The following is a 57,216-nucleotide window of genomic DNA, read 5'->3' on the forward strand; positions in this document are numbered from 1 at the left end:
GAGATCGCGCGGGCAGCCGGGACGGACGAGGGCCTCCTGGACCGGTTGCGGCTCACCGCGTCGCGCATCGAGGGCATCGCCGCGGGGCTGCGACAGGTGGCTGGTCTGCCTGATCCGATCGGCGAGATCATCCGCGGCTCGACGCTTGCCAACGGGCTCGAGATCAGGCAGGTGCGGGTCCCGCTCGGCGTGGTGGGCATGGTCTACGAGGCTCGGCCCAACGTCACCGTCGACGCATTCGGGCTTGCGTTCAAGTCCGGAAACGCGGTGCTGCTACGGGGGTCCTCCTCGGCCGCACAGTCCAACGCCGCACTGGTCGACGCCCTGCAGGGGGCATTGCGCAGCCACGGTCTGCCCGAGGCCGCCGTGCAACTGCTCGGTAGCGCGGATCGAACGACGGTCACCCACCTCATTCAAGCGCGTGGCCTGGTGGACGTCGTGATTCCGCGTGGTGGCGCAGGACTGATCGCGGCGGTCGTGCGCGATGCCACGGTCCCGACCATCGAGACCGGCGTCGGAAACTGCCACGTCTACGTTCACTCTTCCGCCGATGCGGAGACAGCAGAAAAGATCGTGCTCAACGCCAAGACCCGCCGCGTCAGCGTCTGCAACGCTGCCGAAACCGTGTTGGTCGATTCCGAGATTGCCGAGACCATGGTGCCGCGGCTGCTGCAGGCCTTTCGGATGCACAGCGTCACGGTGCACGGCGACCTGCCCGGGCTGGTTCCGGCTCACGACGAAGACTGGTCGCAGGAGTACCTCTCACTCGACATCGCGCTGAAGGTCGTGGACGGCATCGACGAGGCGATCGCGCACATAGACCGCTACGGCACCGGCCACACCGAGGCAATCGTCGCTGCCGATCTCGGGGCTGCCCGCGAGTTCACCCGGCGAGTCGACGCGGCCGCCGTGATGGTCAATGCCTCTACCGCGTTCACCGATGGTGAGCAATTCGGCTTCGGAGCCGAAATCGGCATCTCCACCCAGAAACTGCACGCCCGTGGACCCATGGGCTTGCCAGAATTGACCTCGACCAAATGGACCGTGTGGGGCGATGGGCACATCCGAGAAGCCTGACGCCCCGCAGTACCGGCCAGACCCGATCTTGTTAGGAGTTATGACGTGGACCGTGCTCTACCGACCACACCGCCGTTGTTCGCCAGCGTGGGAGACGTCCTCGAGCGTCTGGCCGAGACGGGCTACCTGGCAGACAAGGCGACGGCCACCTCGGTGTTTCTCGCCGATCGCCTCGGCAAGCCACTGCTGATCGAAGGTCCAGCGGGCGTCGGCAAGACCGAACTCGCCCGAGCGGTCGCGCAGACGACCGGTGCCGAACTGGTGCGGTTGCAGTGTTACGAGGGCGTCGACGAGGCCCGAGCCCTGTACGAGTGGAACCACGCCAAGCAGATCCTGCGCATCCAGTCGGGTACCGGTGCCGATTGGGACTCGACCAAGCTGGACGTCTTCTCCGAGGAGTTTCTGCTGGCGCGGCCGTTGCTGCAGGCGATTCGACGGACCGAGCCCACGGTCCTGCTCATCGACGAGACCGACAAGGCCGATGTCGAGATCGAAGGTCTGCTGCTCGAGGTGCTCAGCGACTTCGCGATCACCATTCCCGAGCTCGGCACGATCACCGCGGAGCGCACGCCGTTCGTGGTGCTCACCTCCAACGCGACACGCGAGCTGTCCGAGGCCCTCAAACGTCGCTGCCTGTTCCTGCACCTCGACTTTCCCGACGCGGATCTCGAGCGCCGCATTCTCGCCAGCCGCGTCCCCGAGCTGCCCGAGGCAATAGCAGAGCAGATGATCAAGACCGTGCGGGTTCTGCGTGCAATGCAGCTTAAGAAGTTGCCGTCGGTGGCGGAGACGATCGACTGGGGGCGCACGCTGTTGGCGCTGGGCATGGACACGCTCGACGACGAAGCGGTTCGCGCCACGCTCGGTGTAGTGCTGAAGCATCAGTCGGACCAGGTCCGAGCGGCAGCCGAACTTCGGCTCAACTGACATGCAGGCGCCGCACGGAATGCCCGGACACCTCGTCGGCTTCGTCGATGCCCTGCGTCGGCGTGGGATTTCGGTCGGTCCGTCCGAGACCGTCGACGCCGGCCGGGTCCTGTCGGTGCTGAACCTGCTCGATCGGGAGGCGGTGCGCGAGGGACTGGCCTGCTCGCTGCTGCGACGGCCGACGCACCGCGCCGTGTTCGACGCCCTGTTCGACCTGTGGTTTCCGGTGGCTGCGGGCACCAGGGACTCGGGGCAGATCGACACTGCTCTGCCTCGCACCGAGGCCGGTGATGTCGACATCGATGCGCTTCGAGAGCTGTTGGTCGAACTGCTGTCCGACGATTCGGCCGAGGCCGCCGAGCTGACCCAGATGTTGGCGGCACAGATGGTAGAAGAGCTCGGTCAGTACAAGTCCTCGAACGGACCGTCGTTCTCGGCCTATCAGGCCCTGCGCGATGTCGCGCCCGATACATTACTCCGCAAGATTCTCGACGGGTTGCTCGGTCGCAGCGACGACGCACCGAATCGGCCCACCGACGACTACGAATCGGAGGTGGCCAAACGTACTGCAGCGCAACGTATTTCAGATCTCCGCAAGATGGTCGAAAGCGAAACGAGGCGGCGATCGGCCGAGAAGCTGGGGCGCGAGCGGGTGGCGAGCTACGGTGTGCCCAAGCTCGCGGAGGAAGTCGATTTCCTGCGCGCCTCGGACACGGAGATGGCGGCGCTGCGACGAAACGTCACCCCGCTGGCTCGGCTGTTGGCATCGCGACTTGCGGTGCGGCGCAGTCGAAGCAGGCACGGCTCGATCGATCTGCGCCGCACGTTGCGCAAGTCGATGTCCACCGGCGGCATTCCGATCGATCTGGTCGAGCGCAAGCCGCGTCGAGCACGCCCGGAACTGGTTGTGCTGTGCGATGTCTCGGGTTCGGTGGCGGGGTTCAGCAACTTCACCCTGCTGTTGGTGCACGCATTGCGTGAACAGTTCTCGCGGGTGCGGATCTTCGCGTTCATCGACTCCACCGACGAGGTGACGCGGTTCTTCGACTCCGGTTCCGACCTCGGTGCTGCGATGAGCCGCATCGTTCGGGAGTCCGATCTGGTGACGTACGACGGGCACTCCGACTACGGCCACGCGCTGACGACCTTCGACGAGAAATACGCGCACGCGGTCACCAGTCGTAGTTCGGTGCTGATTCTCGGCGACGCCCGCACCAACTACCGCGAACCGAAGCTACCCGCGTTGGCGCACATCGTCTCGGTGGCCAAGCATGCGTACTGGCTCAATCCCGAGCCGAAATCGCAGTGGGGTTCCGGCGATTCGGCGGCCAAGGTCTACGCCGATGTGATCGCGATGCACGAGTGCCGATCCGCCCAGCAACTCGCCACCGTGGTCTCACGGCTGCTGCCGGTGTGAGGCGTGTGACGACCGGCAGCGCCGCGGACGTAGAATCAGCGGTTGTGCAGCGCGAATCCGACTCCGGCGACGACACAGGTAGGCAGTCCGTTCGCCGTTTGGGCGTGATGGGCGGCACTTTCGACCCCATTCACCACGGGCACCTCGTCGCAGCCAGCGAAGTGGCGAACAAGTTCGGTCTGGACGAGGTCATCTTCGTCCCCACCGGAAGCCCGTGGCAGAAGGAAGGTAAAACGGTCAGCCCGGCCGAGGATCGCTACCTGATGACCGTGATCGCCACCGCGTCCAATCCGCGATTCTCGGTCAGCCGCGTGGACGTCGATCGGGAGAAGTCGACCTACACCGTCGACACTCTGCGCGATCTGCGAGCGCAGCATCCCAATGCCGAGTTGTTCTTCATCACCGGCGCGGACGCCCTCGGGTCGATCCTGACGTGGCAGAGCTGGGAGGAGCTGTTCGAGCTCGCCAAGTTCGTGGGAGTCTCGCGTCCAGGGTTCGAGCTCGGCGTCGAACATCTGGCCAACCATCTTCGATCGTTGCCTGCCGACATACTCACATTGATGGAAATCCCGGCACTCGCGATATCGTCGACGGACTGTCGACTTCGAGCCGGTGAGAATCGGCCCGTCTGGTATCTCGTACCGGACGGCGTCGTGCAATACATCTCGAAGAGAAATCTCTACCGACCACGAGGCGCTCAGCGCCTCGACGGATCCGTCACCATGTCGGAACCGGCACCCCAGAAAAAGCAACCGGAAGGGCCGGTCACCAGCGCAATGGCCGCGAACCCGAACCATACGAGTGGGAGTACACCCAAGTGACTGCAACAGCCGAAGCCGCCGAGATGGCGCGTATCGCCGCGCTCGCAGCCGACGACAAACTGGCCAGCGACGTGGTGATTCTCGACGTCTCCGACCAGCTCTACATCACCGATTGCTTCGTGATCGCGTCTGCGCCCAACGAGCGTCAGGTCAACTCGATCGTGGAGAACATCGAAGATCAGCTCCGTGAGGCCGGACACAAGCCCGTTCGCCGCGAGGGCACCAGGGAAGGCCGCTGGGCGCTGCTGGACTACTCCGACATCGTCGTGCACGTGCAGCACAACGAGGAGCGCAACTTCTATGCGCTCGAGCGGCTGTGGAAGGACTGCCCGACCATCGAGGTTCCCGGTCTCGGACAGCATCCGGCTCCGGAATCGGAGCAATGATCAGACGGCTCATCCTGCTTCGGCACGGTCAGACGGAATACAACGCCACCGACCGCATGCAGGGTCAGCTCGACACCGATCTCTCCGAACTCGGCCGCACTCAGGCGACGACGGCCGCTGCCGAGCTGTCGACGCGGGATCCGATTCGGATAGTCTCGTCCGATCTCCGGCGAGCCCTCGATACCGCAGTGGCACTCGGGGATTCTGCCGGTGTGTCGGTCTCGGTGGACGAGCGTCTGCGCGAAACCCATCTCGGTGAATGGCAGGGACTGACCCACACCGAGGTCGACGGGATCGCACCCGGTGCACGCCCGGCCTGGCGCGCCGATGCCACCATCGCCCCACCGGGCGGGGAGAGCCGCATCGACGTCGCCCGTCGCAGTGTTCCCCTGGTTCGCGAGCTCCTGAGCAGTGTCACCGAATGGGGTGCCGACGGCAGCGAGCGGCCGTTGGTGCTCGTCGCACACGGGGGCTTGATCGCGGCACTGACCGCAGCGCTGCTGGATCTGCCGACCGATCGCTGGCCGGTGCTCGGTGGCCTCGCCAACACCAGCTGGGTGCAGCTCGGTGCGCACGGAGCCGGGGACGCACCGTCGTGGCGGCTGGACGTGTGGAATGCGTCGGCGCGAGTAGCCAGTGACGTCCTCTGACGAGCCTGCGGCGCGTCCCGCGCTGGTAGTACTCGCGGACTCGCTGAGCTACTACGGGCCCGAGGGCGGGCTGCCGGTCGACGATCCGCGGCTGTGGCCCAATCTCGTTGCCGCCGAACTGGGTTGGACGGTGGAATTGGTTGCGCGAATCGGGTGGACGAGCCGTGACGCGTGGTGGGCGCTGACCCAGGATCCGCGGGTGTGGGCAGCCATCCCTCGGGCCGGTGCCGTCGTGCTCGCAATCGGCGGGATGGACTCACTTCCCTCGCCGTTGCCCACCGCACTGCGCGAGCAGATCAGGTACATCAGACCTCCTGCTCTCCGACGCGTAGTTCGCGCGGGATACCAAGCGGTGCAGCCAGTTCTCTCGCATCTGGGGTGGCCGGTGGCACTGCCGCCGCGGCTCAGCGTCGACTACCTCGAGCAGACCCGCTCAGCTTTGGCCTACGTGCGTCCCGAACTTCCCGTCATCGGCACGTATCCCTCGGTGCACCGCTGCGACGCCTACGGAAAGGTGCACTCGGGCCGCGAGCCGGCCGTGCGTGCACTGCGCGCGTGGAGCAAGGACAAGGGCGTTCCGATGGTCGATCTGGCGGACGCGGTGCGCCCGAACATCGAGTCCGAGAACGCGAACCCGGACGGTATCCATTGGGGGTGGGACGCGCACGTTGCAGTGGCGGACATGATGCTCGAGGCCCTGCGACCGGTAGCGGCCGCTGCGATGATTCCGAAGCGATGACCGTCGCCGTCGTCACCGACTCCTCGTCCTGCCTGCCGCCGGCACTCGCCGCCGAGCGCGGCATCTCGGTGGTGCCACTGCATGTGCTGGTCGACGGCATCGACCATCGCGAGGGTGTCGACGACATCCCCGCGAATTCCATCTCGGGTAAGCCGGTGACCACCGCGGGCGCGTCACCGGGCGAGCTGGCCGAGGTGTACGCCGCGGCGCTCGAACGCAGTCGGGGAGCCGGTGTGGTGGCGTTGCACATCTCCCGTGGGCTGTCGAGCACATGGGAAGCAGCTCGTCAGGCTGCAGATCAGGTCGGCTCTGCCATCCGAGTGGTCGATTCCGCCTCGGCCGGAATGGGATTGGGTTTTGCCGTACTGACCGCTGCCGATTCGGCCACCGGGGGAGCGGACCTGGACGGGGTTTACCACGACGCAGTGTCAGCGGCGAAAAATTCGAGGTGTTTCATCGTGGTCGATCGCCTCGATCATCTGCGACGTGGAGGCCGAATCGGTGCGGCCGCGGCACTGCTGGGGACGGCTCTGGCCATGAAGCCGGTGCTGCACATCAGTGACGGCACGCTCGTATTGCGGGAGAAGGCGCGAACCTCCTCCAAGGCGCTGAGCAAGCTGGTCGATGCAGTCGTCGCAGCCGCGGCCGAGGTGGGCGACGATTCGGGGGTTGTGCTCGCGGTGCACCATATGCAGTGCGCAGAGCGCGCCGAGAACGTCGCCGCGATGTTGGCCTCCCGAATTCCTCTGTTCACCAGCATCGACGTGTATCCCTTCGGGGCTGTGCTGGGAGCCCATGTCGGCCCGGGTGCGGTCGGCGTCGTGGTGGCACCGGGACGCCCGTAGCCGCGCCGATCGGACGGTTCATCCACAGGCGGCGGGTTGTGCACAGGGCAGTTCGCGACCAGCGTCGGGATACGGGTGAGCCGGGGCGCGAACACTAGCGTCCTCGTACATGGGCGGTGACGACGATCGGGCGCACACGGTGGCGCGATTGAATGCCGTGCGCAGACAACCTGATTCCGCACGCGATCGCGTCGAGGTGGAGCACCCGACCCCCGACGCCCCGGCCCCGGACTGGCTGTTGCCGGATTCGCACCGACTGGGCTCCCCATGGTCGTCCGCACTCCCGCAGCGATGGCGCTCGGCCCGCGTGGACCCGGGGAGGAAGGGTGCGGTCGCATTGGCGGCCGCCGGGATCTTCGTCGTACTCGTCGCCGCAGGTGCAGTGTTTCGAGATTCGCCGACGCCGGCACCTGTGCCGCCGCTTGCTGTGGTGACCGCCGACACGACCGTCTCCGAGGTCATGCCTGCTCCGGCAGCGGTACCCGACGTCGAGTCAGAACTGGTCGTCAGCGTCGTCGGACTGGTAGCGCAGCCCGGACTGGTTCGGCTGCAACCGGGTTCGCGGGTGGCCGACGCGGTGGCCGCCGTCGGAGGTCCTGCGGAGGGCGGCGATCTGCTGGCGCTGAACATGGCCGCGCGAGTGTCCGACGGTGATCAGATCGTCGTCGGAGTGGTGCCACCGGAAGCAGGCCCGCCGGTAAGCAGTACGACATCGGCGCAGAGTCTGACAACGGACAGCAGTGGGTCGTCGATCGATCTCCCGGCGGGTTCCGCCTCCGGTGGGACGGTGGACCTCAACGCCGCCACTGTCGCCGAACTGGATGCGTTGCCGGGGGTGGGGCCGGTGACCGCGACATCGATCGTCAGTTGGCGAGAGACCAACGGCCGCTTTCTCACTGTGGATCAGCTCGCCGAAGTGGACGGTATCGGGCCCGGCAGGCTGGCGAAGATCCGGGACCTGGTGCACGTCGGATGAGGACTGATGCCGCGTCGGAAAGTACTGCGGTGCCCAGCACTGCTCAGGCCAGCGCTGCGCCGACCGAGGAGTTCCTACCGTTCGATGTGCGCCTGGTTCCGGCCGCCGTGGTGTGCTGGTCGATCACCGCGGTGGGAATCCTCGGCGGCCCCGGCGGCGCGCTGGTCGCCACCGCGTCGACGGGCACAGTGGTTCTTTTCGGTTCGTGGGCGCTTCATCTGGTCGCGGCGCGCCGTACCGCGACCGGGCCCAGTTGGGCGGGAGTGGCCACCGTCGTCATGCTTGCCCTGTGCTTCGGTGCGGCGATCTGGCTTCAGATGCGCGCGGTGGCAGAGCATCCCGTGGCGGCGGCCGCGGAGAACCGCGCGTGGATCACGGCGTCGGTGCGACTGGAGGAGGATCCACGGCGACTGTCGTCCGCAGGGCCCTCGATGGTGCTGGTGAAGGCTGAGCTCGATCGCGTCGACCTGGTCGGTACCGCACTGTTCGTCGGCGGACGGGTGTCGATCATCGCACCGGAGTCGAGCTGGTCGGCACTGCTGCCCGGCCAGGAAATAACCGTTCGGGGCAGACTCGGTGAGCCGAGTCGCCCGGATATGACCGTGGCGGTGATCCGCACATCGGCACCGCCCGTCACCGTCGCAGAGCCCGGGACGATCTCCGCTGCAGCAGGTACATTCAGGACCGATCTCACTGCAGTGGCGCAGAATTCGATGCCACCCGATCGCGCAGGTCTGCTTCCCGGTCTCGTGGTCGGAGACATCTCACGGATGGACGAGACGGTGGCCGAGAACTTCCGGGCGGCCGGTCTGACCCATCTGACCGCGGTGTCGGGTGCGAATTTCTCCATCCTGATCGGTGCGGTGCTGTTGGTGTTGCGCGGCGTCGGCATCGGTCCGCGAGCCACGGTGGTAGTCGCGTTCGTCGTGCTGGTCGCCTTCGTGATCGTGGCGCGGCCGTCGCCGAGTGTGCTGCGTGCGGCAGTGATGGGGTCGATCGGGCTGTTGGCGCTCGTGACCGGTAGGCGCAGGCAAGCAGTTCCCGCGCTGTGCGGAGCGGTGCTGGCATTGCTCGCCTGGTGGCCGAGGCTGGCAGTGGACGTCGGATTCGTCCTGTCGGTGTTCGCCACAGCCGGACTGGTACTCGTCGCACCGATCTGGGTCGACTGGCTCCGGGGCCACGGCTGGCCCAGGACGGCCGCCGAGGTGGTCGCGGTCGCCGCAGCGGCGCACGCGGTAACTGCCCCGGTGGTCGCGGCAATGGCAGGAACCTTCAGTGTGGTGGGCGTCGCTGCGAACGTGTTGGTGGCACCGGTCGTCGCGCCGATCACGGTGGTGGGCATCGTGACCGCCGTGATCGCAACCGTGAGCACCTCTCTCGCCGAGTTGACGGCGCAGCTGGCGTCGGCTCCGCTGTGGTGGTTGATCGCGGTGGCCGAGCGGGCCGCGTCGGTACCGGCAGCGGGCATCGTCACCCCGGGCGGTCTGTGGGGCGCGGTACTGACACTGTGCGGGACCGCCGCACTGCTGGCGTCGTTGCGGTTGAAGGTGATTCGGTGGATTGCCGCGGCAGTGTCGCTGGCGGCGTTGGCGCTGTGGACGGCAGATGTGTTGTGGTGAGTGACAAGCACGCAGCGGATGTTCGAGCTGTCGGCCACCCATGGCACGATCACTGGTGTGACTTCGAGTGTGGCTCCTCTGCATCTGGTTCTCGGCGACGAGGAACTCTTGATGGACCGTGCGGTGGCGGCGATCGTGGCCCAGGTGCGTGCCAATGCCGCGATTCCGGGGGAGGACCTACCGGTGACGCGGCTGCGCACCGGTGATGCCAGTGCCCCGGAACTTGCCGAACTGCTGAGCCCGTCGCTGTTCGCCGAGGATCGCGTCGTCGTGCTCGAAGCCGCGGCCGAGGCCGGCAAGGACGCCGTTGCGCTGGTTCTCGACGCTGCAACCGACCCGCCCGAGGGCGCTGTCGTGGTGGTCATGCACTCCGGCGGCGGTCGGGCCAAGGCCATGGTGGGAGCCCTGCAGAAGTGTGGCGCGCAGGTGCACGAGTGCGCCAAGCTCACCAAACCTGCCGAACGCATCGACTTCGTGCGCGGGGAGTTCCGTGCAGCCGACGTTCGAGTGAGCGGCGAGGTGATCGAAGCCGTCGTCGAGTCCGTCGGCAACGAGCTCCGCGAATTGGCCTCGGCCTGTTCGCAGTTGGTCTCCGATACCGGCGGCAAGGTAGATCTTGCCGCGGTGCGCCGGTACTACTCGGGCAAGGCCGAGGTCTCCGGTTTCGACGTCGCCGACAAAGCGGTGATCGGCGACAGGGCCGGCGCTCTCGAGGCGGTTCGGTGGGCGATGCACCGGGGAGTCGCGCATGTGCTGCTCGCCGACGCTCTGGCCGATGCCGTGCGCACCATCGCACTCGTGGGCTCGGCCGGTCGTGGCGACCCGTTCCGGATGGCCGGCGAACTGGGCATGCCGCCGTGGAAGATCAAGAAGGCGCAGGGTCAGGCCCGCGGCTGGAACGGTCGATCGATCGCACAAGCACTGCGCGTGGTGGCGCAACTCAATGCCGACGTCAAAGGTCAGGCAGCGGATGCAGACTACGCAGTGGAGAAAGCCGTTGCGGAGGTGGCGGGGTTGGGCCGGTAACAAGCAGGCTCGGTGTAGGGGGAGTCCGCGGCACGACAAAACCCGCTGCATCCTTGCGGAATGCAGCGGGCTCGGTCGAGCTCAGTGAAGAATCAGAGCTTGTTGACTGCGAGAGCCAGTGCCGACTTCTTGTTGGCAGCCTGGTTCTTGTGGATGACGCCCTTGCTGGCGGCTTTGTCGAGCTTGCGGCCTGCGTCGGCGAGGATCTCGGAAGCCTTGTCCTTGTCGCCCGCAGCCTGCGCCTCGCGGAACGAGCGGATGACGGTGCGAAGGGAAGACTTCACCGACTGGTTGCGCAGGCGTGCACGCTCGTTGGTGAGAATTCGCTTCTTCTGGGACTTGATATTGGCCACGCGTAAAATCCTTGTCGTCTTCGTCGGTATTCCGGTCAGGGCGATCCATGCTGGAATGCCCGAAGTCTGCTGCTGAGCGTTGGAGCCCTGCGCCGAAGATCGAGAATACCAGCACGGTGGACCAGAACCCAATTCGGATCGGCCATCGAGATGCGTTTCAAGAAATTAACGCTTCTACCGCGCCTAACTCCAGTCGCTGTAGCAACATGACCAGAATGAGTCCGCGATCGGCAACGCATGCCACCACAAAGGCCAAAGCGACCAAGACCAAGTCAGCGGATCGTGTCGAACCCGATGTCGACGGGGTGTTCGGCGGGTATTCCGACGTCGGGAAATACGGCCTCGCCTTCGATGAGATGTTCGACGCCGACGGTCGTACCCGAACTCCGTACAAGGGCATCCACACTGCCCTGGCTCCGGCGAACGCGTCCGACCTGGATGCCAGATCGGACGCGCTGGGGCGAGCGTTCATCGACCAGGGCATCACGTTTTCGCTGTCCGGTCAGGAGCGCCCGTTCCCACTCGATCAGGTTCCCCGCGTCATCGCGGCAGGGGAGTGGTCCCGTCTCGAACGTGGCATCAAACAGCGCGTCAAGGCGCTCGAGATGTTCCTCGCCGACATCTACGGCGACCAGGAGATTCTGCGCGACGGCGTGGTACCGAAGCGGCTGATCACCTCGTGTGAGCATTTCCACCGTGAGGCCGTGGGCATCACTCCACCCAACGGCGTCCGCATTCACGTGGCCGGAATCGACCTGGTGCGCGACGCCCAGGGCACGTTCCGAGTGCTCGAGGACAATCTGCGCTCGCCCTCGGGTGTGTCCTACGTGATGGAGAACCGGCGCACCATGGCGCGGGTGTTTCCGGATCTGTTCGCCAGCCACCGGGTCCGCGCCGTCGGTGATTACGCCTCACATCTGCTGCGCGCCCTACGCTCCGCTGCCGCCCTCAACGAGGCCGACCCGACAGTGGTGGTGCTGACGCCCGGCGTGGCCAACTCCGCCTATTTCGAGCACTCGCTGCTTGCCCGGCTGATGGGCGTCGAACTCGTCGAAGGACGCGACCTGTTCTGTCGGGACAACATCGTCTACATGCGCACCACCGAGGGCGAGCGTCAGGTCGACGTCATCTACCGCCGCATCGACGACGACTACCTCGACCCCATGCAATTCCGGCCCGACTCGGTGCTGGGAGTGGCCGGTCTCGTCAACGCCGCCCGCGCCGGCAACGTCGTCATCTCGAGTGCCGTCGGAAACGGGGTTGGAGACGACAAGCTGGTCTACACCTACATGCCCACGATCATCGACTACTACATGGGTGAGAAGCCGTTGCTCGCCAACGTCGACACGTTCCGGTGCTGGCTCGACGACGAGTGCGAGGAAGTGCTCGACCGCATCGACGAATTGGTCATCAAGCCGGTGGAAGGGTCCGGTGGCTACGGCATCGTCTTCGGCCCCGACGCCTCACCGAAGGAACTGGCGACCATCAGCAAGAAGGTTCGCGCAGATCCGCGCGGCTGGATCGCTCAGCCCGTCGTACAGCTCTCGACGGTGCCGACCAAGATCGGTGACCAGTTGCTTCCTCGGCACGTCGACCTGCGGCCGTTCGCCGTCAACGACGGTGACGACGTCTGGGTCCTGCCCGGCGGGTTGACCCGGGTCGCGCTGCCGGAGGGGTCGCTGGTGGTCAACTCGAGCCAGGGCGGCGGCAGTAAGGACACGTGGGTGCTCGCCACCCGAACCTCTCAGGAGGAGCAGGAACTGGCGGGCGAGGAAATCGTCAGTGTTCCGCCGGAGTCGCCGATGGTCGAACAGGGCCCGGAGCTGACGATGGACCAGCAGCAGCAGCAACAACAGCAACAGCAACAGCAAGCAATGAACTCGAACGGCGGTGGACAGTAAATGCTCGCGCGCAACGCAGAGTCGCTGTATTGGATCGGACGGTACGTCGAGCGAGCGGACGACACTGCTCGCATCCTCGACGTCACCGTCCACCAGCTTCTCGAAGATGCCACGGTAGATCCAGATCACATCTCGCGAGTGCTGTTGCGGGTGCTCGGGTTCAAACACGAGCCCGACGTTTCGCTCGACGTGTGGTCGCTCACCGAGTTGGTGGCGTTCAGTCGTGACGGGCTCGGGTCCATCGTGGACTCGCTGTCGAGTGCCCGCGAAAATGCCCGCGGCGCACGCGAAGTGACGTCAAGCGAAATGTGGGAGTGTCTCAACACCACGTACAACGGGCTGAACGAAAGCATCAGGGCGTCCAAGCGCACCGGCCCGGCCGAGTTCTTCAGCTACATCGAGGAACGGGCCGCAATGTTCGCCGGTCTTGCGGACTCCACCCTCAGTCACGACGACGGTTACCGCTTTCTGCTGCTCGGCCGCTCGGTGGAGCGCATCGACATGATCGTTCGGCTGTTGCTCTCACGTGCAGGTGACCGCCCGTCCTCGCCGGCCTGGGTGACGGTGCTTCGCTCGGCAGGTGCCCACGACACCTACCTGCGGACCTATCGAGGAGCTCTCGACGCGCAACGCGTGCTCGAGTTCATGTTGCTGGACAGGCTCTTTCCGCGTTCGGTGTTCTACGCACTCAACGAAGCGGAACGTTCGCTCGATCAGCTCGACCACCAGCCCAACAGTCGCGTCGGTGCTCGCGCCGAAGCGCAGCGGCTACTCGGTCGCGCGCGCAGCGAACTCGAATTCCTGCGTCCCGGTGAGATTCTCGACGACCTGCAGGAGCGTTTGCTGGCGCTGCAGGAAACGTGCCGCGAGCTCGGCGAGGCGATCTCCAAGCAGTACTTCCACGCCGCGCCGTGGGTTGCGTGGACCGACGCCGGCTCTGGAACATTCGAAGATCAATTGGAAGGTGAACTGTGAGCTGGCGTATGCGTGTGGTGCACACTACGGGCTATCAGTACGACGCACCGGTGACGTCGTCGTACAACGAAGCTCGGTTGACGCCGCGAAGTGACAACCGGCAGAACGTCATTCTGAACCGAGTCGAGACAAACCCGGTCACGCGGTCCTACCGCTACACCGACTACTGGGGAACCGCGGTGACGGCATTCGACTTGCACGCACCGCACACCGAACTCGAAGTCACCGGGTCGTCGGTCGTCGAGACCGATCCCTTCGTCTATCCCGACGAGACTGCTTCCTGGGAGGAACTGGCCAGCGACCCGATCACCGACCGCTTCAACGAGGTGCTCGACAACACCGAGTACGTGCCCAAGAACAGGCAACTCGCTTCGGTGGCGAAGAAGCTCTCCAAGGGACTCCCGCCCCAGGAATCGGTGGTCGAGATCTGCAACTGGGTCAACCAGGAGATGTCGTACGTGCCGGGAACGACCGGCGTGCACACCTCGGCAGTCGAGGCGTGGTCGGAGAAGAAGGGCGTCTGCCAGGACTACGCGCACTTGACGCTGCTGATGCTGCGCAGCATCGGTATCCCCAGCCGATACGTCTCGGGCTACCTGCACCCGAAGAAGGAGGCTGCGATCGGTGCGACGGTCGAAGGCGAGAGCCACGCCTGGATCGAGGCGTGGACCGGTGCGTGGTGGGGCTACGACCCGACCAACGCCATCGCCGTGAACGAGCAGCACGTCTCGGTGGGACTCGGGCGTGACTACGCCGACGTACCACCGCTCAAGGGCATCTTCTCCGGCGGCGGTTCGACGGCTCTCGACGTGGTCGTGGAGATCACCCGACTGGCCTAGCTTCGTGCGCCTTTTGCACCCCTGCAGGAGTGCAAAAGGCGCACGACGTCAGTTCCAGCCGAAGTCGCGGCGCAATCGGTTTGCCACGGAATCGAATTGGGGCTTGCTCAGAATCGCACCCTCGCGGCGGATCCCGTCCTCGGGCACGTCGAGAACCCGGTCGAGGCGAATCCAGCTCGGTCGACCCTTGGCGTCCCAGGAACCGGACCCGATCGACTGCCAGTCGCGGTCGCCGTCGCGGCTGCTCTGGCTCGACAGCATCAGGCCGAGCAGGTCGTTGCCCTCACGCCCGACCACCAATACCGGGCGGTCTTTGCCCTGGTTGGCGTCTTCCTCGTAGGTGACCCACGTCCAGACGATCTCGCCCGGGTCCGCCTTGCCATCCAGGTCGGGGGAGTACTCGATGGTGCGGGCGCGCTGGGCGGTCGGTCTGGTCTGCGACGCCACCGGCCGACCGGGGCGCGGTCCTGGAGCGGACGCATTCGTCGTCGTTCCGCTGATCGCGTCCTTGCCCTTCTGCAGAGCGCCGGACTTCTGCAATTGACGGAAGAGGCGCGGGCCCTCGCGCATCGCGATCTTGCCCAGTTCCTTGCCGAATCTGCTCCAGTTGCCAGCCATGCGGCGAGTGTAGCGATCCCGCCGCTGCTGCTCACAGCGCGAACCGCAGCAGGAGAGCACCCGAGTCGGACAGCCGGGGACGGCGCACCGTTGTCGGCGTGGGACCATGGACATACCCGTTCGCTCATTTCGAACACGCCAGCCGAAGGATACGAGTGCCCAGCTTCGCCGACACGACGTTCACCGATCCGTCCAGGATCAGGAACTTCTGCATCATCGCCCACATCGACCACGGTAAGTCGACGTTGGCAGACCGGATGTTGCAGCTGACGGGCGTCGTCGACGATCGGTCGATGCGCGCGCAGTACCTGGACCGGATGGATATCGAGCGTGAGCGCGGAATCACCATCAAGGCGCAGAACGTACGGTTGCCCTGGGTTGTCGACGGTGAGGAATTCGTTCTGCACCTCATCGACACGCCCGGACACGTCGACTTCACCTACGAGGTCTCCCGCGCGCTGGAAGCCTGCGAAGGAGCAGTGCTGCTCGTCGACGCTGCACAGGGCATCGAGGCGCAGACGCTCGCCAATCTGTACCTGGCTCTCGACAAAGAGCTCACCATCATTCCGGTGCTCAACAAGATCGACCTACCCGCAGCCGATCCCGACCGCTACGCCGCCGAGATCGCGCACATCATCGGGTGCGAGGCCGACGAAGTATTGCGCGTATCCGGTAAGACCGGTGTGGGCGTCGAGGAATTGCTCAACGAGGTCGTCAAGCTGGTTCCGGCTCCGGTCGGCAACCCCGACGGCCCGGCTCGCGCCATGATCTTCGACTCGGTGTACGACACCTACCGCGGCGTCGTTACCTACGTCCGCGTCGTCGACGGGGCGCTCAACCCGCGCGAGAAGGTCACGATGATGTCGACCGGCTCGACGCACGAGCTGCTCGAGGTCGGGATCGTCTCGCCCGACCCGAAAGCCACCAAGGGCCTCGGCGTCGGCGAGGTGGGCTACCTCATCACCGGTGTGAAGGACGTTCGTCAGTCCAAGGTCGGCGATACCGTCACCACCTTCCGCAAGGGCGCGACCGAGCCCTTGACCGGCTACCGCGAGCCTCGGCCGATGGTGTATTCGGGTCTTTACCCACTCGACGGTTCGGATTATCCCGACCTGCGTGACGCGCTCGAGAAACTGCAACTCAATGACGCGGCCCTCACCTACGAGCCGGAGACCTCCGTTGCTCTCGGCTTCGGCTTCCGCTGTGGGTTCCTCGGACTGCTGCACATGGAGATCACCCGCGAGCGGCTCGAGCGTGAGTTCAATCTGGATCTGATCTCGACCTCGCCGAACGTGGTCTACCGAGTCGAGATGGAAGACGGTGCCGAGCACATCGTCACCAACCCCTCGTACTGGCCCGACGGCAAGGCGCGGGAAGTGTTCGAGCCGATGGTCAAGTGCACGATCATCTCGCCCAGCGAATTCATCGGCTCCATCATGGAGCTCTGTCAGGGACGCCGTGGCGAGCTCGGTGGGATGGACTACCTGTCCGAGACCCGCGTGGAGCTGCGCTACACGATTCCGATGGCCGAGATCATCTTCGACTTCTTCGACATCCTGAAATCCCGCACGCGTGGATACGCCAGCCTCGACTACGAGGAGATCGGTGAGCAGAGCGGTGCGTTGGTGAAGGTCGACATCCTGCTGCAGGGCGAGGCCGTCGACGCGTTCTCGGCGATCGTGCACAAGGATGCTGCTGCCGCCTACGGAAACAAGATGACGACCAAGCTGAAGGAACTGATTCCGCGTCAGCAGTTCGAGGTGCCGATCCAGGCCGCCATCGGATCGCGCATCATTGCTCGCGAGAACATCCGCGCAATCCGTAAGGACGTGTTGGCCAAGTGCTACGGCGGCGACATCAGCCGTAAGCGCAAACTGCTCGAGAAGCAGAAGGAAGGCAAGAAGCGGATGAAGACGATCGGTCGCGTCGAAGTGCCGCAGGAAGCCTTCGTCGCCGCGCTGTCTTCGGAGTCCTCCTCCGACAAGCCCAAGAAGTAAGCCGGCACAAGCGCTGGTGCCCTCGGGTGGCCCGCATCGAAGCACTGCATGCTCGCTGCCCTGGCCCCACTGGCGGCCGTTCCAGCTGCATGCTGATCGGTCCTTCCGTTTGCCGAAGTAGCTGCAACACAATCTTTTCCGGCCCCGCACCGTGTTCTCGGTGCGGGGCTGGAATTGTTTAGGGGTTTCAGGCGATGTGGGGGCCTGCTCGGGCGTGGGATTGTCGGGGTTGCCGGTGGGGGTCGACGGTGGCCGGTGGGATGAACCAGGGGTGGTTGTCGGCGGCGATGAACACTTCCCAGTCACTGTGGTGGATCAGTCGGTGGTGGAATCCGCAGAGGAGAACGAGGTTGTTCATGTCGGTGGGGCCGCCGTCGGCCCAGTGCCAGATGTGGTGGCCTTCGGTCCAGGCGGCGGGTTTGCCGCAGCCGGGGAAGGCGCAGCCGTGATCGCGCGCTGTCAATGCTCGTTTCTGTTTGGCGGTGACGGTGCGGGCGGTGCGGGCGAGGTTGAGTGGGTTGCCTGTGTCGTCCATGACGATGGCGGTGAGGATGCAGTCGCAGGCGAGTTGTCTGGAGGTGTTGCGCGAGAGTGGTCCCATCCAGGGCAGCCAGCCGACAGAGGTACCGTCGCCGAACATGTCCCGATACGCGCCGCGATCAGGGGTCGGCACGGTATCACCGTCACAACGATCGCGGCTGCCGCTGGCGCAATGATGGCCGCTGCCGCTGGCATCATCGTCGCGGCTGCCGCTGCTTCCGCAGTCCGGTCCGGTGGCGTTGTCGCAATCATCGCCGCTGCCGCTGCCGCTGCCGCTGCCACTGCCACTGCCGCTGTCGCTGCCTGCTGCGCTTGCTGCGGTGCCGCGGAGGTCGGTGAGGTCTTTCAGTCGGATGTGCAGGTTGACGTGGGGTTTGTCGCCGCCTTCGGTGGGGCGGTCGCTGGAGGCGAGGTAGTGGTCGAGGATCTGCCCGAACGCATCCGCCCTGCGCTTGGCGGGACTGCGGGGGTCTTGGGTGCCGTCGACGGCAGGGCGGGGTTCGGTGAGGGGTGAGAGTGCGGTGAGCAGTTTTTCTCCGGTGACGGCATCGAAATCCCCTTTGAGTGCCAGGCGCCCGTTCAGGGTTTTCGAGGCGAAGAGTTCGTTGCGGTCGGTGTCCTCGGCGGGTGGCTTGTTGCCGCCGTAGAGGTCGTTCAAGCGGGTGATCGCCGCGCGCAGTGGGCCGGTGCGGGCGTCGGGTCCGGTCGCGGCTTTGATCAGCGCTGCCCGGGCCATATCTCGCCCGACCTGCGGTAGGTGTTCGGGTGGGGTTTCGGCGAAGTCGAGGATCAGGGCGGCGTGGTCGAGGGACATGACACCGGTGTTCACGGCGTCGGCGATGTCGGGGAAGGCAGCCATTCCACGGCCGAGGGCGAGAATCTTGTTGGCTTTTCCTGCCGAGAGCAGGGTGGTGGAGGTGAGCCAGCCGGCGGGGCCGGGGAAGCCGAGTTTCTCGCGGGAGACGCGGGTGTCGATTTCGGCGACGAGGGCGATCCGCCGGGCTTCCAACAATTGGATCTGGTGGGAGACCTCGGCGGCGGCAGCGAGGAGTTGGTCCTCGCTCAGTTGCCAGATCGCTGTGGTCATGCCATGAAGTGTATCGAACGTGCGTTCGACTGGCAATGATGATCGAATCCAAAACTATTGCTGTGCTTAACTATTCGCAAACCTAAACCTGTCGGTGGCGCGTGGTAGAGATCGGGTATCGCTTTCGAGGGCGGGGAGCGAGTAGATTTCGAACCTGTGACTACGCCGATACTGAAGCAGTTGCGTGTTCCGGTTGTCAGTGCGCCCATGGCCGGCGGCCCCAGTACTCCCGAACTTGCACGCGCGGTCTCGGAGGCCGGTGGGCTCGGCATGATCGCCGGGGCACTACTCACGCCCGAAGGATTTGCGGCGCAGGTCGATTCGATTCGCGGCGTGACATTCGGCGTCAATCTCTTTCTTCCGGAAGAACCGTCCGGTGCCGATGTGCAGTCCTACGCCCAGCATCTGGCGCCCTGGTTCGAGCGGTTCGATATCGAACCAGGGGAACTGGTGCGCCGAGACGACTACTACGCCGAAAAGTTCGCCTGGCTGCTGGCGCATCCGGTGCCGATGGTGTCGAGTACATTCGCGACGTTCGATGCGGACGAAGTCGCTCGGCTGCATGCAGTCGGGACGGAGGTGTGGGCCACCGTCGCCACCGCGTCCGATGCGTCGGTGGCCACCGCGAACGGAGTCGATGCGCTCGTGGTGCAGGGACCCGAAGCGGGCGGGCATCGAGGTACGTTCGACGGCTCGGCGCCGGAGCAGCCCTTGACGGAACTACTGGCCGCGGTGCGCGAGATCTCCGAACTACCCCGAGTCGCGGCCGGCGGACTCATGGACGGAAACGACATCGTCCCGCTGCTCGATTCGGGTGCAGCACACGCCGCACAGTTCGGCACGGCGTTCCTGAACACGCCGGAGGCCGGTACCAAACCGATACATCGCCAGCAGCTGACACTTGCGTCCGACACTGCAGTGACGAGGGCCTTCTCCGGTCGTCCAGCGCGAGGTCTGGTGAACGACTTCATGCGAGAGAACTCGGCGGTTGCGCCGGCGGCGTTTCCCGACCTGCACTACTTGACCGCGCCCTTGCGTGCGAAGGCAGCAGCGATCGGCGACCCGTCTGCACTGTCGATGTGGGCGGGCACTGGTCATCGCCGAGTGCAGGCCATGCCCGCGGCCGAGCTGATCGCCGAATGGGCGAGGCAACTCGGCCGCTGAGCTCTGGACACTGCGGGCCCTGACTACTGCGGGCCCTGGCTGATCAGGGGTTGGCGTGGGCCGGCTGGAAGTGTCCCGATACCTGAGCCTCCTCGGCGCGGATGACGTGCACCACCGCATTGATGAGTGCGAGGTGAGTGAATGCCTGCGGGAAGTTGCCGAGGTGACGGCCGGTGCGGTGGTCGATCTCCTCGGCGTAGAGCTTGAGCGGGCTCGCGTAGCCGAGGAGCCGTTCGCAGAGGTGCTTCGCGCGCGGGAGTTCGCCGATCTCCACCAGTGCCGACACCAACCAGAACGAGCAGATCGTGAACGTTCCCTCCTCGCCCGCCAGACCGTCGTCGGTGGTGTCTGTTCGATAGCGGAGAACCAGGCCGTCCTCGGTCAACTCGTCGGCAATGGCGAGCACCGTCGAGCGAATGCGTTCGTCCTCGGCCGGTAGGAACCGCAGTAGCGGCGCGAGGAGCAGTGAGGCATCGAGCGAGTCGTCGCCGTATCGCTGGGTGAGCACACCGCGGGAGTCGGTGCCGTTCTCGAGAATGTCTTCCTTGATCTCGTCGGCGATCTTGCTCCACTTGGCGGCGTACTCGTTCTCACCGTGGATCTCGGCGAGCTTGGCACCGCGATCGAGCGCGACCCAGCACATCAGCTTCGAGGACGTGAAGTGCTGCGGCTCACCGCGTACCTCCCAGATCCCACGATCTGGTTTGCGCCAGTTGGCTATCGCCTCCTCGACCTGGCGCTTGAGCAGGGGCCACAGGAACTCCGGAACATGTTCGCGCGATTTGACGTGCAGGTACACCGAGTCGAGCATGGTGCCCCAGATGTCGTGCTGCTCTTGGTCGTAGGCACCGTTGCCGATGCGGACCGGGCGCGCACCGTCGTAGCCGGACAGATGTGGCAGCTCCATCTCGTCGAGGGTCTTCTCGCCGCCGATGCCGTACATGACCTGCAGCGGATTGACCCCGCCGTCGGCCGTCGTTGCGACGTCGGACATGAACGCGAAGAAGTCGTTGGCTTCCCGGTCGAGTCCCAGGGTGTACAGGCCCCACAAAGCGAATGTGGAGTCGCGTACCCACGTGTAACGGTAGTCCCAGTTACGTTCTCCACCAGGAGTTTCCGGAAGCGAAGTGGTCGACGCGGCCAACAGTGCCCCGGTCGGCGCATAGGTCAGGCCCTTGAGCGTCAGGGCGCTGCGCTGAAGGTAGCCGCGCCACGGGTGATCTGGGAATCGGCCGATCGTGATCCATTGCCGCCAGCATTCCGAGGTCTTCCACATCTTGTCCGAGGCCTCCTCGAACGTCTGCGGCGCAGGCAGGTCGGACCATGACAGGGCCACGAACACGTTGTCGCCCTCGGTCAAGCGGGTGCGTGCTCGTGCCTCCCGCCCCTCGATCCCGATCCGCAGATTGGTGGTCAATTTCAGGGTGGGCTGATCGCCGTCAGCGCTCGCGGCGCAGGTTGCGGTCGTCTCCTCGTACACCTTTCCGGTGTACTCCCACGTGGCCGGAGCTCGGTGGTAGTCGAAGGCGGGCTCGCAGCTCATCTCCAATTCGACTGTGCCGCTGACGCATTTGATGGTCCTGAGCAAGATGTGCTCGGCATCCCAGTCGCTCGGTGCGCGCTTGTGGGTGCGCGAGCGTTGATCGGTGTTGTGCCATGGGCCCATCACCAGGGCATCTCGCACCGTGATCCAGCCGGTCTCGGTCTGCCAGGTGGTCTCCACGATCAGGCCACCGGGCAGGTAGCGGCGAGCGGCCGGGACCGATTGGCCGTACGGCCCGACGCGAAAGTGGCCAGCACTGCGATCGAGAACCGCTCCGAAGACACTGGGGGAGTCCGGCCGGGGCACACACATCCACTCGACGGACCCGTTGCGCGCGATCAAGCAGGTCGTCTCGCAGTCCGAAAGGAACGCGTAATCGTCGATCGGAGGAAAGGCGCTGCGAGTGGACGTCAGGGTCGATATCGGCGCGTCGGTACTGCCCAACGCGCCCTGAACTTCGACTCCACCCAAATCTGGATGCCCCGATCCCATCGCGGGTTCATCGGCCACCGGGGGCACGGGCGAAAGATTTTCGAATGCCGTCATCGACCAATCATCGACGTATCGATTTCATTCGTCCACTGCTGGTCGTCGATCGGCGTGGCGTGGGCGCGGAGCCGGCTGGTTTAAACTGCGAGGGTGGAACCTGTTGCACGGTGGTGGGACGGCGTCGAACTGTGGATCACCGGCTTGCCGTTCGTCCCGCAGTCGATCGTCGTTCTGCTGGTCATCGTGCCATCGGCGTTCCTGTTGGCACGGGTGTTCGATCGCCTGCTCGCTGTGGTTCTGCGCCTGCTCGGGCGCGATGCCCGTGCTGCTCGGGAGGCGGAGTCGACGGCCTCCATCACGACGAAGGATGGACAGTAATGCCACGGTCTCGGGTCACGTTGGCGCTCATCGCGCTGCTGGTGCTGGTTGTCATCGCCTGGCTGCTCACTCGGTAGCCTCTCGGTGGCGGGCGGCTCCGCTGAATTAGAGTCCGTCCTGTACCTCTGCTAGATTTCTGACCGTGTCTTCTGCCGCCGAGTACTGCGTCCGCCACGAGTTGGCGTTGATTGCTGTCGGCATGCTGGCAGTCGCCGATATCGACTGTTGTTGATTCTTCCTTCGTCGAATCGGCTGTCTCGGTCCGCTCGCGTTCTGCGCTGGGCCGGTCACGTTCTCTCTACTGCCTCAGGTGATCGCGGGCGCAGTCGTGGTGGCCTGATTCGCCTGGGGATTGTTCACTTCCGCCGGCTCGCTCTCAATTCAGACCATCATGAAAGGCCCTCTCCCGATGAGGCATCGCTCTCGTTACCTGCTGACCACGTTCGCTGCCGTGGGAGCGCTTGTGCTCACTGCGTGCAACGGCGGGTCGAGTGACGTCGTCGGCGGCGAGCCGGACACCGCCAGCGGTCCTTCCTTGACGCTCGTCGGCTATGCGGTACCCAAGAATGGTTGGGACGCAATCGGTTCGGCATTCGCGGCGACCGAGGACGGTGACGGTACGGCGATCAATGCCGACTACGGCCCGTCGGGTAACCAGTCTCGCAAGGTGGCCGACGGAGCGCCCGCCGATATCGTCAATTTCTCGGTGGAGCCGGATATCACGCGACTGGTCACGGCGGGCAAGGTCGACGAGAACTGGAACCAAAACGCCTACGGCGGAGTGCCGTTCGGGTCGGTGGTGACGATCGTCGTGCGCGAGGGCAATCCAAAGAACATTCGTACCTGGGATGACCTGATCAAACCCGACGTTCAAGTCATCAGTCCCAGTCCACTCAGCTCTGGTTCTGCCAAGTGGAACCTGCTCGCTCCCTATGCGGCAAAGAGCAACGGCGGTCAGGACAAGCAGGCCGGTCTCGACTTCGTGCGCACTCTCGTCTCCGATCACTTCCCGGTGCAGCCCGAATCGGGCCGCGCCGCCACCGAAGCGTTCCTGCAGGGGCAGGGGGATGCGTTGCTGAGTTACGAGAACGAGGCGCTCCTCATCGAAGAGCAGGGGCAGAAGGTAGAGCACGTCGACGTTCCCGCTACGTTCCGGATCGACAACCCGGTTGCAGTGATCAACAGCAGCGCGAAACTCGACCGCGCGAACGCTCTGAACGATTTCGTGTACTCCGACGAGGGACAGAAGATTTGGGCGGAGGCCGGCTTCCGGCCGGTGAACCCGGAGATCGCCTCGCAATACTCCGACAAGTTCTTCACCCCCGACAAGCTTTACACCATAAATGATCTCGGCGGCTGGACGCAGGTGGACGCAGATCTGTTCGGCGACAACGGGGCGATCGCGACGATCTATCAGGAAAGTACTCGGTAGCGATCGATGTCATCTTCGAGCACCGAAGCCGCAACAGTGGGTTCGATCGTCCCTCCCGACACGAGCCCTCGGTTCCGTGCCGGCCGAGAAGGACGGAAGTTCCGGGGTCCTGGATCGGTGGGGCCACTCGGTCTCGGCGTCGCCGTGCTGTGGCTCAGCGTCATCGTGCTACTTCCGTTGGCCGCATTGACGGTTCAGTCGTTCGACGACGGTATGGCCGGATTCTGGGATGCGGTCACCGAGCAGAGAGCAGTGGCCACCTTCAAGGTGACACTTCAGGTGTCGATCGCGGCAGCAGTGCTCAATCTGTTCCTCGGCACGCTCATCGCCTGGGTGCTGGTGCGGGACGAGTTCCCCGGAAAGCGCTTCGTCAATGCGCTGATCGATCTGCCGTTTGCGCTGCCGACCATCGTCGCCAGCCTGGTACTTCTCTCGCTCTACGGGCCGGCGAGCCCGATCGGGCTGGTGTTCAACGCAACCAAGCCGGCAGTCGTCGTCGCGCTGTTGTTCGTCACGTTGCCGTTCGTGGTGCGTGCGGTGCAGCCCGTGCTGATCGAACTCGACAAGGATGTCGAGGAGGCAGCGGCCTCGCTCGGCGCGAACAACTGGACCATCTTCCGCCGTATCGTCCTGCCGGTGCTGTTGCCCGCGGTGCTGTCGGGCGGGGGCCTTGCGTTTGCCCGCGCCATCGGCGAGTTCGGGTCGGTGGTGCTCATCGGTGGCAACATCCCCAACGACACTCAGGTCGCCTCGCAGTACATTCGTGAGCTGATCGAGTACGACCGCGCTACCGACGCCGCAGCAATCTCGGTGGTGTTGCTGGCGATCGCCTTCGCGGTGTTGTTCGTCCTGCGTGTGGTGGGCAATCGTCTGGCCCGACGTGAGGAACAGATCTCGTGAAAATCGGCCTGCCGGTCAAGCTGACCCTGCGCACCGTCGCACTGCTGTATCTCGCCGTCCTGGTGCTCCTTCCGCTCGGAACCATTCTGTACCGCACGTTCGAGGACGGGATCGTCACGTTCTGGGAGCAGATAACGACTCCGGCCGCGCAGTCGGCCCTGCAGCTGTCGTTGTTGATCGTGGCCATCGTTGTTCCGATCAACATCGTGTTCGGTGTGGTCACTGCTCTCGCGCTCGTGCGGGGACGGTTCCGCGGCAAGGGGGCGCTCGAGGCGATCGTAGATCTGCCGTTCGCGGTGTCCCCGATCATCACCGGCGTTGCGCTGATCCTGCTGTGGGGTGCCAACGGATGGTTCGGCGGCGTCGAAAGTCTGGGCTTCAAAGTTATTTTCGCGCTTCCGGGCATGGTCATCGCCACAATCTTCGTCACCCTGCCGTTCGTCGTCCGTGAGGTCGAACCGGTGCTCTACGAAATCGGAGAAGAGCAGGAAGAGGCCGCCTCTACGCTGGGCGCGTCGTCCTGGCAGACGTTCTGGCGCATCACCCTGCCGGCGATCCGGTGGGGTCTGACCTACGGCGTCGTGCTCACCGTCGCGCGATCTCTCGGCGAGTTCGGTGCCGTCATCATGGTCTCTACCAACCTGCCCGGAATCTCGCAAACACTGACGCTGCTGGTCAATTCACGGTACGAGGACTTCAATCAACAGGGCGCATACGCGGCGTCCACGCTGCTGATGGCGATCGCCGTCATCGTGCTGCTGTTGATGACTGCCCTCGACAAGAAGAGGACGAACAAATGACCGAGAGATCCCCGGAGATCGAGATCTCCGTCGTCGGCGCCAACAAGCGCTACGGCGACTTCGCAGCGCTGGACAATGTCGGCATCGACATTCCCAAGGGGTCGTTGACGGCGCTGCTGGGCCCCAGTGGCTCGGGCAAGTCCACTCTGCTGCGCTCCATCGCCGGCCTCGAGCAGCTCGACTCCGGCCGCGTTGTGCTCGCCGGCCAGGACGTGACCTGGGTGAGTCCGCAGCGCCGTGAGATCGGCTTCGTCTTCCAGCACTACGCAGCGTTCAAACACCTCACCGTGCGAGACAACGTCGCGTTCGGTCTGCAGATTCGCAAGCGGCCCAAGGCCGAGATCGCCAAAAAGGTCGACGAGTTGCTCGAGATCGTCGGGCTCGCGGGCTTCCAGAGTCGCTACCCGGCGCAGCTGTCGGGCGGACAGCGCCAGCGGATGGCGTTGGCCCGTGCCCTTGCCGTCGACCCACAGGTGCTCCTTCTCGACGAACCGTTCGGCGCACTCGACGCCAAGGTGCGGGCCGACCTCCGGACATGGCTGCGGCGACTGCACGACGAAGTGCACGTGACCACTGTGCTGGTGACCCACGATCAGGAAGAGGCGCTCGACGTCGCGGATCGAATCGCAGTGCTCAACAAGGGAAGAATCGAACAGATCGGTACCCCGGAAGATCTCTACGACCGTCCGGCCAACAACTTCGTGATGTCGTTCCTCGGCCAGGTCGCGAAGTTGAACGGAGTTCTCGTGCGCCCGCACGATATTCGCGTCGGGCGCGATCCGTCGTTGGCACAGGCCCAGGCCAGCGGAACGGCTGAATCGGCCGGAGTGACGCGTGCAATCGTCGAGCGTGTGGTGCGTCTCGGTTTCGAGGTGAAGGTCGAGCTGAAGAACGCCGCCACCGGGGAACCGTTTGCCGCCCAGATCACCCGCGGCGACAGTGAGGCCCTCGGACTTCGCGAGGGCGACACCGTCTACGCGCGAGCGACTCGGGTACCGAAGATCGCCGACGCCACCGATCCGATTGCTAGTGCCCCAGTTCGCTGAACCGGTGCGGCAGAGCGTCGGCCGCAGGCACCGAAGCGGCACGAGCGACTGCGGTGTCGTAGCGGCGCGAGGCCAGTTCGGCGACCGCGGGATGGGATCCGATGACGTCGGCGAACACCACGTTCGGCTCCTCCGTGAGAAGCCGCGACACTCGGTCGGTCAGTTTGCCAGGTGCCAGAAACCAGGGCGCCACCACGATGCGAGTGGCACCCATGGCGCGTAATTGGACGACGGCCTCGGTGGGGGACGGCGAGGCCGATGTCGCGAAGCACGTGAGGGCCCCGGCCCAGCCGGTGCCGGCGAGTAGCGTCTCGGCCACCGCCCGGGTGCGCTGATTGGCCGTCGACACCGATGAACCGACTGCGGACAGGGCAACCCCGACCGTCGAATCACCCTGTGCAACGCCGGTTTCGAGGATCCGATCCCGAACGGCGTCGATCAACACCGGGTCGTCGCCCAACACATCGGACTGTTCGATCGACACCCCGGGATGACGAGTCCGCGCTGCGCCGAGTAACTCGGGAAGGTCGACTCTCGCGTGAAATGCGCTGCCGAGCAACAGTGGGACCGCGACCATGCGAGTGTGCCCTGCCGCGGCAAGATCGTCCACGACCGTGTCGACGTCGGGTTCGGTGAGGTCGAGAAACGCGACGCGCACGTCCAGATCCGGTCGCCGCCGACGCAGAACGTCGACGGCGAGGTGGATGGTGGCACCAGAACGAGTGTCGCGGCTGCCGTGAGCAACCGCGATCAGTGCAGTCATGCCGGAACTGCCGACCCCAGCTCGACTGCAGCCAGCGCGTTGCCGACGAGCCCGGCTGCCAGCGTGTTGCCACCGGCCGGATCGATCAGCAAGAAGCTGCCCGTGTGCCGGTTGACGGCATAATCGTCGGCCACGATCGGTTCGGCAACCCGAACGGAGATTCGGCCGATCTCGTTGAGTTCCAACGACTCGGGGCTCTCCTGCGCAGTGAGCTCCTGCTCGTCGAACCGCTCGACGAGAGTTCCGACGATGGCCTGTGTCGTGCGGGTTCCGTGCTTGAGGAGCAGCCGAGCCCCTGGCCGGAGCGGCTTCTCGGCGAGCCAGCACACGGTGGCCTCGAAGTCGCCGATCGGCTCGGGTGCGTCGTGCGGGGAGGCGATGGTGTCGCCGCGCGAGACATCGACGTCGTCGGCGAGGACCAGAGTGACGCTGCGGCCGGCGTGAGCCGTCTGCAATTCGCCGTCCGCAGTATCGATACGCTCGACCGTCGTTCGGGTACCGGAAGGCAGAATGACAACCTCGTCTCCGACGTCGACGGTGCCTGCTGCGACCTGCCCGGCGTAACCGCGATAGTCCGGGAATTCTGCTGTGCGCGGACGGATCACGTATTGCACGGGGAATCGAAGACCGACACGGTGTGGCTCGGCGTCGACCGGTACCGACTCGAGGTGCTCGATGAGGGTGGGCCCGTCGTAGTACGGGGTCTTGTCGGATTTCACCGCCACGTTGTCGCCGTGCAACGCGGACACGGGGATCTCGATGACGTCCTCGCTCGACCAGCCCAGCGATGAGGTCAGCGAGGTGAACTCGGCGGAGATTTCCGCGAACACCGTTGCGGGGTCCTCGACCAGATCGATCTTGTTGACGGCGAGTACCAGGCGCGGAACGCCGAGCAGCGCCAGAACGGCTGCGTGCCTGCGGGTCTGAGTGATCACGCCTTTGCGGGCATCGACGAGCAGGATGACCAGCTGAGCCGTCGACGCGCCTGAGACGGTGTTGCGGGTGTACTGCACGTGGCCGGGAGTATCGGCCAGTACGAAGGAGCGCTGCGGCGTCGCGAAGTAGCGGTAGGCGACGTCGATGGTGATGCCCTGTTCACGCTCGGCGCGCAACCCGTCGACCAGGAGCGACAGGTCCGGTGTGGCCAGACCCTTGTCCACCGAAGCCCGGGTGACCGCGTCGATCTGGTCTGCGAGAACTGATTTGGTGTCGTACAACAGTCGTCCGACGAGGGTGGACTTGCCGTCGTCGACGCTACCCGCGGTGGCGAGGCGAAGAAGTTGCGTGCTCATCAGAAGTATCCCTCACGTTTGCGGTCTTCCATCGCCGCTTCGGACACGCGGTCGTCGCCGCGAGTGGCTCCTCGTTCGGTCAGCCGTGACGCTGCGACCTCGGCGAGGATTGCTTGGTTGTCGGCGGCCTCGGACAACACGGCACCGGTGGTGGATCCGTCGCCGACGGTGCGGTAACGCACCGACAGGGTCTGTAGCTCCTCGCCCTCGGCCGGTCCGCCCCACACTCCCGGGGTCATCCACATGCCGTCGCGTTGGTACACGGGCCGTTGGTGGGCGTAGTAGATGCTTGCCAGTTCCACGTCGTCGCGGGCGATGTAGCGCCAGATGTCGAGCTCGGTGAAGTTGCTGAGCGGGAACACCCGTACCTGCTCACCCGGGGAATGTTTGCCGTTGTACAGGTTCCACAGCTCGGGACGCTGCTTCTTGGGCTCCCATTGGCCGAAGGCGTTGCGCAGCGAGAAGATCCGCTCCTTGGCGCGAGCGCGTTCCTCGTCGCGTCGCGCACCGCCGAAGACGGCGTCGAAACGATTCTCGGAAATCGCGTCGAGGAGAGGCACGGTCTGCAGCGGATTGCGGATGCCGTCGGGACGCTCGCTGAGACGACCGTCGGCGAGGTACTCCTCGACGCTGGCCACGTGCAGTCGCAGGTTGTACTTGGCGACCACGTGATCGCGGAAGTCCAGTACCTCCTGCAGGTTGTGGCCGGTGTCCACGTGCAGCAATGCGAAGGGTAGGGGAGCAGGCCAGAACGCCTTGATTGCCAAGTGCAGCAGGACGGTCGAGTCCTTGCCACCGGAGAACAGGATGACAGGGCGCTCGAACTCGCCCGCAACCTCACGGAAGATGTGAATCGCTTCGGATTCCAGTGCGTCGAGGGTGTCGAACCGATCGGCGTCGAGATGGGCTCGACCGACAGTGGCCGAGGTGAGGTCGAGTGTCATGAGGCGTGCAACCCACATTCGGTCTTGGCCTTGCCGGCCCAACGACCACTGCGCGGGTCGGCGCCGGGGGCAGGTTTGACGGTGCACGGTGCGCACCCTATGGACGGATATCCCTCGTCGACGAGGGGGTTGACCAGAATCGAATGTTCGTCGATATAGGCCTGCATCTGCTCGTCCGACCACGGTGCGATCGGGTTGATCTTCACCAGACCGAAGGCGTCGTCGAACGAGATGAGGGGAGCGTTGGCCCGGGTAGGGGCTTCGACCCGCCGGATGCCGGTGACCCACGCGCTGTAGTTCGCCAGTTCCTTCTTCAGTGGCGCAACCTTGCGCATAGCGCAGCAGCGGTTCGGCTCGCGGGCGAACAGGTCCTTGCCGTCGATCGAATCCTGTTCTGCAACAGTCTTCTCGGCGCGCGCATTGACGACTCGCACCCCGTAGACGGACTCGACGGCGTCGCGCGTGCCGATGGTCTCGGCGAAGTGGTAGCCGGTGTCGAGGAAGAGCACGTCCACACCCGGGTGCACCTGTGCGGCGAGGTGGACGAGAACGCCGTCCTGCATGTTGGAGGCGACGATGAAGTCGTTACCGAAGTTCTCTTCGGTCCACTGCAGCAGCTCCAGTGGGCTCGCACCGTCGAGGTCGCGGGCACCGCGATCGGCGATGTCCTTCAACTCGTCGACCGTCAAGTTCATCCTGGTACTCATCGCAAATCCGCCTCGTCTGCTCGCACGGCCCATTGAGCGAACCGTTCGCCGTTGTCGCGGTGCTTGTCGAAATTGCGCACCACTCTGTCGATGTAATCTCCCAGATCGGAGCTGTTGACCTTGTGCTGGCGCAACTTTCGGCCGAACGCACTGTCGAGTCCGAGGCTGCCTCCGAGATGAACCTGGAAACCCTCTATCTGATTCCCGGCACCGTCGTCGACCAACATGCCCTTGAAGCCGATGTCGGCGATCTGCGATCGAGCGCACGAGTTGGGGCAGCCGTTGATGTTGATCGTGATCGGCACGTCGAGTCGACTGTTGATATCGGCCAGGCGCTCTTCGAGCTCGGGCACCAGAACCTGTGAGCGCTTGCGGGTTTCGGCGAACGACAGCTTGCAGAACTCGATGCCGCTGCACGCCATCAGGTTCTTGCGCCAGTGCGAGGGCCTGGCCGGCAGACCCAACGCATCGAGGTCGGAGATCAGCTGCTCGAGCGTCTCGTCCGGAACATCGAGGACGATCAGCTTCTGATAGGGGGTGAAGCGAACCCGATCCGACCCGGCCTTCTCGGCGGCATCGGCGACGGCGGCCAGGATCGTGCCCGAAACGCGTCCGGCGATGGGCGCGACTCCGACCGCGTTGAGGCCGTTCTTGAGCTTCTGGATGCCGACGTGATCACGAGGCCGCGCCGGCTTCTCGGGCGCAGGACCGTCGATGAGCTTGCGGTGCAGGTATTCGTCCTCGAGGACCTGACGGAACTTCTCGATGCCCCAGTCCTTGATGAGGAACTTCAAGCGCGCTTTGGTGCGGAGCCGGCGATAGCCGTAGTCACGGAAGATCGAGACAACGCCCTCCCAGACATCGGGGACCTCCGCGAGGGGAATCCAGACGCCGACGCGTTGCGCGAGCATCGGATTCGTGGACAGGCCGCCGCCGACCCACAGGTCGAGTCCGGGACCGTGCTCGGGATGGTTAACGCCGATGAATGCGCAGTCGTTGACCTCGTGCACCACGTCCTGCAGGCCGGAGATCGCCGTCTTGAACTTGCGCGGCAGATTCGAGTACTCGGGCTTGCCGATGTAGCGCTCGACTATCTCGTCGATGGCCGACGTGGGGTCGAGAATCTCGTCCACGGCCTCACCCGCGAGCGGGGAACCGAGCACCACGCGTGGGCAATCTCCGCACGCCTCGGTGGTCTTCAGACCGACCGCTTCGATCCGACGCCAGATCTCGGGGACGTTCTCGACCTCGACCCAGTGGAACTGCACGTTCTCGCGATCGGAGAGATCCGCGGTATCGCGGCCGAACTCCTGCGAGATCTGCGCGAGAGTACGAAGCTGCGCCAGATTCAACGCGCCGGCGTCACACCGGATACGCATCATGAAGTACTTCGCCTCGAGCAGGTCGATGTTGTCGTCACCGGTGAAGGTGCCGTCGTAGCCTTGTTCGCGCTGCGTGTACAGACCCCACCAGCGGAAGCGGCCACGAAGATCGCCCCTGTCGATGCTGTCGAAACCCTGCTTGGAGTAGATGTTCTCGATGCGGGCCCGCACGTTGAGGGGATTGTCGTCCTTCTTGGACTGCTCGTTGGCGTTCAGTGGCTCCCGGTAACCCAGTGCCCACTGTCCCTCGGCTCGACGCTTGGTCGGCCGCGGCGTGCGCTCCCGTGGTGTGACGGAGACAGCGTCGGTGGTCGCGTCGCTGGTCGACGACATGCAATGCTCCTGCATCTTCTGTGCTGGCCGGCTCCTGCGTGCGCAGGCTTCCGCGGCGTTGCGGGGAGAACTGCGTTCACGACGGAAGGTGAAGAGCCGGTGGATCGAATGGACGTGCTCGAAGGAGGCTGGTCAGCAGCCGGTCGTGTATCGACACGACGCGCTGCAGACACGGCCGAGATCGACGTGGCGGCGGGCCACGAGTCGAATTCCTGAGTCGGTCACGGGTGCCATTGTGCCACGTCATCGGGCCGATGCCGACCGCGGCGGCTATTTACCCAGATTTCGAGGTAAATAGGCTGGCAGAGCCTCCGGGCGGCGGGTGGGGTGAGTCGGCCGTGGCCTCTGGGAGACTGGAGAGCGTGAATACCGTCGTACCCGCCCCGTCCACCTTCGAGCTGCCGATCGAGGCATTCGACGGAGTGGGGGACCGAGCGTTCGGGATCTACGTGCACGTTCCGTTCTGTGCCACGCGCTGCGGGTACTGCGACTTCAACACCTACACAGCGGGCGAACTGGGCACGTCGGCGTCGCCGCAGTCCTGGTTGGAAGGACTGCGGCGCGAGCTCGACGTCGCCGCGGCCATGATCGAGGCGGGGACGGGCCGCGTTCCGACGGCAGACACCGTCTTCGTCGGCGGTGGCACACCGTCCCTGCTCGGCGGCGACGGTCTGGCCGACGTCCTCGGTGCGGTCCGGTCGAGCTTCGGCCTCACCGACGGCAGTGAGGTGACCACGGAATCCAACCCGGAATCGACGTCTCCGGAATTCTTCGATCGTCTCCGCGACGCAGGCTTCACCCGGGTCTCGCTGGGAATGCAGTCCGCCGCACCACATGTGCTCGCTGTCCTCGATCGCACCCACACGCCGGGTCGGGCCGTTGCCGCGGCCGGGGAAGCCCGCGCGGCAGGCTTCGATCACGTCAATCTCGACCTCATCTACGGCACCCCCGGCGAACGAGACAGCGACCTCGATCAGTCCCTCGCCGCGGTACTCGAGGCAGGCGTCGACCACGTTTCGGCCTACGCGTTGATCGTCGAGGACGGTACCGCCATGGCACGCAAGGTCCGCCGCGGTGAGCTGCCCGCCCCCGCCGACGATGTGCTGGCGAGTCGATACGAGCGCATCGATACGGCCATGAACTCCGCGGGTCTGTCCTGGTACGAGGTATCGAACTGGGCCACCGACGCCGACGCGCAGTGCCGCCACAACATCGGCTACTGGGATGGCGGCGACTGGTGGGGTGCCGGCCCGGGAGCGCACAGTCATATCGGCGGTACCCGGTTCTGGAACGTCAAGCACCCGGCTGCGTATGCCGATCGCCTCGCTACCGGGCAGCTGCCGGTGATGGGCAGTGAGTTGCTCAGTGCCGAAGACCGACACCTGGAGGAATTGATGTTGACCGTCCGGCTTCGCTCCGGACTGCCGATGAGCCTGCTCGGTCCGGCCGAGCGTGCCGCGGCCGAGCAGACCGTCGCGGACGGGTTGATGCTCCGGCGCGGCGACCGGCTGGTACTCACCGACCGAGGTCGGTTGCTCGCGGACGCAGTGGTCCGCAGCATCGCTGCGGCCTGAAGGCCAAATTCCGGACGTGACTGTTTTTCAGGGCCTTCGTACCCTCAGGCACCCAGTGTTTTCAGGGCCTTCGTACCCTCAGGCACCCAGGGCGTCGTAGTCGAACACTCTGGCGTGCAACACCGTTCGATTTCGTAGTGCAGCACGCACTGCGCGGTGCAAACCGTCTTCCAGGTAGATGACCCCGCGGAACTGCACAGCGTGGGGGAAGAGATCGCCGTAAAAGGTGGAGTCCTCGGAGAGCAACCGATCGAGTTCGAGCACCTTCGTCGTGGTCACGATCTCGTCCAAACGCAGCTGACGTGGCGGAATTCTCGACCAGTCCCTGATGGAGAGCCCGTGCTCGGGGTACGGCTTTCCGTCACGAACACCTTTGAAGATCATCGCGCGCCCGGAGCCGCTGGACCGAATCGAAAGTCTGTTTCCACTCGGACCACAGTAAGGCCTTGCACGAGCGGGCGTCGGTCGGCTACTAGACTCGAGCGGCGATTGAAAACGAGAACGGAGGTGGGCACCGATGTCGAGCACCGACGACAGGCGGTTCGAGGTTCTACGAGCGATCGTGGCGGACTACGTGTCCACCCAGGAACCCGTCGGGTCACGGGCTTTGGTCGAGCGGCACAGCCTGGGCGTGTCGAGTGCAACCGTGCGCAACGACATGGCCGTCCTCGAGGCGGAGGGGTACATCGCCCAGCCACACACCAGCTCCGGTCGCGTACCTACCGACAAGGGCTATCGCCAGTTCGTCGATCGGATCGCCGACGTCAAGCCGCTGTCGGCGGCCGAACGCCGCGCCATCCTGGAATTTCTCGAGAACGGTGTGGACCTGGACGACGTACTGCGACGCGGCGTCCGACTGCTGGCTCAGTTGACCCGGCAGGTCGCCGTGGTGCAGTACCCCACTCTGTCGGCGTCCTCGGTCAGGCACCTCGAGGTGGTCGCGCTCACTCCGGCCCGGTTGCTGTTGGTGCTGATCACCGACTCGGGTCGAGTCGATCAACGCATCGTCGAACTCGGTGACGTCCTCGACGACGAGAATCTGTCGCAGCTGCGCCGGCTTCTCGGTAGCGCCCTGGAGGGTAAGCGTCTGGCTGCTGCATCTGCCGCCGTGGCCGAACTGGCCGAGAATTCCCCGCCCGGGCTGCGCGACGCCATGATTCGTTCGGCCACGGTGCTGGTGGAATCGCTGGTCGAGCATCCAGAAGAACGCCTGGTTCTCGGCGGCACAGCCAACCTGACTCGCAACGCCGCGGACTTCGCGGGAGACGCGGGGTTTCCCGGATCGCTCCGAGCGGTACTCGAGGCACTGGAAGAGCAAGTGGTGGTGCTCAAGCTGCTCGCCGTGACACAGGACACCCGCACCGTGACGGTGCGTATCGGCGAGGAGACGCAGGTCGAGGAGATGCGTGGAACGTCGGTGATTTCCACCGGATACGGCTCTGCTGGCATGGTCCTCGGAGGAATGGGTGTTCTCGGGCCTACCCGAATGGACTACCCAGGAACAATCGCGTCGGTCGCCGCGGTTGCCAGATACATCGGCGAGGTCCTGGCCGAGCGCTGAGACCAGCACGAACTGATCGAACACCGGCAGCGGGGGCAGGGCCGCCGGCACGCAGCATCAACGGACGAGATTTATTTTCTAGGACGAAAGAGACGACGTGGCACGGGATTATTACGGGAGTTTGGGTGTCGGCCAGCAGGCGACGGACCAGGAGATCAAGCGCGCGTACCGCAAGCTGGCGCGAGAGTTGCACCCGGACGTCAACCCGGACGAGGCTGCGCAAGCCCGATTCAAGGAAATTTCCACCGCATACGAGGTGCTCTCCGATCCGGAGAAGCGACGCATCGTCGACCTGGGCGGCGACCCGCTGCAGCAGGGCGGCGGAGGCGGCGGCGGAGGATTCGGTGGAGCCGGATTCGGCGGCGGCCTGGGAGATGTGTTCGAGGCCTTCTTCGGCGGCGGTGCAGGCGGGGCGCAGCGCGGCCCCAAGGGACGCGTACAGCCGGGAGCGGACTCGCTGCTACGCACCAAGCTCACCCTCGACGAGTGCGCCACCGGCGTGACCAAGCACATCACCGTCGACACCGCCATCCTGTGCGACCTGTGCACCGGATCGGGCACCAACGGTGACTCCAAGCCGGTTCGTTGCGAGACCTGCGGCGGTGCCGGTGAGGTGCAGTCGGTGCAGCGCTCGTTCCTCGGGCAGGTCATGACCAGCCGTCCGTGCCCCACCTGCCGCGGTGCAGGCGAGACCATCCCCGACCCCTGCCGCAAGTGTGGTGGCGACGGTCGCGTGCGCTCGCGTCGCGACATTTCGGTCAAAGTTCCGGTGGGCGTGAGCAACGGCATGCGGATCCGGCTCGCGTCGCAGGGCGAGGTCGGCCCCGGCGGCGGCCCAGCAGGTGATCTCTACGTGGAAATAGTCGAGCAGCAGCACGAGGTGTTCGTTCGTGACGGTGACGATCTGCACTGCACCGTGCGGGTTCCGATGGTCGACGCCGCGCTCGGCACGTCGGTGAACATCGACGCGATCATCGACGGTCCCACCGAGATCTCGATAGAGCAAGGCACACAACCCAACTCGACGACGGTTCTGCGCGGGCACGGAATGCCGAAGCTGCGGTCCGGTATTCGCGGCGATCTGCACGCGCACCTCGAGGTCATCGTGCCGACCAAGTTGGACAGCAAGCAGACCCAGCTGCTCGAACAGCTCAAGTCGATTCGAGATCGAGACTCGGCGGAGGTTGTCACCACCGGTTCGGCGCACAGCGGTGGACTGTTCTCGCGGTTGCGGGAAGCCTTCAGTGGTCGCTGATCCATGGCCCCCACGGTCTTCTACCTCTCGCCGCTTCCGAAGGTCGGCGAGCTCGCCGTGCTCGACGGCAAAGAGGGTCATCATGCCGCAACGGTTCGACGCATTCGCGTCGGTGAGCGAGTGCTGCTCGGTGACGGAGCCGGCGGATTGGCCGATACGGTCGTCGCCGCTGCGGAGAAGAACCGACTGGAACTGACCGTCCAGTCGCGCAGCGACATGCCGCCGCCGACACCATCGGTGACACTCGTGCAGGCACTGCCGAAGGCCGACCGGTCGGAACTGGCCGTGGAACTGGCAACGGAGGCAGGCATCGACGCTGTCGTGCCCTGGCAGTCCTCGCGCTGCGTGGCGCGATGGGAAGGGCCCAAGGCGACCAAGGGCGTTGCGCGGTGGCGCAGTACTGCGTCCGAGGCGGCCAAGCAGTCGCGTCGGGCATACATTCCCGAGATTGCCGAGTTGCACGATTCACGGGCGGTGTACGCCCTGGTGGGTGCCATTGTGGCGCGTGGCGGAATTGTTGCCGTGCTGCACGAAGAGGCCACCTCGGCATTTCGGGACCTGCCCTTCGGCGAGGTGCCCGAGGTCGCGATCGTCGTCGGACCCGAGGGTGGCCTCGACGACCGCGAAGTAGCGGCTCTGACCGAGGCAGGGGCGACCCCGGTGGTGCTCGGCCCGACGGTGCTGCGGACGTCGACAGCAGGAGCTGTGGCACTCGGCGCGCTGGGCGTACTGACCTCCCGGTGGACCCAACTGCCACCCGATTTCCAGACCGCATGAGCGCGCGAATCAAGATCGCGTACGGCGAACACTCGGAGCAATTCGGCCATCTCTACTTGCCGGCCGAGCCGGTCGACGCCACGACGCCGGTGGTGGTGATCGTGCACGGCGGATTCTGGAGCGGGCAGTACGGATCGAACCTGGGAACTCAATTCGCGCGAGCTGTCGCGGGAGCCGGTGCGGTGGCGTGGAACATCGAGTACCGACGCGTCGGTGCAGGTGGGCACTGGCCGCAGATGCAGCAGGACGTGCGCGCGGCGCTCGACGTCGTTGCCGGCGATCTGCAGCGTCACGCGCCGGTCGGTATCGACGACGTACGCGTCATCGGCCACTCCGCCGGCGGTCACCTCGCCGTGTGGCTCGGTGGTGAGACCGGTACCGAGGTGCGGCCGTCGCGCATCGTCTCGCAGGCCGGTGTTCTCGATCTGGAGCCGCGCGGTGCGTCGCGGAAAACCAACCCGGCGGTCGAAGCGTTGCTGCAGGTCAGCTACCAGGACGACCCAGAGCGGTACCGGTCGGCCTCGCCTGCGGCCCGTGCGCCCATCGGTATCCCGACGATCTGTCTGCACGGATTCGATGACGTCCAGGTCCCGTCGGCGCACAGCGAGCGGTACGTCGCGGCCGCGAGAGCGGCCGGCGACGATGCACGGCTGACGATCGTGCCCGGCGAGGACCACTTCGCCTTTCTCGATCCTGCTTCGCAGTGCTGGAGGCTCTCGCTCGCCGCCGTGCTGGACCGGAGCGGCGAACAATAGGAATGCGCATCGATCCTGCGGCGTTAAACTTCATCCGAACACCAGTACACGTCTCCACAGCCGAAACAAGAGAGCAGGCCATAGCCACCACGTGAGTGAACACAGCGAATTTCCCGCCGAGCGCGACGTTCGGTCCAGCTTGGAGCTCGCCCCCGAAGCAGTGATGCCACTGCTGGGACAGTCCGACGAGAACCTGCGGGCGCTCGAACAGATGCTGACGGCAGACATCCACGTACGAGGAAACGCCGTGACGCTCACCGGAAAAGTGGCCGACGTGGCACTGGCCGAACGCGTGATCTCCGAATTGGCAGCGCTGGCCAAGAGGGCCCAGCCGCTGACTCCCGATGCGGTACGCCGCACGATCGCGATGCTCACCGAGGGCGTCTCGGATTCACCCGCCGAGGTCCTGAGCTTGGATATCCTGTCGCGCCGCGGCAAGACGATCCGGCCCAAGACGCTGAACCAGAAGCGGTACGTGGATGCGATCGACTCCAACACCATCGTGTTCGGCATCGGGCCCGCCGGCACCGGCAAGACGTACCTCGCGATGGCCAAGGCCGTACAGGCACTGCAGACCAAGCAGGTCAGCCGGATCATCCTGACGCGTCCGGCCGTGGAAGCAGGGGAGCGCCTCGGGTTTCTACCCGGAACGTTGCACGAGAAGATCGACCCGTACCTGCGCCCGTTGCACGACGCGTTGCACGACATGATGGACGACGAAGCGATCCCCAAGCTGATGCAGGCGGGCGTGATCGAGGTCGCTCCGCTTGCCTACATGCGCGGCCGCACGCTCAACGACGCCTTCATCATTCTCGACGAGGCGCAGAACACCACCGCCGAGCAGATGAAGATGTTTCTGACGCGTCTGGGATTCGGCTCGAAGATCGTCGTCACCGGCGACGTCACCCAGGTCGACCTTCCCGGTGGCGCAAAATCGGGATTGCGCGCGGCATCCGAGATTCTCACCGATCTCGACGACATCCACTTCGCGCAGCTCACCAGCAGCGATGTGGTGCGGCACCGATTGGTCTCGGAGATCGTCGACGCGTACGAGCGCTTCGAATCGGTAGGTCAGAGTGCGGTTTCCAACCGCGAGCAACGCCGCACCGGCGGACCACGTTCGGCGAGAAGATGATTCAGTTACGCAGAGCAGGCAACGAGAGCGTGGGTAGTGGCTAGATGAGTATCGAAGTGTCCAACGAGTCGGGGATGGACATCTCCGAGCCCGAGCTGGTCTCGGTCGCACGATTTGCGATCGCCGGCATGGACGTGCATCCCGCAGCGGAACTGTCGATGGTGCTGGTGGATTCGGCGACGATGGCAGATCTGCATATGCGGTGGATGGATCTGCCCGGCCCCACCGACGTCATGTCGTTCCCGATGGACGAGCTCGAGCCGGGCGGTCGTCCCGATGCTCCCGAGCCCGGACCGGCGATGCTCGGCGACATCGTGCTGTGTCCGTCGTTCGCGGCGGATCAGGCTGCCGCGGCAGGGCATTCACTCGAACACGAACTCGCGCTGTTGACGGTGCACGGAGTGTTGCATCTGCTCGGCTACGACCATGCCGAGCCGGACGAAGAAAAAGAAATGTTCGAGCTGCAGAATCGTCTGCTGGCCGAATGGTACGAGGACGCAAGGCGGGCGGAGCGCGATGCCGAACAGGCCGCGCGCGATGCCCGGCTTCTCGGTAAGACCGGTTTTTCCGACGGTGCGGATCGGTGATGCGCGTGATTTCCACGGCCGAAGCCTGTGATTCGGCAACACGACGGGGTAGTCGCGCGTGAGCAGTGCGGTTGTGCTCATTGTTTTCGCTGTCCTACTCGTGCCCCTCGGAGGTTTGTTCGCCGCCGTCGATTCTGCGCTGAACACGGTGTCGCGGGCGCGTATCGACGACATGGTCAAGGACGAACGCCCCGGAGCCACCGGCCTGGTCGTCGTGGTCGGCGATCGTCCCAGATACGTCAACTTGATGGTGCTGCTGCGCATTCTGTGCGAAATCGGCGGCACCGTCCTGCTTGCGGGCGGCCTGACCCAATTGATCGATTCGACGACGGCGCTGGTGATCACCGCGGTTGCCATGGTGCTGGTCAGCTACGTCGTGATCGGGGTCGGTCCGCGAACCCTGGGCCGACAGAACGCCTACTCGATCGCGTTGGCGGCCGCTTTTCCGCTGCGGGCGCTCGGGTGGCTGCTCGGTCCGATCAGCAGACTGCTCATTGTCATCGGTAATGCGATCACCCCGGGTAAGGGATTTCGTAACGGACCGTTCGCTTCCGAGATCGAACTTCGGGAGTTGGTGGACATGGCACGAGAGCGCGGAGTCGTGGCCGACGACGAACGGCGGATGATCCAATCGGTCTTCGAGTTGGGCGACACCTCCGCCCGCGAGGTCATGGTTCCGCGGCCCGAGATGGTCTGGATCGAGTCCGACAAATCGGCCGGCCAGGCCACGTCTCTTGCCGTGCGCAGCGGCCATTCGCGGATCCCGGTGATCGGCGAGAACGTGGATGACGTCGTCGGCGTCGTGTACCTCAAAGATCTTGTGCAGCGGACGTACTACTCGACCGACGGTGGTCGTGGAGTGCAGGTGTCCGAGCTGATGCGTCCGGCCGTGTTCGTGCCCGATTCCAAGCCGCTCGACAGCCTGCTCGCCGAGATGCAGCGAGATCGCAACCACATGGCCCTGCTCGTCGACGAGTACGGCGGTATCGCGGGCCTGGTGACCATCGAGGACGTGATCGAGGAAATCGTCGGTGAGATCGCCGACGAATACGATGCAGACGAAGTTGCGCCCATCGAGGAACTCGACGACGGACGCTATCGAGTGTCCTCCCGAGTGCCACTCGAAGACCTCGGCGAGATCTTCGACATCGACATCGAGTCCGAGGAAGTCGATACCGTCGGCGGACTGCTCGGATACGAGCTCGGCCGCGTGCCGCTGCCCGGTTCGCAAGTGATCACCCACGGGCTGCTGCTGCGCGGCGAAGGTGGAGCCGACCCCAAGGGGCGTGTCCGCATCACCACGGTGCTGGTCGAAAAGCTCGAACCCGACGAAGAATCCACCGAGGACGACGACTCGTCGGACGTCACTCACCAACACTGAAATCTGGAGGTGCTCGATGTCCGAGCAGCACAACGAAGAGTTCCGATCCGGATTCGTCTGTTTCGTGGGCCGACCCAACACCGGCAAGTCCACCCTGACCAACGCGTTGGTCGGTACCAAGATCGCCATCACGTCCTCGCGTCCACAGACCACCCGGCACACCATCCGCGGCATCGTTCATCGTGACCATGCGCAATTGATCCTCGTGGATACTCCCGGACTGCACCGCCCCAGAACGCTTCTGGGGCAACGGCTCAACGATCTGGTGCAAGACACCTACTCCGAGGTCGACGTCATCGGCCTGTGCATCCCGGCCGACGAGAAGATCGGGCCCGGCGACCGGTGGATCCTCGAACAGGTACGTCACATCGCGCCGAAGACGACGCTGATCGGCATCGTGACCAAGATCGACAAGGTCAAGAAGGAACGCGTCGTACAGCAGTTGATGTCGTTGTCCAAGCTCCTCGGCGACTCCAGTCACGTGATACCGGTGTCGGCCGAATCCGGTGAGCAGGTGGAGAAACTGGTCGATCTGCTGGCCTCCGAACTGCCACCCGGGCCGGCGTTCTACCCGGACGGAGAGCTCACGGACGAGCCCGAGGAAATCCTCATGGCCGAGCTCATTCGTGAGGCAGCGCTCGAAGGCGTCCGCGACGAGTTGCCCCACTCCCTGGCCGTCGTCATCGAGGAAATCGTGCCCCGCGAGGGCCACGACAACATGCTCGACGTGCACGCGATTCTCTATGTCGAGCGATCCAGTCAGAAGGCCATCATCATCGGCAAGGGCGGCTCGCGACTCAAAGAGGTCGGCACGGCGTCGCGATTGCAGATCGAGAAACTGCTCGGCACCCGGATCTACTTGGACCTGCACGTCAAGATTGCGAAAGATTGGCAGACCGACCCGAAGCAGATGGGCAAGCTCGGCTTCTGACCTGCCCAGGTCGGCTGACTACGAAGTTCCGTTCACATCGGACCACCAGGGTTCAGGGCGCTTGCGGTGCCACTGCAGCACGTTCTCGAGTTGAGCCGCAACCGACACCAGTAGTGGCTCCGAGGACTCGTGCCCCATCAATTGCAGGCCGATGGGTAGCCCGTGTTTCGTCAGGCCTGCGGGGACGTTGACGCTCGGCCAGCCCAGGACGTTCCACGGCCATGTGTACGGGCAGTGCTCGGTGATCACCCGATCGGTGTCTGCATTGGAGATGCCGTCGATGGCGTCGACCCGCGGCGGGGGAGTTGCCGTCGTCGGGGCGAGGACGATGTCGTAGTCGTCGAAGAACCGGCCGATGCGGCGTCCGATTCGAGGTTCGGCCGCGCGGGCGGCGCGCAACGGCGCTCCGGCGAGTGCGCGGCCGCTCTTGGCATTGGCTCGGGTGCGCGGATCCGCGAGCGATGGATCGGGAAGTCGGTCGAGCCACGCGGCGACACCTGCCAGTGAGCGCGGTAAGAAATTGAGCCCCAACAACATTCCGTACGCGGGATCGTCGACGACTACTTTGTGACCGAGTAATCGCAGCACCGCGGCCATCTCGTACGCCGCAGCGGCGATCTCCGGGTCCAGCGCGGCCGGAGTCGGGATGAACGGCTTACGAAGGCTCAGCGCTATTCGGAGTGAGCCAGGGTTGCGGCCGACGGCATCGGAGACGGTGAGTGCGGCCGGCCGATGGGTGTCGCCGTCGTGGCTACCCGAGACCACGTCGAGAAGAAGTGCGGCATCGGCTACGGTGCGTGCGAGTGGGCCGATGACGGTGATGCCGTTGAATGCCTCGGGGTCCGGCCAGGTCGATATCCGCCCCCGTTGCGGCTTGATGCCTACGAGGTTGGTCCACGACGCCGGGATGCGCACCGAGCCGGCACCGTCGGAACCCAGTGCAGCCGAAACCAATTCGGCAGCTACCGCCGCCGAGCTGCCGCCGGATGAGCCGCCGGGGGTGCGCTCACGGTTCCACGGATTGCGGGTGTGTCCGAAGGTGCCGCCGGTGAAGGGCCATTGGCCGAGCTCGGGGCTGTTCGTCTTTCCCACGATGACCGCTCCGGCCACACGTAGTCTGCGCACCACCTCCGAGTCGGCGGTGGCAGCCGGAAAACTACCGGCGCAGCCGAAGGCGGTCGGCTCCCCGGCGATGTTCACATCGTCCTTGACGGCAATCGGAACGCCGAGCAGCTGAGCGCTGGTGCCGGCGGCGCGCAGTCGATCCGCCTCTGCGGCCTCGGCCAGGGCTGCGGCGCGGCGCACGATGCGAAACGCGTTGAGCGTGGGTTGGCTCGTCTCGATTCGATCGAGTGATGCCGTGACCGCCTGCACCGAGGTGATGCGACCCGACGCGAGTTCGGCGGCCTGGGAAACGAGAGTCGACCGATGAAAATCCACGTCTGCACAGTATCGACTTCCCCTCAGCGCGGGAAACGGTCACCGACACCGCGCCCGTGGGACACTGGAGTGCGTGAGGCCATACCGTGACAACGCAGTCGTCCTGCGCCAGCACAAGCTGGGTGAGGCCGACCGTATCGTCACGCTGTTGACCAGAGAGAACGGCATCGTGCGGGCCGTCGCCAAAGGGGTACGCCGCACCAAATCGAAGTTCGGCGCGCGGCTCGAACCGTTTGCGCACATCGATGTCCTGCTCTATCCGGGGCGCAACCTCGACATCGTCACTCAGGTGCACACGGTCGACGCGTTCGGCGGAGATATCGTCGCCGATTACGGCCGCTACACCACCGGTTGCGCCGTTCTCGAAACCGCCGAACGACTGGCAGGCGAGGAGCATGCACCCGCACAGCGTTTGCATCAGCTGACCGTCGGTGCCCTGCGTGCTCTCGCGCAACACGTCCGGCCTCCGGAGTTGGTGCTCGACGCCTATCTGCTGCGAGCGATGGGCTTCGCGGGCTGGGCTCCTGCACTGACCGATTGCGCGCGGTGCGCGGCGGTCGGGCCGCACCGGGCATTCCATGTCGCCGCCGGTGGGGCGGTGTGTGTGCACTGCCGACCGCCGGGATCGGCGACGCCGTCGACCGGTGTCCTGGACCTGATGGTGGCGCTCGAGCGGGGTGAGTGGGACTACACCGTCACCACCTCCGATGCCGTCCGCAAGCAGGCCAGCGGACTGGTGGCCGCGCATCTGCAATGGCATCTGGAAAGGCAGCTCCGCACACTTCCGCTCATCGAACGCTCACACCCGCATCAGGTGCCGCTGGCGCAACCTGACTCCGTGTTCGCCGACACCGTCGGGCAGGATGGGGACCGTGATTCGACGACGAGAGCCGCAACCCCGGCCTGACGGACAGTCGGTGGTGCGCCCTCCGGATCCGCATCCCTCGGGTGCTCGGCCGCCGATTCTGCAGCCGGAATTGATACCGCGCCACGTCGCCCTGGTGATGGACGGTAACGGTCGGTGGGCACAGGATCGCGGTCTGCCGCGTACTGCGGGGCACGAGCAGGGCGAAGCGGTACTCATGGACACCGTCTGCGGGTGCATCGAGATCGGTGTGCAATGGTTGTCGGCATACGCCTTCTCGACGGAGAACTGGAAGCGCAGTCCCGACGAGGTCAAGTTTCTGATGGGCTTCAACCGCGATGTCATTCGTCGTCGACGGGACGAGATGAACGAGATGGGCGTGCGAGTCCGCTGGGCCGGCCGTCGACCCAGGTTGTGGGGCAGCGTCATCAAGGAACTCGAAGTTGCCGAGAAGTTGACCGAGCGCAACACGGTGATGACGTTGACGATGTGCGTCAATTACGGTGGGCGCGCCGAGATCGCCGATGCCACAAGGGAAATCGCCCGGCAGGTGGCCGCAGGGAAGCTGAATCCGGAGAAGATCACCGAGGCGACCGTCGCCAAGTACCTCGACGAGGCGGATATGCCGGACGTGGATCTGTTTCTGCGTCCGTCGGGGGAGCAGCGAACGTCGAACTTCTTGATCTGGCAATCGGCGTACGCGGAGTTCGTGTTTCAGAAGAAGCTGTTCCCGGATTTCGACCGCAGGGACCTATGGGAGGCGTGTATCGAATTCGCTTCGCGCGATAGACGATTCGGGGGAGTGAAATATGAGTGACGACGTACAGGGTATCGACGAAGCCGGCGAATTGACTCTGCAGACTCGTGCCCGGCTGGCACTCTCTCAGTTCGCCACCGTGACCGTCGGGGACGAGGGGTCTCTCGGTTTCGATTACGCCGGTGCGCTCTGCTCGCTACGGGCCGTTCGGCTCTCACCCGAACTCGAGGTGTTCTCGCTCACCGCGGTGTTGGCGTGGGATCGTCCGCTCAAGGCGGCTCTGCACAAGAAGGTCGCCGATCGCAATGCCGATTCGCAGTTCGGCGCGATCTCGGTCAACACCCACGACAAGCTTGCAGATGTCTTGCTGCGCTACACCTTTCCGGCGAGCGGCCTGGACGACGAGGCGATGCTGACGATGCTGATCCTGGTACTCGCCGGGGTGGAGAAAGCGCGCGAGGGCCTGCTGCCCTGAATCAGTTCGCGGTGGCGCACTGACTGCAGGTGCCGAATATCTCGATCGTATGGCTCACGTCGGTGAAACCGTTGGTCTCGGCGACGCTCTTCGACCACTTCTCGACGGTGGGGCCCTCGACCTCGACGGTGTAACCGCACGAGCGGCATACCAGGTGGTGGTGATGGCCGGAGGAGCAGCGCCGGTAGACCGACTCACCGTTGTCGGTGCGAAGCATATCGACGGTACCGGCGTCGGTCAGGGTCTGGAGTGTCCGATAGACAGTCGTGAGGCCGATTCCCTCACCGCGTTTGCGTAATTCGTCGTGCAGATCCTGTGCGGACTTGAATTCCTCGATGGTGTCGAGCAAGTCCGAAATCGCACTGCGCTGTTTGGTGGCCCGCACTCCGACGACGACGGGTCGTCTCGGGGTCGTGGTGTCGGTGGACTTCTCGGTCACAGGTTACGGCCTTCCTCGGCGTGGGCCACGGCGTCGACGACGATGTGGGAGAGGTGATCGTCGACCAGTCGGTACAGGACTTCGCGGCCGTTGCGTTCTCCACGCACCACGCCCGCCGCCTTGAGTACCCGAAGGTGTTGGCTGATCAACGGTTGGGTGACGCCGAGCGCGACGACCAGTTCGTGGACGCACCGCTCGGACTCACGCAGCTGCAGCACGATGGCGATCCGCACCGGGGCTGCGAGCGCGCGGAGGATGTCCCCGGCCGCGGCCAGGGTCTCCCTGGGTGGAATCGCAGCCGGGGGAGCAGCAGCGAACGGGTCGTCGGCATGCAACGGATGTTCGGGGTCTTGTTGATGGGTCGAGTCGGTCTCCACGAATCGAGCGGACATGGTTGCGGCCCCTTCGGTCACCGGCTGACTCCCGGCGAATTCTCTCTGCGCGATCGACTTCATGGCACCAGGTTAGTGCAGTTATCGTTATTGCAAATCGTATTCATTGTGATATGCACAGGTGCGCATGTCAATTTCCCCACCAGACCGCTGTTCGGTTTCACCCGCTGGGCCAGATAGTCTGATCAGGGCGAAAACCGCCCGCTTCACCCGCCATACGATGTGACCGACAGTCACGATGTAACCGAAGATGGAGAGCTCCGCCAGTGGCACCCAAGTCCAAAGTCGAAACCGTCGCCAACCTCGCCAAGCGCAGAGGCCTCGTCTACCAGTGCGGCGAGATCTACGGCGGTACCAAGTCGGCCTGGGATTACGGCCCGCTCGGCGTCGAGCTCAAGGACAACATCAAGAAGCAGTGGTGGCGCAACATGATCACCAGCCGCGACGACACCGTCGGACTGGACTCCTCGGTGATCCTGCCTCGTGAGGTGTGGGAGGCCTCGGGCCACGTCGAGACGTTCTCCGACCCGCTCGTCGAGTCGCTGCACACGCACAAGCGCTACCGCGCCGATCACCTCATCGAGGCCTACGAGGACAAGCACGGTCACCCGCCGGAGAACGGCCTGGCCGACATCCGTGACCCCGAGACCGGTGAGCCCGGATCGTGGACCGAGCCGCGTGCGTTCTCGGGTCTGCTCAAGACCTTCCTCGGCCCGGTCGACAACGAGGAGGGCCTGCACTACCTGCGTCCCGAGACCGCACAGGGCATCTTCGTCAACTTCGCCAATGTACTGACCACCTCGCGAAAGAAGCCGCCGTTCGGCATCGGCCAGATCGGCAAGAGCTTCCGCAACGAGATCACTCCCGGAAACTTCATCTTCCGTACCCGTGAGTTCGAGCAGATGGAGATGGAATTCTTCGTCAAGCCGGGCGAGGACGAGCAGTGGCACGAGTACTGGATCGACTACCGCATGAAGTGGTACACCGATCTGGGCATCGATCCGGAAAACCTGCGCCTCTACGAGCACGCCAAAGAGAAGCTGTCGCACTACTCCAAGCGCACGGTCGACATCGAGTACAAGTTCGGCTTCCAAGGAGGTGCCTGGGGAGAGCTCGAGGGCGTCGCGAACCGCACCGACTACGACCTGTCGGTGCACTCGAAGGCGTCGGGCCAGGATCTGAGCTACTACGAGCAGGCCACCGATACTCGTTACACCCCGTACGTCATCGAGCCGGCCGCCGGTTTGACGCGTTCACTGATGGCCTTCCTCGTCGACGCGTACAGCGAGGACGAGGCTCCCAATGCCAAGGGCGGTGTCGACAAGCGGGTGGTGCTCAAGCTCGACCGCCGGCTGGCCCCGGTGAAGGTTGCGGTGCTCCCGCTCTCGCGTAACGCCGATCTGACGCCGAAGGCGAAGGATCTTGCACAGCAACTGCGTCAGTACTGGAACGTCGAATTCGACGATGCCGGAGCGATCGGCCGGCGTTACCGTCGCCAGGACGAGATCGGTACCCCGTTCTGCATCACCGTCGATTTCGACACCCTCGACGACCATGCCGTCACCATCCGTGAACGCGACACGATGGCGCAGGAGCGAGTTGCTCTCGATCAGGTCGAGGGCTACATCGCGTCTCGTCTGATCGGCGCGTAGAGGACCTTCGGCAAACAGACAGGCCCCGATCTCGAGACGAGATCGGGGCCTGTCGTATGTCGGTCGACGCGTCAGAAGCGGCCGCCGCCACCGCCGAAGCCGCCGCCACCACCTCCACCGCCGAAGCCCCCGCCGCCGCCGCCGAATCCTCCTCCGCCGCCGCGTAGCACGCTGTTGATCAGGATTCCGCCGAGCACGGCTCCGGCAACGTTGCCGCCGCTACCACCGCCGCGCCGCCCGTGACGGTTCTCCCAGTTCTGCACGTCCGACTGGGCGATCTTCGACGCGCGCGAGGCCAATTGGCTGGCGGCATGCGCATGCTTGAGGGCCTCCTCCGGGTTCTCGGATTCGAGCTGACGAGCCGCAGCGAGATGCCGTTCGGCCTCGGACAATCGCGTTCGAGCATCGGCACCCACGCCGCCGCGGCGCGTCGAGATGTAATCCGCAGCAGCAGTGATCTGCGCCTGAGCGGCCGCGATATCGCGATCCAGACGAGCTCGCAGCTGGTCCTCGGCGGCCTTCTCCGCCGACGCCTCGTCGACGATCTTCTCGAGTTCGGAATCGGCCTCGGAGAGGGCGGTGTAGCTGCCGAGCGGATCCGAGGACTGCGCCGTCTGCGCGTTCTTCAACGCCGCCTGCGCTGCAGTGATGGCCGACTGCAACTCGGCACCGCCGTGCTCGGCCAGGCCTCGGGCTTGCTCGATGTCGCGGCGGACGTCCTCGATGGCGTCGGGCAGCGTGGCGATGGCGTGCCGGATGTCGTCGCGAGCATGGTCGACGCCATCGAGCAGCGTCCTGGCCTGCTCGACGGCCCGTTCGGCAGTACGAATCGCGGACACTGCCGGACCCTGCTTTCCGGGCGGTAGCGCCGCAGCTGCGCGACCTGCTTCGATGTTCTCTTCGGCCAGCGCGACGCGATCCTCGGCCATCGTGACGTTGTCTGCGATGGAGTTCAACGCCGTCTGGGAGAATTCCGAATGCAGTTGCTCGAGGAGCTCTTTCGACCGAGGGATTCGCACGGTGAGGCCGACGATCGTCTGGGTGAGTTCGTCGAGGTGTGATCCGGCGTTCATCACCAGGTCTCGGAAGCCGTCGAATTCCTCGACGCGCGAATCGAGTTCGTTGTCGGCCTGACCGCACGAGCTGATGATCTCGACGAGCATCGCCCGTCGCTGATCCGGGGTTTCGGGAATGGCGTCGTCGAGGCGTTGCCGGATCTCGAAGGCGGATGCGAGTGCTTTCTTGGCGTTGTCGTGGGCGGCGATGAACGGTGCGGCGGCCGAGTCTCCGAATTCGCCTCGGGCGAGCGTCAGTTCTTCTTCGCTTGCTCGGACTGCGTTGTCGGTCTCGATCAGGATTTCCTTGGCACGGGTGTCGAGAACGTCGACCGGGAATCGGGCCAAGGCGGCCGGGTCACTCGGGTCGATCTCGGCAATCGCCTCGACCTCGGCGGCGACGCGGGCCTTCTTGCGCCGCGACGAGTAGACAACGGCTCCGCCGCCCGCCACTGCCAAGGCTCCGACGCCGATCAGCAGCGGTGCGGACGATCCACCGCTGCCGCTCGAGGCGTAGGCATCGCCCAGTGCACCGGCCGCCGCGATCGCGGCACCGGACCAATCCTCCTCGCGCAGTGCGGGTTCGAGATCGTTGACTCGAATGTCGTCCTGCTCGGCTGTGGTGACCTGCGACAGCCCGGTGTTCACGGCAAGGTAGTACGAACTGTCGACTGTCGCCACCGCGAGGAGGACGTCACGCTGACCGAGGTCGCTTCGCTGGTAGGTCTGCTCGGCCCAGTTCGCGGCCGACATGTTGTCAAAATCCGCAACATAGGTGACCCACAAGCGAAGCTGGCTGCTGCCGTAGAGGTCGTCGATGGAGGTTTGCACCTCGGCCGTCGAGTCGGAGTCGAGTGCCTGGACGTTGTCGGTGATCTGCGTGGCCAGGCGCGAGGGTGCCTCGGCCGAGGCAATTCCGGGAGCCAGGAGTACCGCAAAGAACAAGGTCAGGGCACCTGTTGCGGTGAGGCGACGGAATCGATGAACCGACCTACGGACAACTGTGGCGCTGGAATGCCGCCGGTGCTGGACTGCCATGCGTTGAAATCTACCGGCTGGGTGGTGTCCGAATCGAGCAGGTCGATCCATGACAGTTGTCATCGTGCAATCGTGACGCTCGGACGAGGTCGACGCTGTTCGCTCGGAGCAGAGTGATTCCCATGACCACAACGAAGGCAGTCGAACTGCGAGACGTCACCAAGACCTACGGCTCGGTCCGGGCGGTGGACGGGCTCAGCCTGTCCATCGAACCGGGCGAAGTCGTCGCGTTCCTCGGACCCAACGGTGCGGGAAAGACGACGACCATCGACATGATGCTCGGGCTCGCGGCACCGACGACCGGTTCGGTGTCGGTGTTCGGGGGAACCCCCGCCGATGCCATCGCCCAGGGCCGTATCTCGGCCGTGATGCAGACCGGTGGCTTGCTCCGTGATCTCACAGTCCGCGAAACCGTCGAGCTGACCGCGGCGCTCTTTGCCCACACCCGGTCGGTGAAGGAAGTACTGACCCGGGCGGGTATCGCCGACATCGGAGACCGCCGAGTCGCGAAATGCTCCGGCGGTCAGCAGCAACGACTGCGGTTTGCGCTCGCACTGCTGCCCGATCCTGATCTGCTGGTGCTGGACGAGCCGACCACCGGCATGGACGTCGAGGGGCGCCGCGACTTCTGGAACGCTATTCGCCAGGACGCCAGCACCGGTCGAACGGTCCTCTTCGCCACCCACTACCTCGACGAAGCCGATGCCTACGCCGACCGCATCGTGCTGGTGCGGCACGGCAAGATCGTCGCCGACGGCAGCGCCACCGAGGTGAAGAACCTGGCCGCAGGACGCACCGTCACTGCTACGTTGCCCGGCGTTGACCAGTCGATGTTGCTCGCGCTGCCCGGGGTGGACCGCGTCGAAACTCGTGGTGATCGGGTCATCGTGCACGGACGCGACTCCGATGCCGTGGCCCGATACCTGCTGAACGACGCGCAGGCGACGGACCTCGAGATCGTCTCGAGAAACCTCGAAGACGCGTTCCTTGCCCTGACCACCGATTCTGAAAACGACCCAGCCGAAAACGACCTCGCCGGGAGCATCCGATGACCACTACCACTGCGTCCACAACCACCCGCACTCCTGCCAGAGCCGTTGCCTGGGGCGGATTTTCGCCGACGTTCCTCGGACTGGAAATTCGCAGACTGTTCCGCAACAAGCGGACTCTGATCTTCACCTTGGTGATGCCGCCGGTGTTCTTCGTCATCTTCGGTACGCAGTCCGACTTCAAGTCCGACTACTCCTTCGCCCATGGCAATGTCACCGGCTACATCGCCATCAGCATGGCGGTCTACGGAGCTATGCTCGCCACCACCAGCGGGGGAGCGATGGTCTCGGTCGAACGCGCGCAGGGGTGGAGCCGGCAACTTCGGCTGACTCCGCTCGAGCCCGTCGCGTACATCATCACCAAGGTCCTCGTGGCCATGACGATGGGTGCCGCCGCGATCGTCGTGGTGTTCGTCGTCGCGAAGTTCTTCGGAGCCGACATGCCGATCTGGGTGTGGCTCGCCTGCGGAGTGATCGCGTGGCTCGGATCTGCGGTGTTCGCCGCGTTCGGGCTGTTCATGGGGTATCTGTTGCCCTCGGAGAACGTCATGCAGATCCTCGGACCGGTGCTGGCACTCCTGGCGCTGGCCGGTGGCCTGTTCGTCCCCCTCGGGGACGGTGGCTGGTTCCCGATGCTCGCCCAGTTCACCCCGCTCTACGGCCTGGCGACGGTGGCCCGGGCACCGTTCACCTCGGCGGAGCTCGGAACCCTCGCTATCGCCGTGGTCAATCTGGTGGTGTGGGCGGCAGTGTTCATCGCCGGAGCTGCCCTGCTGTTCCGGAAAGACACCAAGCGTGCCTGACGCGCAAACCTCTGATCGTGTCGCCCACGGGGATACCGTGGGCGACATGACCACGTTCACCGCCGACCTGCCCGAGGGGCGGGTCTGGCGATTCGGCTGGATGTTCGGGGCCATCTGGCTGATCTACCTGATCTATCCGCTGAACGAGATCCTTGCGTTGGGGTCGATGGCAGCGCGCGTGACCGGAATAGCTGCGATCATCGGCTTCGCCGTCGTGTTCACGACCACCTTCTGGCGCTTCCGCAACGGCCACCGCCGAGGACATCCGCTGCCGACGTCGCAGGCATGGATTGCGCTCGCGGAGATGGCTGTGCTGACCGCGGCGATGTGTGCCCTCATCGGAACCACCGGGTTCGGGGCGACGGTGTACATCGCGGTTCTGGCGATGATGACTCTTCCGGTACGGCACGCGTGGGCGTTGGTCGCGGCGATGGCGGTAGTTGTCGAATTCACACCCCGCGCCGTCTCGTCCTGGGTGCCCGACAACTTCTTCGCCTTCCAGTTGCTGATCAGCGCCGCCGCGGCGTGGGGCATCACCCAGGTATTTCAACGCAACCACGAACTGGCGGTAGCGCGGCAACAACTGGCAGATCTGGCCATCGTCGCCGAACGCGAGCGCATGAGCCGCGACGTCCACGACATTCTCGGCCACTCCCTGACCGTCATCACCGTCAAGAGCGAACTGGCCGGGCGTCTGATCGATCTCGACCCCGCCCGCGCAGCCGTCGAGATCGCCGAACTGGAAACTCTTGCGCGGCAAGCGCTTGCCGATGTTCGCAGCACCGTCGGCGGCATGCGGCAGATCGATGTCGGTACCGAATTGGCGAGTGCGCGTACGGCTCTGACCGCAGCGGGGATCGCGGCCGATCTTCCCGCCGACGCCGATCTGGTGCCGCTGCGGCACCGCGAACTCTTCGGTTGGGTGCTCCGGGAAGCGGTGACCAACGTGGTGCGACATTCCAGCGCACGGCGCTGCCGGGTGACGCTGACGTCGTCGAGCATCTCGATCGTGGACGACGGAGTAGGACCTGCCGGCGACGGCTGCGATACCGGGGGCAACGGTCTACGAGGCATCGGTGAACGAGTGACGGCCGCGGGTGGTTCACTGACGATCGCCCGGGTGTCGACAGGCGGATTCAAGGTGGAGGTCTCGGCAGAATGAGCATCAGGCTGTTGTTGGCCGACGACCAGGCGCTGGTGCGGGGTGCACTTGCAGCTCTGCTGGGGCTCGAGCACGATCTCGACGTCGTCGCCGAGGTGGGTCGCGGCGACGAAGTGGTCGCGGCGGTCCTCGAACACCGGCCCGATGTCGTGCTGCTCGACGTGGAGATGCCGGGAAAGAACGGTATCGACGTCGCCGGCGAGCTGGCGCTGGTTGCGCCCGAGTCCAGGGTGCTGATCGTCACCACCTTCGGTCGGCCCGGCTATCTGCGTCGTGCGATCGACGCGGGGGCATCGGGATTCGTGGTCAAGGACACCCCTGCCAAGCAGCTGGCCGACGCCGTTCGGCGCGTGCACATGGGACTGCGCGTGGTCGATCCGACGCTGGCGACCGAGACCCTCACCGACGGTATTTCGCCGCTGACGGCCCGTGAGCAGGAAGTTCTTCGCGCAGCTGCGCAGGGCGGGACGGCCGGCTCGATCGCTGCCACGGTGCACCTGTCGGAGGGGACGGTGCGCAATCACCTGTCCTCGGCGATCGGTAAGACCGGCACCAGCACCCGTGCCGAAGCGGTCCGGGTGGCCGAGGCCCGCGGGTGGCTGTAGATCCCACGAACGATCCCACGAGGCGCGCCGTGACCGTCTCGATGCTCGGGCCTGGCAAACTCGAGGTGTGAATTCAACTCTCGACCGAGATTCGTACGGCGATCCGTACGACGATCGGTATGCCTCGGACCCCGGTCCCGAGCGCCTGGGCTTCTTCGGAACGCTCGGACGCTGGACCGGTCGCCTGGTCGCGGGAGTGATCCTGATGGCGGTGGTGCTGGTCGCCGGAACAGCAGTCCGCGTATGGCAGGTTGCTCGCATCGACGACTACTCCAAGGCGGACGCCATCGTCGTACTCGGCGCGGCCCAGTACAGCGGTACCCCTTCCACGGTGTTCGAGGCCCGTCTGTCGCAGGCCGCATCACTGTACGAGCGGGGCATCGCACCGGAAATCGTCACCGTCGGCGGCAAACAGGAAGGCGACCTCTTCACCGAGGCCGCGTCGGGCCGCAACTATCTGATCGACCAGGGCGTACCCGCGGACGCGATCGTGGCCGTCGAGACCGGCTCGGACACCCTGCAAAGCATCGAGGCAGTGAGCGACACACTCCGTGAGCAGGGCAAGTCGTCGGTGGTGCTGGTCAGTGATCCGTGGCATTCGCTGCGCACTCGAACCATGGCACGCGATGCCGGACTCGACGCGTGGACCTCACCGACCCGCACCGGCCCGGCGGTCTATACCAGGGAATCGCAGGCACACGGGATCGCCAGGGAAACGGGCGCTTTGCTGTGGTACCAGCTGACTCACTTCACCGCAGACTTCTCCTACACGGCAGGCCAGTGACATGACCGGCACCTACTCGGCGCACGACGTCGAACGATTCGTCCCCGAACCCCCGAAGACGGCGGGACTGAAACCGGGCACAGACAACGCCTCGCATCGAAGTGCGTTCGCACGCGACCGGGCGCGGGTGCTGCACTGCGCTGCACTGCGCCGGCTCGCCGACAAGACTCAGGTGACCGGGCCGCGGGACGGAGACACCCCGCGCACTCGGTTGACGCACTCGCTCGAAGTGGCGCAGATCGGCCGCAGCATCGCCGAAGGCATCGGTAGTGACCCCGATCTGGTCGACCTCGCGGGGTTGGCACACGACATCGGTCATCCGCCGTACGGCCACAACGGCGAACGCGCCCTCGACGAAGTGGCCGAGGACTGTGGTGGATTCGAGGGCAACGCGCAGAACCTGCGCATTCTCACCGGACTCGAGCCGAAGATCCTCGACGCCGAGGGTCGCAGCGCGGGATTGAACCTGACCCGAGCCTCCCTCGATGCCGCGACCAAGTATCCGTGGATCCGGCCGGCCCCCGGCGCGAAATTCGGTGCCTACGACGACGACTCCGCCATTCTGACCTGGGTTCGCAGCGGTGCACCGGACAGGCACAAGTGCCTCGAAGCGCAGAGCATGGACTGGTCCGATGACGTCGCCTACTCGGTACACGACGTCGAGGACGGTGTGATCGACGCCCGAATCGACCTTCGTGCGCTGTCCGATCCGATCGAGCAACGCGCCCTCGCCGAACTCGGCGTCTCGGAATTCCGGGGACTCGACGTCGAGGAGTTGATCGAAGCTGCGAACCGGTTGTCGAGGATGCCCGTCGTGGTTGCGGTCGGACGCTACGACGGCACCCTCGCCGCGTCGGTCGCGCTCAAGCACATGACCAGTGAACTCGTCGGGCGCTTCGCCACCGCGGCCATCGAGGGCACCCGTGAGAAGTACGGCACCGCGCCGCTGAGCCGATACGACGCCGACCTCGTGGTGCCGTCGATCGTCGGTTCGGAAGTGGCGCTGCTCAAGACCATGGCGCTGCGGTACGTGATGTCCGATGCCGGCCACAAGATCCGCCAGGAGCGCCAACGCGACCGTATCCACCGCGTCGCCGAATGGTTGCTGCGCTCGGCTCCGGGAGAGCTGGATCCCATCCTGGTTCCCGCCTGGCAGCGCGCTGCCAGCGACGCCGAGCGAACCCGAGTGGTCGTCGACCAGATCGCCTCGTACACCGAAAGCCGACTCGAACTGATCGACAAGCGCTCACTGGGAGCTCAGGCCAGCTGGGGCTGATCGCGCCGCGGACCGAATATGGGTAGGTCCGGAACGGGACTAGACTGCCCTCGTGGCCGGCCGAATACCTGAACGCGACATCGCCGCCATTCGTGAACGCACACGGATCGAAGACATAGTCGGGGACTACGTCTCGCTCAAGCGTGCCGGCGGCGACTCCATGAAGGGTTTGTGTCCCTTCCACGACGAGAAGTCCCCGTCGTTTCACGTCCGTCCCAATCATGGTCACTATCACTGCTTCGGTTGTGGCGAGGGAGGTGACGCCTACTCCTTCCTGCAGAAGATCGAGCACATTTCCTTCGTCGAGGCCGTCGAGCAACTTGCCGACCGGCTGAACTATTCGATTTCCTACGAGGGTGGAGGGCCATCGGTCCAACGTGACCGTGGCACCCGTGCTCGCCTGATCGCCGCCAACGCAGCTGCGCAGGAGTTCTATGCGGGCAGGCTCAGTGGTCCCGACGCCCAGACCGCACGCGATTACCTCACCGAACGAAACTTCGACGGTCATGCCGCGTTGGCATACGGCTGTGGGTACGCACCCGACGGCTGGGACACCCTCACCAAATATTTGCTGGGCAAAGGCTTCGAGGCCAAGGAGATCGTCGACGCGGGGCTGGCGACACCCGGCAAGCGCGGTACGCCGATCGACCGTTTTCGGCGCCGGTTGGTGTGGCCCATTCGCAGTCAGAGCGGCGACGTCATCGGCTTCGGAGCCCGCAAACTGTTCGACGACGACACTATGCCGGGTAAGTACATCAACACACCGGAAACGATGTTGTACAAGAAGTCTCAGGTGCTGTTCGGCCTCGATCTGGCGCGCAAGGAGATCGCGAAGTCCCATCAGGCCGTCATCGTCGAGGGCTACACCGACGTGATGGCGATGCATCTGGCCGGAGTCAAGACGGCGGTGGCGTCCTGCGGTACCGCGTTCGGTGAGGATCACCTGGCGATGCTGCGCCGACTGATGATGGACGACAGCTACTTTCGCGGCGAAGTGATCTATACGTTCGACGGCGACGACGCCGGTCAGGCCGCCGCCATGAAGGCATTCGAAGGTGATCAGAAAATAGCCGGTCAGACGTTCGTCGCCGTCGCACCCGACGGTATGGACCCGTGCGACCTGCGATTGAAGTCCGGTGACAACGCCGTTCGCGATCTGGTGGCCAGACGTACCCCCATGTTCGCCTTCGTCGTCAAATCGCTACTGCGAGAGCACGATCTGGATACACCGGAGGGCCGCGTCGAAGCGTTGAAGCGAACCGTTCCGGTGGTCGCGCGGATCAAGGACGCATCACTGCGAGACGAGTACGCGAGGCAGTTGGCCGGCTGGACCGGCTGGGACGACACCGCGATGGTGCTCGCGCGCGTGCGCGACGAGGCGAAGAAGGGCGCCCGGGGCGATACCAGCGGCAAACGCGTGCCCTTCGCCAAGCGTCAGCAGGAGCCGACGGAGGCACCCGCGGGACCGCCGCGACCCAATCCCACCGATCCGACGCTGTGGC

At 65.0% G+C, this 57,216-nt stretch carries 56 protein-coding genes (1 of these 56 only partly in view); 42 read left to right on the plus strand and 14 right to left on the minus strand.

The window, feature by feature from the left end:
- From RHODMAR_RS13550 to holA, 11 genes are all read left to right on the plus strand, one after another.
- Window positions 1-1,077, plus strand: a 1,077-nt coding sequence (locus RHODMAR_RS13550) for a glutamate-5-semialdehyde dehydrogenase (protein ID WP_008715425.1), incomplete at its 5' end; no start/stop codon positions are given.
- Window positions 1,078-1,122: 45 nt separating this feature from the next.
- Window positions 1,123-2,004, plus strand: a complete 882-nt coding sequence (locus RHODMAR_RS13555; protein WP_008715428.1) for an AAA family ATPase — start codon at window positions 1,123-1,125, stop codon at window positions 2,002-2,004.
- Between the two features lies 1 nt (window position 2,005).
- A complete protein-coding gene (locus RHODMAR_RS13560; protein ID WP_008715429.1) occupies window positions 2,006-3,421 on the plus strand; it encodes a vWA domain-containing protein in 1,416 nt (471 codons plus the stop codon).
- 107 nt (window positions 3,422-3,528) lie between these two features.
- A complete protein-coding gene (nadD, locus tag RHODMAR_RS13565; protein WP_232433656.1) occupies window positions 3,529-4,242 on the plus strand; it encodes a nicotinate-nucleotide adenylyltransferase in 714 nt (237 codons plus the stop codon).
- A complete protein-coding gene (gene rsfS, locus RHODMAR_RS13570) occupies window positions 4,239-4,628 on the plus strand; it encodes a ribosome silencing factor (protein ID WP_008715432.1) in 390 nt (129 codons plus the stop codon). Before nadD ends, rsfS begins: the two co-directional genes overlap by 4 nt.
- On the plus strand, window positions 4,625-5,278 hold the full coding sequence (locus RHODMAR_RS13575) for a histidine phosphatase family protein (protein ID WP_042939140.1): 654 nt from the start codon (window positions 4,625-4,627) through the stop codon (window positions 5,276-5,278). Before rsfS ends, RHODMAR_RS13575 begins: the two co-directional genes overlap by 4 nt.
- Entirely contained in the window at window positions 5,265-6,017 is a 753-nt protein-coding gene (octT, locus tag RHODMAR_RS13580; protein WP_008715433.1) for a diglucosylglycerate octanoyltransferase, read from the plus strand. The genes RHODMAR_RS13575 and octT overlap by 14 nt, the downstream gene beginning before the upstream one ends.
- Window positions 6,014-6,862 (plus strand): DegV family protein, encoded by an 849-nt coding sequence (locus RHODMAR_RS13585; RefSeq protein WP_008715435.1) that lies wholly within the window; start codon window positions 6,014-6,016, stop codon window positions 6,860-6,862. The genes octT and RHODMAR_RS13585 overlap by 4 nt, the downstream gene beginning before the upstream one ends.
- Before the next feature lie 109 nt (window positions 6,863-6,971).
- On the plus strand, window positions 6,972-7,838 hold the full coding sequence (locus RHODMAR_RS13590) for a helix-hairpin-helix domain-containing protein (RefSeq protein WP_008715437.1): 867 nt from the start codon (window positions 6,972-6,974) through the stop codon (window positions 7,836-7,838).
- A 29-nt stretch (window positions 7,839-7,867) separates the two neighbouring features.
- Window positions 7,868-9,457: a ComEC/Rec2 family competence protein gene (locus RHODMAR_RS13595; RefSeq protein WP_008715439.1), complete on the plus strand. Its 1,590-nt coding sequence runs from the start codon at window positions 7,868-7,870 to the stop codon at window positions 9,455-9,457.
- 18 nt (window positions 9,458-9,475) lie between these two features.
- Entirely contained in the window at window positions 9,476-10,483 is a 1,008-nt protein-coding gene (holA, locus tag RHODMAR_RS13600) for a DNA polymerase III subunit delta (RefSeq protein ID WP_008715441.1), read from the plus strand.
- A 92-nt stretch (window positions 10,484-10,575) separates the two neighbouring features.
- Here holA and rpsT read toward each other — a convergent pair whose 3' ends face one another.
- On the minus strand, window positions 10,576-10,836 hold the full coding sequence (gene rpsT / locus RHODMAR_RS13605; protein ID WP_008715444.1) for a 30S ribosomal protein S20: 261 nt from the start codon (window positions 10,834-10,836) through the stop codon (window positions 10,576-10,578).
- A 356-nt stretch (window positions 10,837-11,192) separates the two neighbouring features.
- On the opposite strand from rpsT, the gene RHODMAR_RS13610 reads away from it, so the two are divergent.
- The 3 genes from RHODMAR_RS13610 to RHODMAR_RS13620 are packed head-to-tail and all read left to right on the plus strand — an operon-like array spanning window position 11,193 to window position 14,551.
- Entirely contained in the window at window positions 11,193-12,737 is a 1,545-nt protein-coding gene (locus tag RHODMAR_RS13610) for a circularly permuted type 2 ATP-grasp protein (RefSeq protein WP_232433658.1), read from the plus strand.
- Entirely contained in the window at window positions 12,738-13,712 is a 975-nt protein-coding gene (locus tag RHODMAR_RS13615; RefSeq protein ID WP_008715450.1) for an alpha-E domain-containing protein, read from the plus strand.
- On the plus strand, window positions 13,709-14,551 hold the full coding sequence (locus tag RHODMAR_RS13620; protein WP_008715452.1) for a transglutaminase family protein: 843 nt from the start codon (window positions 13,709-13,711) through the stop codon (window positions 14,549-14,551). Before RHODMAR_RS13615 ends, RHODMAR_RS13620 begins: the two co-directional genes overlap by 4 nt.
- 48 nt (window positions 14,552-14,599) lie before the next feature.
- Here RHODMAR_RS13620 and RHODMAR_RS13625 read toward each other — a convergent pair whose 3' ends face one another.
- Entirely contained in the window at window positions 14,600-15,169 is a 570-nt protein-coding gene (locus RHODMAR_RS13625) for a type II toxin-antitoxin system PemK/MazF family toxin (protein WP_008715454.1), read from the minus strand.
- Between the two features lie 149 nt (window positions 15,170-15,318).
- Between RHODMAR_RS13625 and lepA the strand changes: the two genes are divergently transcribed.
- A complete protein-coding gene (gene lepA / locus RHODMAR_RS13630) occupies window positions 15,319-17,166 on the plus strand; it encodes a translation elongation factor 4 (protein ID WP_051048027.1) in 1,848 nt (615 codons plus the stop codon).
- 187 nt (window positions 17,167-17,353) lie between these two features.
- On the opposite strand, the gene RHODMAR_RS13635 is transcribed toward lepA, so the two are convergent.
- A complete protein-coding gene (locus RHODMAR_RS13635; RefSeq protein WP_008715458.1) occupies window positions 17,354-18,793 on the minus strand; it encodes an HNH endonuclease signature motif containing protein in 1,440 nt (479 codons plus the stop codon).
- A gap of 156 nt (window positions 18,794-18,949) precedes the next feature.
- Between RHODMAR_RS13635 and RHODMAR_RS13640 the strand changes: the two genes are divergently transcribed.
- Window positions 18,950-19,957: a nitronate monooxygenase gene (locus RHODMAR_RS13640; RefSeq protein ID WP_008715460.1), complete on the plus strand. Its 1,008-nt coding sequence runs from the start codon at window positions 18,950-18,952 to the stop codon at window positions 19,955-19,957.
- Between the two features lie 43 nt (window positions 19,958-20,000).
- Here the strand turns inward: RHODMAR_RS13640 and RHODMAR_RS13645 are convergent, their stop codons facing one another.
- Window positions 20,001-22,046 (minus strand): glycoside hydrolase family 15 protein, encoded by a 2,046-nt coding sequence (locus tag RHODMAR_RS13645; RefSeq protein WP_042939145.1) that lies wholly within the window; start codon window positions 22,044-22,046, stop codon window positions 20,001-20,003.
- Between the two features lie 93 nt (window positions 22,047-22,139).
- Between RHODMAR_RS13645 and RHODMAR_RS13650 the strand changes: the two genes are divergently transcribed.
- From RHODMAR_RS13650 to RHODMAR_RS13670, 6 genes are all read left to right on the plus strand, one after another.
- The gene (locus RHODMAR_RS13650) at window positions 22,140-22,367 is read left to right on the plus strand and encodes a hypothetical protein (protein WP_008715465.1); all 228 of its coding nucleotides are present in this window, start codon (window positions 22,140-22,142) and stop codon (window positions 22,365-22,367) included.
- A gap of 142 nt (window positions 22,368-22,509) precedes the next feature.
- Window positions 22,510-22,599: an Ms4533A family Cys-rich leader peptide gene (locus tag RHODMAR_RS29495; RefSeq protein WP_332307770.1), complete on the plus strand. Its 90-nt coding sequence runs from the start codon at window positions 22,510-22,512 to the stop codon at window positions 22,597-22,599.
- 177 nt (window positions 22,600-22,776) lie between these two features.
- Window positions 22,777-23,799 (plus strand): sulfate ABC transporter substrate-binding protein, encoded by a 1,023-nt coding sequence (locus RHODMAR_RS13655; RefSeq protein WP_008715466.1) that lies wholly within the window; start codon window positions 22,777-22,779, stop codon window positions 23,797-23,799.
- Window positions 23,800-23,805: 6 nt separating this feature from the next.
- Window positions 23,806-24,699 carry a sulfate ABC transporter permease subunit CysT gene (gene cysT / locus RHODMAR_RS13660; RefSeq protein WP_081605995.1) on the plus strand — a complete coding sequence of 298 codons (894 nt, stop codon included), beginning with the start codon at window positions 23,806-23,808 and terminating at the stop codon, window positions 24,697-24,699.
- Entirely contained in the window at window positions 24,696-25,499 is an 804-nt protein-coding gene (gene cysW, locus RHODMAR_RS13665) for a sulfate ABC transporter permease subunit CysW (protein WP_008715470.1), read from the plus strand. The genes cysT and cysW overlap by 4 nt, the downstream gene beginning before the upstream one ends.
- The gene (locus RHODMAR_RS13670; RefSeq protein WP_008715471.1) at window positions 25,496-26,545 is read left to right on the plus strand and encodes a sulfate/molybdate ABC transporter ATP-binding protein; all 1,050 of its coding nucleotides are present in this window, start codon (window positions 25,496-25,498) and stop codon (window positions 26,543-26,545) included. Before cysW ends, RHODMAR_RS13670 begins: the two co-directional genes overlap by 4 nt.
- Here the strand turns inward: RHODMAR_RS13670 and RHODMAR_RS13675 are convergent.
- The 5 genes from RHODMAR_RS13675 to RHODMAR_RS13695 are packed head-to-tail and all read right to left on the minus strand — an operon-like array spanning window position 26,526 to window position 31,966.
- Window positions 26,526-27,308 (minus strand): sirohydrochlorin chelatase, encoded by a 783-nt coding sequence (locus RHODMAR_RS13675; RefSeq protein WP_008715473.1) that lies wholly within the window; start codon window positions 27,306-27,308, stop codon window positions 26,526-26,528. The two genes, RHODMAR_RS13670 and RHODMAR_RS13675, sit on opposite strands and share 20 nt — an antisense overlap.
- Window positions 27,305-28,600 carry a sulfate adenylyltransferase subunit 1 gene (locus tag RHODMAR_RS13680; RefSeq protein WP_008715476.1) on the minus strand — a complete coding sequence of 432 codons (1,296 nt, stop codon included), beginning with the start codon at window positions 28,598-28,600 and terminating at the stop codon, window positions 27,305-27,307. The genes RHODMAR_RS13675 and RHODMAR_RS13680 overlap by 4 nt, the downstream gene beginning before the upstream one ends.
- A complete protein-coding gene (cysD, locus tag RHODMAR_RS13685; RefSeq protein WP_042939148.1) occupies window positions 28,600-29,544 on the minus strand; it encodes a sulfate adenylyltransferase subunit CysD in 945 nt (314 codons plus the stop codon). The genes RHODMAR_RS13680 and cysD overlap by 1 nt, the downstream gene beginning before the upstream one ends.
- Window positions 29,541-30,239: a phosphoadenylyl-sulfate reductase gene (locus RHODMAR_RS13690; protein ID WP_008715480.1), complete on the minus strand. Its 699-nt coding sequence runs from the start codon at window positions 30,237-30,239 to the stop codon at window positions 29,541-29,543. The genes cysD and RHODMAR_RS13690 overlap by 4 nt, the downstream gene beginning before the upstream one ends.
- 8 nt (window positions 30,240-30,247) lie before the next feature.
- On the minus strand, window positions 30,248-31,966 hold the full coding sequence (locus tag RHODMAR_RS13695) for a nitrite/sulfite reductase (RefSeq protein ID WP_008715482.1): 1,719 nt from the start codon (window positions 31,964-31,966) through the stop codon (window positions 30,248-30,250).
- 362 nt (window positions 31,967-32,328) lie between these two features.
- On the opposite strand from RHODMAR_RS13695, the gene hemW reads away from it, so the two are divergent.
- Window positions 32,329-33,540, plus strand: coding sequence for a radical SAM family heme chaperone HemW (gene hemW, locus RHODMAR_RS13705; RefSeq protein WP_008715484.1), 1,212 nt, complete (start codon window positions 32,329-32,331; stop codon window positions 33,538-33,540).
- Window positions 33,541-33,618: 78 nt separating this feature from the next.
- Here hemW and RHODMAR_RS13710 read toward each other — a convergent pair whose 3' ends face one another.
- Window positions 33,619-33,924, minus strand: coding sequence for a type II toxin-antitoxin system VapB family antitoxin (locus RHODMAR_RS13710; RefSeq protein WP_008715485.1), 306 nt, complete (start codon window positions 33,922-33,924; stop codon window positions 33,619-33,621).
- A gap of 133 nt (window positions 33,925-34,057) precedes the next feature.
- Here RHODMAR_RS13710 and hrcA point away from each other — a divergent pair, with 133 nt between their 5' ends.
- The 8 genes from hrcA (at window position 34,058) to era (ending at window position 41,922) form a co-directional block, all read left to right on the plus strand.
- Window positions 34,058-35,101 carry a heat-inducible transcriptional repressor HrcA gene (hrcA, locus tag RHODMAR_RS13715; RefSeq protein ID WP_008715488.1) on the plus strand — a complete coding sequence of 348 codons (1,044 nt, stop codon included), beginning with the start codon at window positions 34,058-34,060 and terminating at the stop codon, window positions 35,099-35,101.
- A 97-nt stretch (window positions 35,102-35,198) separates the two neighbouring features.
- On the plus strand, window positions 35,199-36,356 hold the full coding sequence (gene dnaJ, locus RHODMAR_RS13720) for a molecular chaperone DnaJ (RefSeq protein WP_008715491.1): 1,158 nt from the start codon (window positions 35,199-35,201) through the stop codon (window positions 36,354-36,356).
- Window positions 36,357-36,359: 3 nt separating this feature from the next.
- Window positions 36,360-37,133 (plus strand): 16S rRNA (uracil(1498)-N(3))-methyltransferase, encoded by a 774-nt coding sequence (locus RHODMAR_RS13725; protein ID WP_008715493.1) that lies wholly within the window; start codon window positions 36,360-36,362, stop codon window positions 37,131-37,133.
- Window positions 37,130-37,888 carry an alpha/beta hydrolase family protein gene (locus tag RHODMAR_RS13730; RefSeq protein WP_008715494.1) on the plus strand — a complete coding sequence of 253 codons (759 nt, stop codon included), beginning with the start codon at window positions 37,130-37,132 and terminating at the stop codon, window positions 37,886-37,888. Before RHODMAR_RS13725 ends, RHODMAR_RS13730 begins: the two co-directional genes overlap by 4 nt.
- A gap of 91 nt (window positions 37,889-37,979) precedes the next feature.
- Window positions 37,980-39,023, plus strand: coding sequence for a PhoH family protein (locus RHODMAR_RS13735; protein WP_008715496.1), 1,044 nt, complete (start codon window positions 37,980-37,982; stop codon window positions 39,021-39,023).
- 44 nt (window positions 39,024-39,067) lie between these two features.
- Window positions 39,068-39,610: an rRNA maturation RNase YbeY gene (gene ybeY / locus RHODMAR_RS13740; protein WP_008715499.1), complete on the plus strand. Its 543-nt coding sequence runs from the start codon at window positions 39,068-39,070 to the stop codon at window positions 39,608-39,610.
- Window positions 39,611-39,668: 58 nt separating this feature from the next.
- Window positions 39,669-40,991: a hemolysin family protein gene (locus RHODMAR_RS13745; protein WP_008715501.1), complete on the plus strand. Its 1,323-nt coding sequence runs from the start codon at window positions 39,669-39,671 to the stop codon at window positions 40,989-40,991.
- A gap of 16 nt (window positions 40,992-41,007) precedes the next feature.
- Window positions 41,008-41,922 carry a GTPase Era gene (era, locus tag RHODMAR_RS13750; protein WP_008715504.1) on the plus strand — a complete coding sequence of 305 codons (915 nt, stop codon included), beginning with the start codon at window positions 41,008-41,010 and terminating at the stop codon, window positions 41,920-41,922.
- 18 nt (window positions 41,923-41,940) lie between these two features.
- Here era and RHODMAR_RS13755 read toward each other — a convergent pair whose 3' ends face one another.
- The gene (locus RHODMAR_RS13755; protein WP_008715505.1) at window positions 41,941-43,362 is read right to left on the minus strand and encodes an amidase; all 1,422 of its coding nucleotides are present in this window, start codon (window positions 43,360-43,362) and stop codon (window positions 41,941-41,943) included.
- Window positions 43,363-43,435: 73 nt separating this feature from the next.
- On the opposite strand from RHODMAR_RS13755, the gene recO reads away from it, so the two are divergent.
- The 3 genes from recO to RHODMAR_RS13770 are packed head-to-tail and all read left to right on the plus strand — an operon-like array spanning window position 43,436 to window position 45,459.
- Window positions 43,436-44,269 (plus strand): DNA repair protein RecO, encoded by an 834-nt coding sequence (recO, locus tag RHODMAR_RS13760; protein ID WP_008715506.1) that lies wholly within the window; start codon window positions 43,436-43,438, stop codon window positions 44,267-44,269.
- Complete coding sequence (locus tag RHODMAR_RS13765; RefSeq protein ID WP_051048025.1) at window positions 44,226-45,044, plus strand: isoprenyl transferase; 819 nt, start codon at window positions 44,226-44,228, stop codon at window positions 45,042-45,044. Before recO ends, RHODMAR_RS13765 begins: the two co-directional genes overlap by 44 nt.
- A complete protein-coding gene (locus RHODMAR_RS13770) occupies window positions 45,037-45,459 on the plus strand; it encodes a hypothetical protein (protein ID WP_008715510.1) in 423 nt (140 codons plus the stop codon). The genes RHODMAR_RS13765 and RHODMAR_RS13770 overlap by 8 nt, the downstream gene beginning before the upstream one ends.
- A gap of 1 nt (window position 45,460) precedes the next feature.
- On the opposite strand, the gene RHODMAR_RS13775 is transcribed toward RHODMAR_RS13770, so the two are convergent.
- On the minus strand, window positions 45,461-45,898 hold the full coding sequence (locus tag RHODMAR_RS13775; protein ID WP_008715512.1) for a Fur family transcriptional regulator: 438 nt from the start codon (window positions 45,896-45,898) through the stop codon (window positions 45,461-45,463).
- Window positions 45,895-46,290 carry a metalloregulator ArsR/SmtB family transcription factor gene (locus RHODMAR_RS13780; RefSeq protein ID WP_042939203.1) on the minus strand — a complete coding sequence of 132 codons (396 nt, stop codon included), beginning with the start codon at window positions 46,288-46,290 and terminating at the stop codon, window positions 45,895-45,897. The genes RHODMAR_RS13775 and RHODMAR_RS13780 overlap by 4 nt, the downstream gene beginning before the upstream one ends.
- Window positions 46,291-46,556: 266 nt before the next feature.
- Here RHODMAR_RS13780 and RHODMAR_RS13785 point away from each other — a divergent pair, with 266 nt between their 5' ends.
- Window positions 46,557-47,942 (plus strand): glycine--tRNA ligase, encoded by a 1,386-nt coding sequence (locus RHODMAR_RS13785; protein WP_008715516.1) that lies wholly within the window; start codon window positions 46,557-46,559, stop codon window positions 47,940-47,942.
- A 71-nt stretch (window positions 47,943-48,013) separates the two neighbouring features.
- Here the strand turns inward: RHODMAR_RS13785 and RHODMAR_RS29410 are convergent, their stop codons facing one another.
- Complete coding sequence (locus RHODMAR_RS29410; RefSeq protein WP_081605996.1) at window positions 48,014-50,035, minus strand: TPM domain-containing protein; 2,022 nt, start codon at window positions 50,033-50,035, stop codon at window positions 48,014-48,016.
- A 122-nt stretch (window positions 50,036-50,157) separates the two neighbouring features.
- Between RHODMAR_RS29410 and RHODMAR_RS13795 the strand changes: the two genes are divergently transcribed.
- The 7 genes from RHODMAR_RS13795 to dnaG form a co-directional block, all read left to right on the plus strand.
- The gene (locus tag RHODMAR_RS13795) at window positions 50,158-51,087 is read left to right on the plus strand and encodes an ABC transporter ATP-binding protein (protein WP_008715519.1); all 930 of its coding nucleotides are present in this window, start codon (window positions 50,158-50,160) and stop codon (window positions 51,085-51,087) included.
- Window positions 51,084-51,887 (plus strand): ABC transporter permease, encoded by an 804-nt coding sequence (locus tag RHODMAR_RS13800; RefSeq protein WP_008715521.1) that lies wholly within the window; start codon window positions 51,084-51,086, stop codon window positions 51,885-51,887. Before RHODMAR_RS13795 ends, RHODMAR_RS13800 begins: the two co-directional genes overlap by 4 nt.
- A 46-nt stretch (window positions 51,888-51,933) precedes the next feature.
- The gene (locus tag RHODMAR_RS13805; RefSeq protein ID WP_042939209.1) at window positions 51,934-53,049 is read left to right on the plus strand and encodes a sensor histidine kinase; all 1,116 of its coding nucleotides are present in this window, start codon (window positions 51,934-51,936) and stop codon (window positions 53,047-53,049) included.
- Entirely contained in the window at window positions 53,046-53,654 is a 609-nt protein-coding gene (locus tag RHODMAR_RS13810) for a response regulator transcription factor (protein WP_008715525.1), read from the plus strand. Before RHODMAR_RS13805 ends, RHODMAR_RS13810 begins: the two co-directional genes overlap by 4 nt.
- Before the next feature lie 67 nt (window positions 53,655-53,721).
- A complete protein-coding gene (locus RHODMAR_RS13815) occupies window positions 53,722-54,438 on the plus strand; it encodes a YdcF family protein (protein WP_008715527.1) in 717 nt (238 codons plus the stop codon).
- Window position 54,439: 1 nt separating this feature from the next.
- Window positions 54,440-55,714, plus strand: coding sequence for a deoxyguanosinetriphosphate triphosphohydrolase (locus tag RHODMAR_RS13820; protein WP_008715529.1), 1,275 nt, complete (start codon window positions 54,440-54,442; stop codon window positions 55,712-55,714).
- Window positions 55,715-55,766: 52 nt separating this feature from the next.
- Window positions 55,767-57,216 carry the 5' portion of a DNA primase gene (gene dnaG / locus RHODMAR_RS13825; RefSeq protein WP_008715531.1) on the plus strand. The gene runs 467 nt beyond the window's last position, so 1,450 of the gene's 1,917 nt are visible here — the first part of the coding sequence; the start codon lies at window positions 55,767-55,769; its stop codon lies beyond the right edge, outside the window.

It is taken from the genome of Rhodococcus sp. AW25M09 (assembly GCF_000333955.1).
Classification (GTDB): Bacteria; Actinomycetota; Actinomycetes; order Mycobacteriales; family Mycobacteriaceae; genus Rhodococcoides.

Coding starts and splice junctions, on each gene's coding strand:
- RHODMAR_RS13800 (WP_008715521.1), top strand. CDS start 51,084: ATGACCACTACCACTGCGTCCACAACCACCCGCACTCCTGCCAGAGCC.
- RHODMAR_RS13695 (WP_008715482.1), bottom strand. CDS start 31,966: ATGTCGTCGACCAGCGACGCGACCACCGACGCTGTCTCCGTCACACCA.
- RHODMAR_RS13810 (WP_008715525.1), top strand. CDS start 53,046: ATGAGCATCAGGCTGTTGTTGGCCGACGACCAGGCGCTGGTGCGGGGT.
- era (WP_008715504.1), top strand. CDS start 41,008: ATGTCCGAGCAGCACAACGAAGAGTTCCGATCCGGATTCGTCTGTTTC.
- cysT (WP_081605995.1), top strand. CDS start 23,806: ATGTCATCTTCGAGCACCGAAGCCGCAACAGTGGGTTCGATCGTCCCT.
- RHODMAR_RS13560 (WP_008715429.1), top strand. CDS start 2,006: ATGCAGGCGCCGCACGGAATGCCCGGACACCTCGTCGGCTTCGTCGAT.
- RHODMAR_RS13625 (WP_008715454.1), bottom strand. CDS start 15,169: ATGGCTGGCAACTGGAGCAGATTCGGCAAGGAACTGGGCAAGATCGCG.
- RHODMAR_RS13585 (WP_008715435.1), top strand. CDS start 6,014: ATGACCGTCGCCGTCGTCACCGACTCCTCGTCCTGCCTGCCGCCGGCA.
- RHODMAR_RS13655 (WP_008715466.1), top strand. CDS start 22,777: ATGAGGCATCGCTCTCGTTACCTGCTGACCACGTTCGCTGCCGTGGGA.
- RHODMAR_RS13780 (WP_042939203.1), bottom strand. CDS start 46,290: ATGTCCGCTCGATTCGTGGAGACCGACTCGACCCATCAACAAGACCCC.
- RHODMAR_RS13575 (WP_042939140.1), top strand. CDS start 4,625: ATGATCAGACGGCTCATCCTGCTTCGGCACGGTCAGACGGAATACAAC.
- RHODMAR_RS13690 (WP_008715480.1), bottom strand. CDS start 30,239: ATGAACTTGACGGTCGACGAGTTGAAGGACATCGCCGATCGCGGTGCC.
- RHODMAR_RS29410 (WP_081605996.1), bottom strand. CDS start 50,035: ATGGCAGTCCAGCACCGGCGGCATTCCAGCGCCACAGTTGTCCGTAGG.
- RHODMAR_RS13730 (WP_008715494.1), top strand. CDS start 37,130: ATGAGCGCGCGAATCAAGATCGCGTACGGCGAACACTCGGAGCAATTC.
- RHODMAR_RS13610 (WP_232433658.1), top strand. CDS start 11,193: ATGTTCGACGCCGACGGTCGTACCCGAACTCCGTACAAGGGCATCCAC.
- ybeY (WP_008715499.1), top strand. CDS start 39,068: ATGAGTATCGAAGTGTCCAACGAGTCGGGGATGGACATCTCCGAGCCC.
- RHODMAR_RS13710 (WP_008715485.1), bottom strand. CDS start 33,924: ATGATCTTCAAAGGTGTTCGTGACGGAAAGCCGTACCCCGAGCACGGG.
- holA (WP_008715441.1), top strand. CDS start 9,476: ATGTTCGAGCTGTCGGCCACCCATGGCACGATCACTGGTGTGACTTCG.
- cysD (WP_042939148.1), bottom strand. CDS start 29,544: ATGACACTCGACCTCACCTCGGCCACTGTCGGTCGAGCCCATCTCGAC.
- RHODMAR_RS13590 (WP_008715437.1), top strand. CDS start 6,972: ATGGGCGGTGACGACGATCGGGCGCACACGGTGGCGCGATTGAATGCC.
- RHODMAR_RS13675 (WP_008715473.1), bottom strand. CDS start 27,308: ATGACTGCACTGATCGCGGTTGCTCACGGCAGCCGCGACACTCGTTCT.
- RHODMAR_RS13770 (WP_008715510.1), top strand. CDS start 45,037: ATGAGTGACGACGTACAGGGTATCGACGAAGCCGGCGAATTGACTCTG.
- RHODMAR_RS13670 (WP_008715471.1), top strand. CDS start 25,496: ATGACCGAGAGATCCCCGGAGATCGAGATCTCCGTCGTCGGCGCCAAC.
- RHODMAR_RS13645 (WP_042939145.1), bottom strand. CDS start 22,046: ATGACGGCATTCGAAAATCTTTCGCCCGTGCCCCCGGTGGCCGATGAA.
- RHODMAR_RS13820 (WP_008715529.1), top strand. CDS start 54,440: ATGACCGGCACCTACTCGGCGCACGACGTCGAACGATTCGTCCCCGAA.
- RHODMAR_RS13725 (WP_008715493.1), top strand. CDS start 36,360: ATGGCCCCCACGGTCTTCTACCTCTCGCCGCTTCCGAAGGTCGGCGAG.
- nadD (WP_232433656.1), top strand. CDS start 3,529: ATGGGCGGCACTTTCGACCCCATTCACCACGGGCACCTCGTCGCAGCC.
- RHODMAR_RS13680 (WP_008715476.1), bottom strand. CDS start 28,600: ATGAGCACGCAACTTCTTCGCCTCGCCACCGCGGGTAGCGTCGACGAC.
- RHODMAR_RS13615 (WP_008715450.1), top strand. CDS start 12,738: ATGCTCGCGCGCAACGCAGAGTCGCTGTATTGGATCGGACGGTACGTC.
- hrcA (WP_008715488.1), top strand. CDS start 34,058: ATGTCGAGCACCGACGACAGGCGGTTCGAGGTTCTACGAGCGATCGTG.
- RHODMAR_RS13635 (WP_008715458.1), bottom strand. CDS start 18,793: ATGACCACAGCGATCTGGCAACTGAGCGAGGACCAACTCCTCGCTGCC.
- RHODMAR_RS13795 (WP_008715519.1), top strand. CDS start 50,158: ATGACCACAACGAAGGCAGTCGAACTGCGAGACGTCACCAAGACCTAC.
- RHODMAR_RS13805 (WP_042939209.1), top strand. CDS start 51,934: ATGACCACGTTCACCGCCGACCTGCCCGAGGGGCGGGTCTGGCGATTC.
- RHODMAR_RS13765 (WP_051048025.1), top strand. CDS start 44,226: ATGGGGACCGTGATTCGACGACGAGAGCCGCAACCCCGGCCTGACGGA.